The 57,671-nt window shown below is 64.6% G+C and carries 42 protein-coding genes (1 of these 42 running past the window's edge); 28 read left to right on the top strand and 14 right to left on the bottom strand.

The window, feature by feature from the left end; all coding sequences use genetic code 11:
* The 3 genes in view from recJ to C1878_RS09070 are tightly spaced (at most 15 nt apart) and all read left to right on the top strand, a layout consistent with a single transcriptional unit that may run on beyond the window.
* On the top strand, positions 1 to 421 hold the end of the coding sequence (gene recJ, locus C1878_RS09080) for a single-stranded-DNA-specific exonuclease RecJ (protein ID WP_114601309.1). Its footprint begins 2,948 nt before the window's first position; 421 of the gene's 3,369 nt are visible here — the last part of the coding sequence; the start codon falls outside the window, past its left edge; its stop codon occupies positions 419 to 421.
* Positions 402 to 2,813 carry a bifunctional (p)ppGpp synthetase/guanosine-3',5'-bis(diphosphate) 3'-pyrophosphohydrolase gene (locus C1878_RS09075; RefSeq protein WP_114601308.1) on the top strand — a complete coding sequence of 804 codons (2,412 nt, stop codon included), beginning with the start codon at positions 402 to 404 and terminating at the stop codon, positions 2,811 to 2,813. Before recJ ends, C1878_RS09075 begins: the two co-directional genes overlap by 20 nt.
* Positions 2,814 to 2,828: 15 nt before the next feature.
* On the top strand, positions 2,829 to 3,488 hold the full coding sequence (locus C1878_RS09070) for an MBL fold metallo-hydrolase (protein ID WP_114601307.1): 660 nt from the start codon (positions 2,829 to 2,831) through the stop codon (positions 3,486 to 3,488).
* A 59-nt stretch (positions 3,489 to 3,547) separates the two neighbouring features.
* Here the strand turns inward: C1878_RS09070 and C1878_RS09065 are convergent, their stop codons facing one another.
* Entirely contained in the window at positions 3,548 to 4,693 is a 1,146-nt protein-coding gene (locus C1878_RS09065) for an MFS transporter (RefSeq protein ID WP_114601306.1), read from the bottom strand.
* Between the two features lie 445 nt (positions 4,694 to 5,138).
* Here C1878_RS09065 and C1878_RS09060 point away from each other — a divergent pair, with 445 nt between their 5' ends.
* Entirely contained in the window at positions 5,139 to 6,191 is a 1,053-nt protein-coding gene (locus C1878_RS09060; RefSeq protein ID WP_114601305.1) for an inorganic phosphate transporter, read from the top strand.
* 12 nt (positions 6,192 to 6,203) lie between these two features.
* Entirely contained in the window at positions 6,204 to 6,833 is a 630-nt protein-coding gene (locus C1878_RS09055; RefSeq protein WP_114601304.1) for a DUF47 domain-containing protein, read from the top strand.
* A 40-nt stretch (positions 6,834 to 6,873) separates the two neighbouring features.
* Here the strand turns inward: C1878_RS09055 and C1878_RS09050 are convergent, their stop codons facing one another.
* Both C1878_RS09050 and C1878_RS09045 read right to left on the bottom strand, forming a co-directional pair.
* Positions 6,874 to 7,839, bottom strand: a complete 966-nt coding sequence (locus tag C1878_RS09050; protein ID WP_114601303.1) for a trimeric intracellular cation channel family protein — start codon at positions 7,837 to 7,839, stop codon at positions 6,874 to 6,876.
* A 6-nt stretch (positions 7,840 to 7,845) separates the two neighbouring features.
* The gene (locus tag C1878_RS09045; RefSeq protein ID WP_114601302.1) at positions 7,846 to 8,847 is read right to left on the bottom strand and encodes a zinc dependent phospholipase C family protein; all 1,002 of its coding nucleotides are present in this window, start codon (positions 8,845 to 8,847) and stop codon (positions 7,846 to 7,848) included.
* 168 nt (positions 8,848 to 9,015) lie between these two features.
* Between C1878_RS09045 and C1878_RS09040 the strand changes: the two genes are divergently transcribed.
* Together C1878_RS09040 and arcC are read left to right on the top strand one after the other, a co-directional pair.
* Complete coding sequence (locus C1878_RS09040) at positions 9,016 to 10,239, top strand: MFS transporter (protein WP_114601301.1); 1,224 nt, start codon at positions 9,016 to 9,018, stop codon at positions 10,237 to 10,239.
* A gap of 271 nt (positions 10,240 to 10,510) precedes the next feature.
* The gene (gene arcC, locus C1878_RS09035; protein WP_114601300.1) at positions 10,511 to 11,464 is read left to right on the top strand and encodes a carbamate kinase; all 954 of its coding nucleotides are present in this window, start codon (positions 10,511 to 10,513) and stop codon (positions 11,462 to 11,464) included.
* An 88-nt stretch (positions 11,465 to 11,552) separates the two neighbouring features.
* On the opposite strand, the gene C1878_RS09030 is transcribed toward arcC, so the two are convergent.
* Positions 11,553 to 12,518 (bottom strand): helix-turn-helix transcriptional regulator, encoded by a 966-nt coding sequence (locus C1878_RS09030; RefSeq protein ID WP_114601299.1) that lies wholly within the window; start codon positions 12,516 to 12,518, stop codon positions 11,553 to 11,555.
* 316 nt (positions 12,519 to 12,834) lie between these two features.
* Between C1878_RS09030 and ptcA the strand changes: the two genes are divergently transcribed.
* The 7 genes from ptcA to C1878_RS08995 all read left to right on the top strand — a co-directional run bounded on the left by ptcA (position 12,835) and on the right by C1878_RS08995 (position 23,552).
* The gene (gene ptcA / locus C1878_RS09025) at positions 12,835 to 13,875 is read left to right on the top strand and encodes a putrescine carbamoyltransferase (protein ID WP_114601298.1); all 1,041 of its coding nucleotides are present in this window, start codon (positions 12,835 to 12,837) and stop codon (positions 13,873 to 13,875) included.
* 110 nt (positions 13,876 to 13,985) lie between these two features.
* Positions 13,986 to 15,440 carry a Na+/H+ antiporter NhaC family protein gene (locus C1878_RS09020; protein WP_241963677.1) on the top strand — a complete coding sequence of 485 codons (1,455 nt, stop codon included), beginning with the start codon at positions 13,986 to 13,988 and terminating at the stop codon, positions 15,438 to 15,440.
* A 154-nt stretch (positions 15,441 to 15,594) separates the two neighbouring features.
* The gene (locus tag C1878_RS09015; RefSeq protein ID WP_114601296.1) at positions 15,595 to 16,896 is read left to right on the top strand and encodes an MFS transporter; all 1,302 of its coding nucleotides are present in this window, start codon (positions 15,595 to 15,597) and stop codon (positions 16,894 to 16,896) included.
* Between the two features lie 199 nt (positions 16,897 to 17,095).
* Positions 17,096 to 18,376: an aspartate kinase gene (locus C1878_RS09010; RefSeq protein ID WP_114601295.1), complete on the top strand. Its 1,281-nt coding sequence runs from the start codon at positions 17,096 to 17,098 to the stop codon at positions 18,374 to 18,376.
* Positions 18,377 to 18,560: 184 nt separating this feature from the next.
* Positions 18,561 to 19,610 carry an aspartate-semialdehyde dehydrogenase gene (locus tag C1878_RS09005; protein WP_114601294.1) on the top strand — a complete coding sequence of 350 codons (1,050 nt, stop codon included), beginning with the start codon at positions 18,561 to 18,563 and terminating at the stop codon, positions 19,608 to 19,610.
* A 304-nt stretch (positions 19,611 to 19,914) separates the two neighbouring features.
* Positions 19,915 to 21,303, top strand: coding sequence for an ABC transporter substrate-binding protein (locus C1878_RS09000; RefSeq protein ID WP_114601293.1), 1,389 nt, complete (start codon positions 19,915 to 19,917; stop codon positions 21,301 to 21,303).
* Positions 21,300 to 23,552: an EAL domain-containing protein gene (locus C1878_RS08995; RefSeq protein ID WP_114601292.1), complete on the top strand. Its 2,253-nt coding sequence runs from the start codon at positions 21,300 to 21,302 to the stop codon at positions 23,550 to 23,552. Before C1878_RS09000 ends, C1878_RS08995 begins: the two co-directional genes overlap by 4 nt.
* 65 nt (positions 23,553 to 23,617) lie before the next feature.
* Here the strand turns inward: C1878_RS08995 and C1878_RS08990 are convergent, their stop codons facing one another.
* Positions 23,618 to 24,334: a response regulator gene (locus C1878_RS08990; RefSeq protein ID WP_114601291.1), complete on the bottom strand. Its 717-nt coding sequence runs from the start codon at positions 24,332 to 24,334 to the stop codon at positions 23,618 to 23,620.
* Entirely contained in the window at positions 24,318 to 27,209 is a 2,892-nt protein-coding gene (locus C1878_RS08985) for a sensor histidine kinase KdpD (RefSeq protein WP_158539774.1), read from the bottom strand. Before C1878_RS08985 ends, C1878_RS08990 begins: the two co-directional genes overlap by 17 nt.
* Before the next feature lie 146 nt (positions 27,210 to 27,355).
* On the opposite strand from C1878_RS08985, the gene C1878_RS08980 reads away from it, so the two are divergent.
* The 4 genes from C1878_RS08980 (at position 27,356) to C1878_RS08965 (ending at position 29,454) form a co-directional block, all read left to right on the top strand.
* Positions 27,356 to 28,093, top strand: coding sequence for a TlyA family RNA methyltransferase (locus tag C1878_RS08980; RefSeq protein ID WP_114601289.1), 738 nt, complete (start codon positions 27,356 to 27,358; stop codon positions 28,091 to 28,093).
* A 104-nt stretch (positions 28,094 to 28,197) separates the two neighbouring features.
* Positions 28,198 to 28,563, top strand: a complete 366-nt coding sequence (locus tag C1878_RS08975) for a YccF domain-containing protein (protein ID WP_114601288.1) — start codon at positions 28,198 to 28,200, stop codon at positions 28,561 to 28,563.
* A gap of 118 nt (positions 28,564 to 28,681) precedes the next feature.
* Positions 28,682 to 28,999: a type II toxin-antitoxin system RelB/DinJ family antitoxin gene (locus C1878_RS08970; RefSeq protein WP_114601287.1), complete on the top strand. Its 318-nt coding sequence runs from the start codon at positions 28,682 to 28,684 to the stop codon at positions 28,997 to 28,999.
* Positions 28,999 to 29,454, top strand: a complete 456-nt coding sequence (locus C1878_RS08965) for a PIN domain-containing protein (protein WP_114601286.1) — start codon at positions 28,999 to 29,001, stop codon at positions 29,452 to 29,454. Before C1878_RS08970 ends, C1878_RS08965 begins: the two co-directional genes overlap by 1 nt.
* 49 nt (positions 29,455 to 29,503) lie before the next feature.
* Here C1878_RS08965 and C1878_RS08960 read toward each other — a convergent pair whose 3' ends face one another.
* On the bottom strand, positions 29,504 to 30,868 hold the full coding sequence (locus C1878_RS08960) for a PFL family protein (RefSeq protein WP_114601285.1): 1,365 nt from the start codon (positions 30,866 to 30,868) through the stop codon (positions 29,504 to 29,506).
* A gap of 192 nt (positions 30,869 to 31,060) precedes the next feature.
* On the opposite strand from C1878_RS08960, the gene C1878_RS08955 reads away from it, so the two are divergent.
* A complete protein-coding gene (locus C1878_RS08955; protein WP_114601284.1) occupies positions 31,061 to 32,305 on the top strand; it encodes an MFS transporter in 1,245 nt (414 codons plus the stop codon).
* A gap of 48 nt (positions 32,306 to 32,353) precedes the next feature.
* Here C1878_RS08955 and C1878_RS08950 read toward each other — a convergent pair whose 3' ends face one another.
* On the bottom strand, positions 32,354 to 33,325 hold the full coding sequence (locus C1878_RS08950) for a biotin--[acetyl-CoA-carboxylase] ligase (protein ID WP_114601283.1): 972 nt from the start codon (positions 33,323 to 33,325) through the stop codon (positions 32,354 to 32,356).
* A 1,055-nt stretch (positions 33,326 to 34,380) separates the two neighbouring features.
* On the opposite strand from C1878_RS08950, the gene C1878_RS08945 reads away from it, so the two are divergent.
* Together C1878_RS08945 and C1878_RS08940 are read left to right on the top strand one after the other, a co-directional pair.
* Positions 34,381 to 35,073, top strand: coding sequence for a TetR/AcrR family transcriptional regulator (locus C1878_RS08945; protein WP_241963676.1), 693 nt, complete (start codon positions 34,381 to 34,383; stop codon positions 35,071 to 35,073).
* A 57-nt stretch (positions 35,074 to 35,130) separates the two neighbouring features.
* Positions 35,131 to 40,026 (top strand): 2-hydroxyacyl-CoA dehydratase, encoded by a 4,896-nt coding sequence (locus C1878_RS08940; RefSeq protein WP_241963675.1) that lies wholly within the window; start codon positions 35,131 to 35,133, stop codon positions 40,024 to 40,026.
* Positions 40,027 to 40,079: 53 nt separating this feature from the next.
* Here C1878_RS08940 and C1878_RS08935 read toward each other — a convergent pair whose 3' ends face one another.
* Genes C1878_RS08935 through C1878_RS08920 form a run of 4 tightly spaced genes read right to left on the bottom strand, consistent with a single transcriptional unit; the run spans position 40,080 to position 45,068 of the window.
* Complete coding sequence (locus C1878_RS08935; RefSeq protein ID WP_158539773.1) at positions 40,080 to 42,440, bottom strand: ABC transporter permease; 2,361 nt, start codon at positions 42,438 to 42,440, stop codon at positions 40,080 to 40,082.
* The gene (locus C1878_RS08930; protein ID WP_114601281.1) at positions 42,434 to 43,216 is read right to left on the bottom strand and encodes an ABC transporter ATP-binding protein; all 783 of its coding nucleotides are present in this window, start codon (positions 43,214 to 43,216) and stop codon (positions 42,434 to 42,436) included. Before C1878_RS08930 ends, C1878_RS08935 begins: the two co-directional genes overlap by 7 nt.
* A gap of 47 nt (positions 43,217 to 43,263) precedes the next feature.
* Entirely contained in the window at positions 43,264 to 44,373 is a 1,110-nt protein-coding gene (locus tag C1878_RS08925) for a HAMP domain-containing sensor histidine kinase (protein WP_114601280.1), read from the bottom strand.
* Positions 44,370 to 45,068, bottom strand: a complete 699-nt coding sequence (locus C1878_RS08920; RefSeq protein WP_114601279.1) for a response regulator transcription factor — start codon at positions 45,066 to 45,068, stop codon at positions 44,370 to 44,372. The genes C1878_RS08925 and C1878_RS08920 overlap by 4 nt, the downstream gene beginning before the upstream one ends.
* Before the next feature lie 356 nt (positions 45,069 to 45,424).
* On the opposite strand from C1878_RS08920, the gene C1878_RS16460 reads away from it, so the two are divergent.
* Positions 45,425 to 49,804 carry a Spy0128 family protein gene (locus tag C1878_RS16460; RefSeq protein WP_147272926.1) on the top strand — a complete coding sequence of 1,460 codons (4,380 nt, stop codon included), beginning with the start codon at positions 45,425 to 45,427 and terminating at the stop codon, positions 49,802 to 49,804.
* A 94-nt stretch (positions 49,805 to 49,898) separates the two neighbouring features.
* Here C1878_RS16460 and C1878_RS08905 read toward each other — a convergent pair whose 3' ends face one another.
* On the bottom strand, positions 49,899 to 50,417 hold the full coding sequence (locus tag C1878_RS08905) for a TetR/AcrR family transcriptional regulator (RefSeq protein ID WP_114601276.1): 519 nt from the start codon (positions 50,415 to 50,417) through the stop codon (positions 49,899 to 49,901).
* A gap of 105 nt (positions 50,418 to 50,522) precedes the next feature.
* Between C1878_RS08905 and C1878_RS08900 the strand changes: the two genes are divergently transcribed.
* Positions 50,523 to 51,326 (top strand): EFR1 family ferrodoxin, encoded by an 804-nt coding sequence (locus C1878_RS08900; RefSeq protein ID WP_114601275.1) that lies wholly within the window; start codon positions 50,523 to 50,525, stop codon positions 51,324 to 51,326.
* A gap of 68 nt (positions 51,327 to 51,394) precedes the next feature.
* Entirely contained in the window at positions 51,395 to 52,171 is a 777-nt protein-coding gene (locus C1878_RS08895) for a nitroreductase family protein (protein ID WP_114601274.1), read from the top strand.
* Here C1878_RS08895 and C1878_RS08890 read toward each other — a convergent pair.
* Entirely contained in the window at positions 52,168 to 53,142 is a 975-nt protein-coding gene (locus C1878_RS08890; RefSeq protein ID WP_158539772.1) for a LysR family transcriptional regulator, read from the bottom strand. The two genes, C1878_RS08895 and C1878_RS08890, sit on opposite strands and share 4 nt — an antisense overlap.
* A gap of 125 nt (positions 53,143 to 53,267) precedes the next feature.
* On the opposite strand from C1878_RS08890, the gene C1878_RS08885 reads away from it, so the two are divergent.
* The 4 genes from C1878_RS08885 to C1878_RS08870 all read left to right on the top strand — a co-directional run bounded on the left by C1878_RS08885 (position 53,268) and on the right by C1878_RS08870 (position 57,106).
* Entirely contained in the window at positions 53,268 to 53,501 is a 234-nt protein-coding gene (locus C1878_RS08885) for a helix-turn-helix domain-containing protein (RefSeq protein ID WP_114601272.1), read from the top strand.
* A 358-nt stretch (positions 53,502 to 53,859) separates the two neighbouring features.
* A complete protein-coding gene (locus tag C1878_RS08880) occupies positions 53,860 to 55,644 on the top strand; it encodes an FAD-binding protein (protein ID WP_114601271.1) in 1,785 nt (594 codons plus the stop codon).
* A gap of 158 nt (positions 55,645 to 55,802) precedes the next feature.
* On the top strand, positions 55,803 to 56,408 hold the full coding sequence (locus C1878_RS08875; RefSeq protein ID WP_114601270.1) for a cytochrome c3 family protein: 606 nt from the start codon (positions 55,803 to 55,805) through the stop codon (positions 56,406 to 56,408).
* Positions 56,409 to 56,551: 143 nt separating this feature from the next.
* Positions 56,552 to 57,106, top strand: a complete 555-nt coding sequence (locus C1878_RS08870; RefSeq protein ID WP_114601269.1) for a glutathione peroxidase — start codon at positions 56,552 to 56,554, stop codon at positions 57,104 to 57,106.
* Positions 57,107 to 57,671 lie beyond the last annotated feature (565 nt).

The raw sequence follows: 57,671 nt of genomic DNA, 5'->3' as shown, positions 1-57,671 counted from the left end.
TTGCCTGGCGCAGGTGTACCGGCGGCTGCGCGCCATCCAGCGCGACCACGGCGACGGGTTCTTCACGTTGGGCAACGTGGACCTGGCGAAGCTCGCCAGCGAGGGCGGGCATGCGGTGAGCCCCGCTTCGGCGGCGTGCGGCGTGGCCGTGTTCCGCGAGCTCGGGCTCATCGAGACGCACACGGCGTACGCCTCGGGCGAGACCACGCGCTCCATCCGCGTGGTGGACACGAACAGCAAGGTGGAGCTCACCGACAGCGTGCGCTACCGCGAGGGCCTGGGCGAACGCGCGATATTCAGCGCGTTCCGCGACTGGGCGATGGGCGCCGACGTGGCCAGCCTGCGCGTGCGCGTGTCGCGCCCCATCTTGCCTGACGGCTCGACCAGGAAGGGGGACTCGTATGGGCAAGGCCGAGCATAAGCGCGAAGAGCTGCTGGGAGAGCCGCTCGAGCAGGCGTCGCACAGGCAGACGGTCGAAGACGACCTTCTGGGCAGGCCTCATGTGGCCGAGAAGGCGTTCGCCTCGGAGGGGCGCGCCGAGAACGGCGGGTCGCGCCGCACGGAGACGCCCGAAGAGCGCTTCGCCGAGCTGCAGCGGCTCACCTCCGCGTACTTGACCGAGCCCGACCAGGCGCTTCTGGCCAAGGCGTTCCAGTTCGCGAGCGAGGCGCACGAGGGCCAGTGCCGCAAGAGCGGCGAGCCCTTCGTGGCGCATCCCGTCGAGGTGGCGCTCATCCTGGCCGACCTGCGCATGGACGTGGAGACGCTCTGCGCGGCGCTGCTGCACGACACCGTGGAGGACACGTCCGTCACCGCCGACCAGGTGGCCGTTGAGTTCAACGACCAGGTGGCGCAGCTGGTGGAGGGCGTGACGAAGATCACGCGCATCGAGGTGGAGAGCCTTTCCGACGAGCAGGCCGCCACCATCCGCAAGATGTTCGTGGCCATGAGCAAGGACATCCGCGTCATCGTCATCAAGCTGGCCGACCGCCTGCACAACATGCGCACGCTGGGCGCCTTGCGCGAGGATCGCCGCATCTTCAAGGCGCGCGAGACGTTGGAGATCTACGCGCCCATCGCGCACCGACTGGGCATCAACAACATCAAGTGGGAGCTCGAGGACCTGTCGTTCTTCTACTTGGAGCCCAACAAGTACAAGCAGGTCAGCCGCATGGTAACGGAGAGCCGTGCCGAGCGCGAGGGCTACTTGGACCAGATCATCGGCATCCTGCACGACGAGATGGAGAAGGTGAGCATCCAAGCCCAGATCATGGGCCGTCCGAAGCACCTGTACTCCATCTACCAAAAGATGACGCAGAAGGGCAAGGGCTTCTCCGAGATCTACGACCTCATTGCGGTGCGTATCATCGTGAAGTCGGTGAAGGACTGCTACTCGGCCCTCGGCGCGGTGCACACGCTGTGGCATCCCATGCCCGGCCGCTTCAAAGACTACATCGCCATGCCGAAGTACAACATGTACCAGAGCTTGCACACCACCGTCATCGGCCCGGCGGGGCGGCCGCTGGAGGTGCAGATCCGCACGGAGGACATGCATCGCCAAAGCGAGTACGGCGTGGCCGCGCACTGGCGCTACAAGGAGAAGGGCGGCAAGAGCGGAGACGCCATCGACCAGCAGCTGGCGTGGCTGCGCCAGATGGTGGACTGGCAGGACGAGACGCAGGACTCGCGCGAGTTTTTGAAGGACCTCAAGGTCGACCTGGCGCCCACCGAGGTGTTCGTGTTCACGCCGAAGGGCGAGGCCATGAGCCTGCGCGCCGGGTCCACGCCCGTCGACTTCGCCTACGCCATCCACACGGAGGTGGGCAACCACTGCGTGGGCGCGAAGGTGAACGGCGCCATCGTGCCGCTCACCTACGAGCTGCAGCTGGGCGATCGCGTGGAGATACTCACGCAGAAGAGCGCGAGCCCCTCGCGCGACTGGCTGAACCTGGTGAAGACGCCCAGCGCGCGCAGCAAGATACGCTCGTACTTCAGTCGCGTGAGCCGCGGCGACGATCTGCAGTCCGGCCGCGACAAGCTCACGCGCGAGATGCGCAAGCACGGGCTGGGCATTTCCAGCGCGCAGTCCATGCGGGCCGTGAAGTCGGTGTCGGAGCATCTGGGTTACAACGATCCCGACGACATGCTCGTCAACATCGGCACGGGCAAGGAGAGCGCCCAGCACGTGGCGAACCGTCTGCTCAAGATACTGGTCGACAAGGGCAACGAAGAGGCCGAGACGCCCGGCTTCGGCATGGGCGATATGTCCACGGGCAAGCTCCCGCCCATGCTCACCAGCGTGAAGCGCCCGAAGAAGCACGAGGCGCACAGCTCGAACGGCGTGGTGGTGAAGGGCATCGACGACGTGCTTGTGCGCCTGTCCCGGTGCTGCAACCCCGTGCCGGGCGACGAGATACTCGGCTTCGTGACGCGCGGCCGCGGCGTGTCGGTGCACCGCGCCGACTGCCCGAACGCGCGGGACCTCATGACGGAGCCCGAGCGCATCATCGACGTGTCGTGGGAGAGTGCGCCGTCGAAGAGCACGTCGTACCAGATCGAAGTGCTCGTGGAGGCGCTCGACCGCATGAACCTGCTGCGCGACGTGGCCGTTACGCTCTCCGAGGTGGGGGCGAACGTGCTGTCGTCGTCCACGACGTCGCATCGCGACGGCATGGCGGAGATGCGCTTTCTGTTCCAAGTGTCGGACATCAAGCACATCGACATCATCCTCAACAAGCTGCACGGCATCGAGGGCGTGTTCGACGCCCGCCGCATGCTGCCCGGCGAAAGCGGCAAGAAGAAGCAGAAATAGGGAAGGAAACCTTTCATGACCAATAAAGCAAAGGGAACGTGCGTGTCCGTGGAGTACCTGGTGATGGGCATGCTGGAGAACAACGTGTACCTGATCTCGGACGGCGACGCCACCATGGTGGTGGATCCCACGTGCAAGGCCGACAAGATCGTCGAGGCGCTGGGCGGTCGCAAGCTGGACGCCATCGTGCTGACCCACCGCCATTCCGACCACGTGGGCGCCGCGAAGGACCTGCGCGCCCTGACGGGCGCCCCCGTGGTCGCGTCCGCCATCGACGCGCCCATGATATCCGGCGAGCAGAGCCTGCCGCGCGACGACACGCGCTTCGCGCCGTGCCCCGTCGACCGCACGGTGTCCGACGGCGAGACGCTCAAGATCGGCGGCATGCCGTGGAAGGTCATCGTCACGCCCGGCCACACGAAGGGCAGCATGTGCCTGTTCCTCGATCCGGAGCGCACCGCGAACCCGGTCGCCGCTCCCGTGCTCGTGTCGGGCGACACGCTGTTCTGCGGCTCCATCGGCCGCACCGACTTCGTCGGCGGCGACATGAACGACATGCGCCGCTCGCTCAAGCGCCTGGAGCAGCTGCCCGACGACACCGTCGTCCTCCCCGGCCACAACAGCCTCACCACCATCGGAGCCGAGCGCAAGCGCGTGTTCGCGTTCTACGCGTAGGAAGTTCCGCCGTTCTGCGAACTGCGGAACGACTCGACGCTGCGGCCGGCAGCCCGCCCCTACGTGGATTGCCGCCTCCGCGCCCAAACCGCCACGGCCAAGCACACGAGCGCCAGGGCACCGAAGGCGGCCAGGCCGGGGACGTTGGATCCGAAGGCGGACATGCTGGCCGAAAGCACGAGCGGCGGGAAAAAGCCGCCCAAGCCGCCCCACATGGACACGAGGCCGTTCACCGGGCCGGCCTGGCCCATGAAGTAGGCGGGCACGAGCTTGAACACCACGCCGTTGCCGATGCCGCACGCCACGCTGATCAGGTAGATGCCGGCCAGGTACACGGGCAGGTCGGGCGCCAGCGCCAGCACGGCCGCACCGGCAACGAGGGCGGCGAACACGCCCGCCAACAGGCCCAGGCAATCCCGGCGGTCGGCCAGCCAGCCGCCCAAGACGCGCACGGTGGCCGCCGCGACGATGAACGCGCTCGTGCACATGCCCGCCGTCACGCCGTCCAGCCCGTAGTGCGACGTGAGGAAGTTCGGCAAATACACGGTCAGCGCCACGAAGGCGCCGAACGTCACGAAGTAGAACAGCGACAGGAACCACAGGCGCCCGTCGCGCCACACGGCCTTGATCTGCGCCACGATGGGCGTTTTCACGCGCGGCTCGTCGCGGTCGCCCAGCACGAGGTTCACGATGATGGCGGCAACCAGCAGCACCAGGTACAGCTTGACGGCGATTCTCCAGTCCCATGCTGCGGCCGCGAGCGGGGCGAGCCAAGTGGTGAGCGCCGTGCCCATGTTGCCGAACCCGTACACGCCGTTCACGAAGCCGTGCCGTTCGCGCGGGTAGTACTTCGGCAGCGACGTGACGCCCACGGAGAAGACGGCCCCGCCTATCCCCAGGAACACCCCGCCTGCGATGAGCGCCTCGTAGGTGGCGGCCTCGCTGATGAACCACACGGGGAACAGCAGGCAGACGAAGCTGCCCAGGAACACGGTGCGCGCTCCCAGCAGGTTCGCCAGGTAGCCCAGCGGCACGCGCAGCACCGAACCCAGTATCACGGGCACGGCCGTGACGAACGCCAGCTGGTCGGGTGGTATGGAAATGTCCTGCTTGATGTAGGGCAGCAGCGACGACAGGATCACCCACACCATGAAGCCGACGATCAAGTCGCCCGTCTGCAGCGGCAACTGCGCCCTTTTGTTCATGCGATCGCTCCCCCTCGAGCATGGCCCCCCGTGTCGAAGGCGCCTTTTCGCAGCGCCTTCTTTAAATCATAGCAACACACTCGTAGTTTACCAGCCGACGTGGTCGCGATGCCGCCTTCAGCCCTCCCTCGAGGGTTTTCCCCTATGGCGCTCGGGCTGTGCCCGCTGTACGCGTTCCGAAGCTCGCTGCCGCGTCCATCGAACGGACGCGGGTCGGCCCCTGCGAGGCTTCCGCACCTGCGAAGCCCGGCGCTGTGGGCGAATGGGCGTCGCAGGTGCCGTCCGTCGCCCGACTTCGGCGCCTCGATTGTGTTCCTTTACGTGAATTTTACCAAACAGTGCGTCCGCCGACGTAAAAAGCGAGGACGCCGCCTAGCTGTTTGTCAGATTTACGTTAAACTGATGAACTGCTGAGCCTTTTTACTGTTTTGTTGAAAGGGAACCCGTGACCATAGAGTGGGCTACGTTTATCGCCGAGCTCGCCTCCAACCCCGTACTGGTGGCTGTGACCCTGCTCAACATCGGCGTTATCGTCGTCAACGGCGCCACCGACGCCCCGAACGCCATCGCCACGGTGGTGTCCACGCGGGCCATGAAGCCCAAATGGGCCATCTTGATGGCGGCCACCTGCAACTTCCTGGGCCTGTTGCTCGTGTCGCTGGTCACCTCGGCCGTGGCCCACACCATCTTCAACATGGTGGATTTCGGCGGCAACTCGCAGCAGGCGCTCATCGCGCTCACGGCGGCCATGATCGCCATCATCGTGTGGGGCGTGGCCGCATGGTACTTCGGCATTCCCACCAGCCAGTCGCATTCGCTCATCGCCGGCCTCACGGGCGCGGCCATCGCGCTGCAGGGCGGCTTCGGCGCCATCAACGGCGGCGAGTGGATGAAGGTGGTCTACGGCATCCTGCTCTCCACGCTGCTCGGGTTCTTCCTCGGATGGCTCAACTCCAAGTTTCTCGGCCGGGTGTGCCGCAACATGGACCGCCACCGCACCACGAAGGCGTTTCGCTGGGCGCAGGTGGTGTCCGGCGCGGGCGTGGCGTTCATGCACGGCGCTCAGGACGGTCAGAAGTTCATGAGCATCTTCGTGCTGGCCATCACGCTGGCCACGGGCGTGGGCCAGGCCGACCAGATGATCCTGCCCATTTGGCTCATGTTCTTCTGCGCGTTGAACATGGGCATCGGCACGGCGGTGGGGGGCGAGCGCATCATCAAGAGCGTCGGCCTCGACATGGTGAAGCTGGAGCCGTTCCAGGGCTTCGCCGCCAGCTGCGCCACGTTCTTCTGCCTCATGCTTTCCACGTTCGCCGGCCTGCCGGTTTCCACGACGCACACCAACACCACGGCCATCATGGGCGTGGGCGCCGCCAAGCGCAAGAGCGCCGTGAAATGGGGCATCGCTGTCGACATGGTGAAGACCTGGGTTCTCACGTTCCCCGGATGCGGCCTGCTCGGGTTCGCGTTCGCCCATCTGTTCCTGCTCTTCTCGTAAAAGGAGTGTTCAATGTCCAAGAAGCACAAGTTCGATTACTTCGACGCTTTTGAAAAGCAGTCCGAGCTGGCCGTGAAAGAGGCCGAACTGCTCATCGAGGCCATCGAGAACTTCACCGAGGCCGAGAACCTGCGCGACGTCATGGAACGTGCGCACGAGCTCGAGCACGAGGGCGACGAGTTCAACCACGCCATCTTCAAGACGGTGGCCACCGATTTCATCACGCCCATCGAGCGCGAGGACATCATCGAGCTGTCGCAGTACCTCGACAACATCATCGACTACATCGAAGACGTCATGCAGCGCTTCTACATGTACGACGTGCATTTCATGCACCATGACGCGCACGAGTTCGCCTGCCTCATCAAGAAGAGCTGCGAGGCGCTCGACCGAGCCATGGAGGACTTCCGCAACTTCAAGAAGTCGAAGACGTTCAAGCAGCTCATCATCGACGTGAACACCTACGAGGAAGAGGCCGACCGTCTGTTCCTGCAGGTTATCCGCAAGCTGCACACCGAGGACAACGACAACCCCATGCGCGTGCTGGTGTGGACGCAGATCTTCGACCGCATGGAGAAGTGCTGCGACGCCTGCGAGCACGTGGCCGACACCATGAACACCATCCTGCTGAAGAACGTGTAGGTTCCGGCGGCCTGCCGGTCGCCAAAACGATCCGACGTGGCTACGAGCGCGGCTCGAACGGGTCGCGGGGCTCTTCCTCCGTCGCGTCGCCGCCTATGATGCGGCGCAGCTCGTCGCGATCCACGTGGATGCGGTCGCTCGGATCGCTGGGGGCCGTCTCGGGCGCGGCTTCGCCGGGCCGTCCTGAATCCGCCGCGGCGCCGTCGGCGTTCTTCTCCACCGGCGGCAGGGGGGACGTGGCGCCGGGCGCGCGCCAGAACCGGCGGAGTCGCTCGTAAGCCGTGCGCCGCTCGCGCTCACGCTCCACCTTGCCCTTCGGGGGACGCACGCGGCGCGCCACGGATTTCACCGGTCGGGCCACGGCGCTCGTCACCACGTCCGTGTAGTCCTTGGGCGGCTTCGTCTTCCAGCCGAAGAACAGCGACGCGTAGCGCAGCGCCAGCACGATGGCCACGCAGGCGTAGGGCGCGTACTGGTCGAGCACGTGGTTCTGCGCCATGAGCGCGTACACCGTGGAGCCGATGAGCGCGGCCGAGCCGTACATCGCCCCGGCCTGGAACGACTCGGGCTCCCGGTTCATGAACACGTCGCGCAGTATGCCTCCGCCCACGGCGGTGACGGTGCCCAGGATGATGGAGGGCACGATGTCCAAGCCGGCCGAAAGCCCCTTGCCCACGCTGATCACGGCCCACAGCGCAACCGACAGGTTGTCGAGCAGCGCCACGACGGGGTCCAGGTAGGCGGCCAGCTTGCCGAAGTAGAACACGACGACGCCCGCGCCGGCGCAGGCCAGCAGCAGCTCGGGTTTCTGGAACGCGTAGATGCCGTAGTTCTGCATGAGCAAATCGCGCATGATGCCGCCGGCGAGGCCTGCCGTGAGCGCGATGCACACCACGCCGAAGATGTCGTAGCGCGCCCGTACGGCGCTCATGGCGCCCGACAGGCCGCCTGTCAGCGCGGCGGCCAGCTCCAGCCAGAACGGTATGGTGAGAACGACCTCGAGCATGCGGGGCTAGACGCCGGCAGGGGAGGGCTCGTCGGCACCCGCGCCGCCGCCGTCCTCCACCGATACGAGCGTGGCCACGACGGGCCGGCCCGAGAAGTCGAGCTCGCCCGTGAGCACCCGCGCGCCCTCCAAATCGAAGTCGTCGCGATCGAACGCCGCGATGTTCGCCAGAGCCTTCTCGAGCGCCTCGTCGAACAGGTCCCAGAACCCCACCGTGCTCGTCTCGCCCGTGTAAGGGTTCTCCCATGTCTCGTGGGCGCGGTTGTCGTAGGCGCTCTCGGTGAGCTCCAACGGCCGGTGGCTCATGGACTGGTAGAACGAGAACGGGCGCACCAGCTGCTCCACGCGCCCGATGGCGGCGCGCTTGGCGCCGGTCTTGGAGTAGAACAGCCGCTGCACCCGGCGGAAGCTGCGCACGGACTGCGCGAACATGCTGGGCGGAATGATGCGCCCGTACACCGTGAGTGCCACGTAGGAGTACATCTTCGAGATCACGCCGAGTGCGAAATCGCTGGCCTGCAGTATCTCGCGCCAAGGTTGGAACGTCGCCACGGTTTCGCCGCGCTTCTCGAACAGCACGAGCTCGTCCAGCTCGCTCTCTATAACAGCGTGCACCTCGTGGCCGTCGTCGCGCGAAAGGCCCGGCTCGCCGGCGTCGCACAGGCGGTACTCGTGGAAGAACACGAGCGGGTGCATGGTGGAGTCCAGCGTGTAATGGCACAGGAAGCCCAGCGCGTAGGCGCGGCCCACCGGCAGCTCGTCCTCGTCCAAGATGCCCAGGGAGTCCTTGAACGCCTTGATAAGCTCGCTCGGCTTCTCCGCATGCATGATGTTGCCCAAGCGGTTGTGCTCGCGCAGGCGCGGATCCGCCACCGCGTAGAACAGGGGATCGGGCCCCTGGTTGCCCAGCAGGAACGCCTCCGCCTCGTCGCGGGTGCCTCCTATGTTGCGGAAAAGACGGTCGTAGACGTCCTGTCCGAAGAAGTCGTGCGTGATGAGAGCCGGCATGGGGCGATGCTCCGTTCCTGACTTGAAATTTACCGGTGACGCTACCCGGTATCATATACAATGAGGCGGTGCTTGTTAACCGTCGGTTTCCCAGTTGTGAAGAACGTTTCAGGTTAAGCGGCGCGGCGTGGGGCGCGCGGGGGCGCGCGAGACGAGAGGAAGGCGCACATGGCGCGAGTCAAGATGACGAAGCAGGAGCGCAGCTGGGTTCTCTACGACGTGGGCAACTCGGCGTTCGTGCTGCTTGCGACCGCGCTCATTCCCGTCTACTTCGCCTCGCTGGCCGAGCCGGGCTCGTCGGTCGTGGTGGCGTGGGGCTACGCCGAGACGGTGGCCTCGCTCATTCTGGCGCTGCTCATGCCCATCCTGGGGAGCCTCGCCGATTTGAAGGGCAACAAGAAGAAGTTCTTCGTGGGCACCGTGGGCACGGGCGCCGTGGCGCTGGCCGCGCTCGGCATTCCCACGGCGGCGCTGGCGTTCCTCGTGCTGTACGTGGTCGCGTCCATCATGCTGAACGGCTCCATGGTGTTCTACGACGCGTTTCTGGTGGACGCGGCCACCGACGAGCGCTACGACGAGGTGTCGTCGCAGGGCTACGCGTGGGGCTACATCGGCTCGTGCGTGCCGTTCATCGCGTGCCTGGCCGTGGTGCTGGGCGGGCCGACCGTCGGCATTCCCATGGATGTTGGGATGAAGGTGGCGTTTCTCATCACGGCCGTGTGGTGGGTGGCGTTCAGCATCCCGCTCATTCGCGACGTGCACCAAACGCACTACAAGGAGCGCCCGGAGCGTCTGATCCGCGACACGTTCTCGGGGCTGTGGAACACGCTCAAGCGCATCTTCAAGGACCGCAAGCTGCGTTTGTTCATGCTGGCGTTCTTCTGCTACATCGACGGCGTGCACACCATCATCAAGATGTCCACGAGCTACGGCACCGACCTGGGGATCGACTCCACGCAGCTCGTGCTGGCGCTGCTGGTGACGCAGTTCGTGGCGTTCCCCTCGGCCATCGCCTACGGGCGCCTGTCCACGAAGTTCGGCACGAAGAAGATGCTCATGGTGGCCATCGGCGCGTACTTCTGCATCACGCTGTTCGCGGCGTTCTTCCTGCGCGAGGCTCTGGAGTTCTGGATCCTGGCCATCTGCGTGGGCCTGTTCCAAGGAGGCATCCAGGCGCTGTCGCGATCCGAGTTCGGCAAGCTCATACCCAAGGAGCACGCCAACGAGTACTACGGGTTCTTCGATATCTTCGGCAAGTACGCCGCCGTCATGGGCACCTTTCTGGTGAGCATCTTCACGCAGCTTACCGGCAACTCGTCCATGGGCGTGCTCTCGATATCCGTGCTGTTCGTCATCGGCTTCGTGCTGCTGTGGAGGATGCCGGAGAAGTGACCGCGGCGACTGCGTCCGCCGGTGGAACGCGATCGTTGTTCCGCTGTTCAGGGAGCGCCCTTGTAGGGCGGTGTTAGTTCGGTCGGCCGTGCGAGGGCCGACCGAGCGTCCTCGCCAAGAGGGTTCAAGTTGGTTCATGGCCCTTCCTTGCCCGTTCAAAGAAGGATCGTGGGCACATTGAACCCTTTTCTGCCTTCCCATCGCGCAGGCGGCTTTCTATGCTCTTTTCCGTTGGCATCCAGTTCCCACGGACAAAAAGAAGGAGAAAGCTATGCCTTACGCGAAAGGATCCGGCCCCTCGGTCGTCATCGCCCTGGGCGGCAACGCCCTGGGCGATGCGCCCCAAGAACAACTCGAATTGGTCAAGAACACCGCCAAGCACATCGTGGACATGGTAGGTGACGGCGTGAACGTGGTGGTCTCCCACGGCAACGGCCCGCAGGTGGGCATGATCAACAGCGCGTTCGCCTACGCGAGCGCCAACGACGGCAAGACGCCCGAGATGCCGTTCCCCGAGGCGGGCGCCATGTCGCAAGGCTACATAGGCTACCAGCTGTCCCAGGCCATCTTGAACGAGCTCAAGCGTCGCGGCATCATGCGCTCAACGGCCAACGTCATCACGCAGACCGTCGTCTATCCCGACGACCCGGCCTTCCAGAACCCGACGAAGCCCGTAGGCGCCTTCCTCACCGAGGAGGAGGCGCGCGCCAAGGAGGCCGAGACCGGCTGGACGTTCAAGGAGGACGCCGGCCGCGGGTGGCGGCAGGTGGTGGCCTCGCCGAAGCCGCAGCGCATCGTGGAGTTCGACGCCGTGAAGGACCTCATGGACTCCGGCTACATCGTGGTGTCCACCGGGGGCGGCGGCGTGCCCGTGTTCCAGCGCGACGACGGCTACGAGGGCGTTCCGGCCGTCATCGACAAGGACCGCTCCAGCGCCAAGCTGGCCGCCGACTTCAAGGCCGACATGCTGATCATCCTCACGGCGGTGGAGAAGGTGTGCATTAACTTCAACACTCCCGAGCAGCGGGAGCTGTCCACGATGACGGTGGCCGAGGCCCGCAAGTACATCGACGAGGGGCAGTTCGCCCCGGGCAGCATGCTGCCGAAGGTGGAGGCCTGCATCGAGTACGTGACCGCCTATCCCGAAGGCAAGGCGCTCATCACCAGTTTGGAATGCGCCGCCGCCGGCCTTGAGGGCAAAACCGGCACCGTGATAACGGCATAGGCCGGGAACTCTGACGAGCACGGCGATCTTCCGTAAGGGCGGCCTGCTGGCCGCCCTTACGGAAGATCGCCGTCTTGAGGCTCTCCGGTCAGTTCCTCCAAAAGTCCCGTTGCAGGTCCTGCCGCGTCTTCGCGCCCGTCTTCTGCAGGATGTTGTGCGTATGGGACTTTATCGTGCCCACCGCCAGGCACAGCTCGCTCGCCGTGTTCTGGTAGTCCTTCCCGGCCACGATGCAGCGCAGTATGTCGCGCTCCCGACGGGTGAGACCGTACTTCTCGCAGTACAGATCGATATTCGAATCGACGTAGCGGTTCTCCGCCGTGCTCTGGGGTTCGGGAGGCTCTTTGTACCGCAGCCTGAACACGCCCACGCTGTGGCGCAGCGCCAATATGGACAGGACGAGCGCAAGCAGGTTTTCGGAGATGTTCCGTTCCGAAATGAACAGGGGCGCCGCCGAGTTCATGAACTCCGTCGTGGGTTCCCAGATAAGGATCATGAAGCTGTTTTCGGCGATGATGCAGGCGCATAGAAGCGCGCCCGCGATCGCCGGGGCTTTGAGCTTGCGGATGCTGGCCTTGTACGGCACCGACGCCTTGCGATACTGGAATGCCAGGAACCCCAGGCACCAAATAATGAACGCCTCGCGGGTGCTGTAGAAGCACCACTGCTGCGCGGGGCCTTCCGGCATGAGATGGACGATAAGGACGTTGGCCGTCAAAAAGACGGCCGCCGGCGCGATGGCGAAGGCGATCTTGCGCTTGTCGAGGTACAGGCACAGGGCAACCCAGATGGATTCCAGAACCCCCATGGCCAGCACCGCCTTGGCGAAGGGCATATGTATGGCGTAGAACGCGCTCACGTCGGGAAAGGTGCCGTGTCCCAGGTACTCGTCCAAGAATATGAGCATGAGGTCGAGGAAGTAGAGGAAGAACCCGGCGGCCACGCACAGGTACAGGACGTTGCGCGTCACGGCGTACAGTGAGAGCGTGGAGGCGGCGGCCGCCACGCAGGCGGTCATGATGAGGATCGTGTACGCATAGAAAGCGATTTCCATGGGCCTGCGCTCCTTCCCCGACGCTCTCGTGCGTTTCGCCGCACATCATAGCATCCGCTTCTGTCGCAAGAGCGAACGGTAACCGTTTTCCGCCCGTTCATATTGGTTCAGTCGACGCATAGCGGCGATTTGCCGCCGTTCGCAACGCACCTGGCGGGCTTCGCGGATGCCGAGTTTGGAGAGGTTCAGTTCGCGAAGGCGCTGAAAATGAACCCGTTTGCAGCTTCTCAACGGTTTCGGTTCAAGGGCATGGTGGTCCTGCAAAACGGCCCTCAAGCGAGGAGCCGCATCAAAATCCCTTTGAAGGAGGAGCACCATGGCTGTGAAGGACTACATCGACACCAACGACTTCACGAAGGAAGAGCTGCTCGACATGATCGAGTTGGCGAAGTCCATGAAGGCTATGATCAAGGAGGGCGGGCGCTACCCGCTGATCTTGAAGAACCAGACGCTCGGCATGATCTTCCAGCAGGTGTCCACCCGCACGCGCATCTCCTTCGAGACGGCCATGACCGACCTGGGCGGCCACGCCCAGTTCTTCGGCCCGGGCACCATCCAGCTGGGCGGGCACGAGTCCATCGAAGACTCCGCCCGCGTCATGGGCTCGCTCGTGGACATCCTCATGGCCCGCGTCGACCGCCACAAGGACGTCGTGAACCTGGCGAAGTACTCCGCCGCCCCGGTCATCAACGGCATGTCCGAGTACAACCATCCCACCCAAGAGCTCGGCGACCTCCTCACCATGATGGAGAACCTGCCCGAGGGCAAGAGCATCGAGGACTGCAAGCTCGCCTTCATCGGCGACGCCACGCAGGTGGCCGTCTCGCTCATGTTCATCTGCTCCAAGATGGGGATGGATTTCGTGCAGTTCGGCCCCAAGGGCCACCAGATATCCGACGGCGGCCTGCAGGTCGAGAACGTCGTCGACCTTGTGGCCATCGCGCAGAAGAACTGCGAGGTGTCGGGCGGCACCGTGACCATCTCCGACGACATCGAGTCCATCAAGGGCGCCGACTTCGTCTACACCGACGTGTGGTACGGCCTGTACGACGAGGAGGAGTCCGGCGAGAGCTATATGGACGTGTTCTACCCCAAGTACCAGGTGACTCCCGAGATGATGGCCTTCGCCGGGCCGAACGCCAAGTTCATGCACTGCCTGCCGGCCACCCGCGGCGAGGAAGTGGTGGACGAGGTCATGGACGGCCCGGACAGCCTGTGCTGGGTGGAGGCCGAGAACCGCAAGCACTCCATCCGCGCGATCCTGGCCTACCTCTGTCCCAAGACCGTGGAGAACGCCGCCGCGGCCGACGCCGCCGAGGCCCGTATGAACGCGGTTTTGGAGAAGATCGGCAAGTAGAGGCGAAGCCGCGTCGACGCCGCAAAAGGGGCCGTTCCCTTTTGCGGCGTCCTTTCAGGATGCGCGTCTCGCGCGAACAGCTTGCCCGAACTACAGGAAGGAATCTCATCGTGAGCGCTCGGGAAAAGACAGAGAAAGAGGTGAAGTTCCGCCATGGCGTGCTCGCCCTCGGCGGTCTGGCGGTCGTCATGTTCGGCTGCGTGGTGGGTCTGGGCGCCGAACCGCAGATCCCGTTGGTCATAGGGTGCGCCATCGCCGGCGGCATCGCCCTGTACCTGGGTCGCACGTGGGAGGACGTGCTCGACGCCGTGCTCAAGGGCATCAACGACTCCATGGAGGCCGTGCTCATCCTCATGTGCATCGGCATGTTGGTGGGCGTGTGGATTCAGTCGGGCACCGTGCCCACCATGATCTATTACGGCCTTATGGTGGTGAGCCCCGAGCTGTTTTTGCCCATCGCCTTCTTGGTGACCACGGCCGTGGGCATCGTGCTGGGCTCATGGGGCGCGGCGGGCACCATCGGCATCGCCTTCTTGGGCATCGCCGCCGCGTTGAACATCCCGCTGGGCATGGCCGCGGGCGCCATCGTGGCCGGTGCGTACGTGAGCGAGATCATCTCGCCGCTGGTCGACGGCCCGAACCTGGCCGCCGCCATCGCCGACTGCGGCGTGTTCGCGTTGTGCAAGCGCTTCTTGGTGCCGTGCCTCGTCACGTGCGCGGGCTGCGTGGTCATCTACCTGGTCATCGGCATGAACCTGAGCGTGGGGGGCTCCGCCGACGTTTCGGCCCAGGTGTCCTCGCTGCTGACGGCGCTCGACGCCAACTACAACATAGGGCCCGTCACGCTCATTCCGCTCGCAGTGATGATCGTGTGCATCGCCTTGAAGGTGCCGGCCATCCCGTCGTTCCTCGCCGCCATCGCCGTCGGCATGATCGAGGCCTGCGTGCTGCAGGGCTCCGATTTGTCCGCCGTGGTGGAGGTGGCCAACCTGGGCGTGGTGAGCACCACCGGCTTCGCCGAGCTGGATGCGCTGCTGTCCAACGGCGGCATACAGGAAATGATGAGCACCATCTCCATCGTCATCCTGGTCATGGCCTTCGGCGGCATCATGCAGCACACGCACCTCATGGACGCGCTGGTCGATCCCATCGTCAGCAGGCTGCGCCGCTTCGGCCAGCTGGTCACGGCCACCGTGTTCTCGGGCGCGTTGTTCAACGTGCTGCTGCCCGACCAGTACCCGGCCATCACGCTGTCCACTCAGATGTACAGCAAGGAGTTCCGTCGTCGCGGCGTGAAGAACGACGTATGGGGCAACATCGTCAATTCGAGCGCCGGCATCACGTCCGTGCTCGTGCCGTGGAACACCTGTGCGGTGTACATGGTGACGGTGCTGGGCGTGGGGTGCCTCACCTACGCGCCGTACGCGTTCTTCTGCTACCTGTACCCGCTGTTCATCATCGTGTTGGGCGTGCTGTTCGGAAAGAAGCTGGGCTGGCTGCCCCGAACCGATGCCGTTGCGGTCGACGCCGCTGCGCAGGGCGAGACGGCCGTTCAGAACGCGTAGGGAACGCAGGGCCCGTGCGTCGCAGGAAGGCGCGCGGGCCCTGCTCGATCGAGCACTTCGCCCAGAGCGCATGGTTCGCGCGCCCCGTCCGAAGCGCCATGCTCGCGCGCAGCGCCTCGTTGCGCGGAGGGATTTTCGGAAGCGAGGGAAGTCAATGAAGGGAAACTTGAGGGAGGCCAAGGGCTACGCATGGCTCGTCGTGCTCGCCTGCGGCTTCATGATATCGGGATCGATCGGTTTTTTCACGGTGGTGGCGGGCAACTTCTACGTGCCCGTGAGCGACAGCTTGGGCGTGGGGGAGTCGTCGCTCACGTTCTACATGACCATCGTGTGCCTGGGCCAGGCGGTCAGCATGCCCATAGCCGGCCGGGTGGTTCCCAAGATGAACATCGCCGTGCATCTGACGTTGATCAACGCCGTGGAAGCGGCGGCGGTCGTGGTCATGTGCCTGTACAACGACGTGTTCATGTGGTACGTGTCGGGCGCGGTCATCGGATTCTGCATGGGCTTCAACACGTCGGTGGGCATCGCCATCATCTTGAACAACTGGTTCTACAAGCGCACCGGCCTGGCCATCGGTGTTGCCTGGGCGCTCTCGAGCCTCTGCAACGCCATCATGAGCCCCATCATCAACTCGGTCATCTCCACGGCAGGTTGGCGCGTGGGCTACGTGGTGCTGGGCCTGTCCGCCGCCGTGCTCATGTGCGGTTCCACCCTGTTCATCATCAGGCTGAAGCCGGAGATGAAGGGCCTTCTGCCCTACGGCTACACCGAGGTCGGGGCCGTGGCCGCCAAGGAGCCCACCGAAGGCGTGGCGTTCAGGGCGGCCGTGAAGTCGCCCGCGTTCATCGCGCTCATCGCCGCGATGTGCCTCATCGTCATGACCACGGTCACCAATCAGCTGTTCCCCATGTACGGGTCGTCGGTCGGCTTCGCGCCGCATGTGGGCAGCCTCATGGTGTCGGTGGCCATGTTGTGCGACATCGCGTGGAACCCGCTCATCGGCTGGACATGCGACAAGTTCGGCCCGGCTCGGGCCGTGGCCATGTGGGCGGCGGTGACGGTGCTGTCGTTCGTGTGCCTGCTGTTCAGCGCCGCGTCTCCGGTGCTCGCCTGCATCGGCGCCGGTCTGAACGACTCGATGTACGCCGTGTTCGGCACGGGCATCGCCACGCTGACCATGGCGATGTTCGGCCACAAGGACTACGGCAAGATATACTCGCTGGTCCCCGCCATCGGCTACGTGCTGGGGTCCATGGGGGCTCCGTTGCTCACGACCATCTACGAGACCACGGGCTCGTTCTCGTCGGTGTGGATCTTCTGCATCGTGTGCGACGTGGCCATCGCCGTGCTGGCCGTGGCGGCCATGAGGCTCAGCCGGAAGCTCAAGCGCACGGACGGGCCCTTGATCGAGGAGGCTTCGGGCGAGGAAACCCTGCCTTCTCCTGCCACGTAGCGCTGTTCAAGCCATACCCGTCGGGGCCGTGCGCACGGTTCCCGAATCCACGCACCGCCTCGTTCGGGCTCGCCGCCCGGGCGGGGCGGTTGCATTCGCTGTGAAAACGCCGCTGATGGCGGTCTTTCCGTGAGCGGGCGGCGGGGTTGTTTGATATAGTGGAGAACCGTTGGGGTTCACCACGATAAGAAAGACCACCATGTCGCTAATCGTATGCAAATTCGGAGGCACGTCCGTCGCCTCGCCCGAGCGCATCCAGATGGTAGCCAAGAAGCTCATCGCGAAGCGCCAGGCCGGCCACGACGTCGTGGCCGTCGTGTCCGCCATGGGCAAGACGACCGACGAGCTCGTGGGGCTTGCCCGCGCGCTCAACGACAACCCGCCCGCGCGCGAGATGGACCGGTTGCTGTCCACCGGCGAGCAGGTGTCCATGACGCTTCTGGCCATGGCCGTGGAGGCGCGCGGCTACAAGGCCATGAGCTTCACGGGCCGTCAGGCCGGCATCGAGACGGACGGCTCCCACGCGCAGGCGAAAATCGTGAAGGTGCACAACGAGCGCATCATGGAGGCCATCGCCGCCGGGGCCATCCCCGTGGTGGCGGGCTTCCAGGGCATCGACGCGAACGGAGACATCACCACGCTGGGACGCGGCGGCTCCGACACCACGGCCGTGGCCGTGGCCTGGGGCATCAATGCCGACGTGTGCGAGATATACTCCGACGTTGACGGCGTGTACACGGCCGATCCGCGCGTGTGCCCGCGCGCGAAGAAGCTCGACGAGATATCCTACGACGACATGTTGGAGCTTGCGGGCTCGGGCGCGGGCGTGCTGCAGATGCGCGCCGTGGAGTTCGCGCGCAAGTACGACGTGGTCATCCATTCCCGCTCGGCGTTCTCCGAGGCCGAGGGCACCTACATCAAGGAGGAAACCGACATGATGGAAGAAGCCGTCATCACCGGCATCGCGCACGACACGTCCGAGGTGAAGGTGACCATCCGCGGCGTGCCCGACATGACGGGCGTGGCGGCGAAGGTGTTCAGCGCGCTGGCGGGCAACAACGTGCGCGTGGACATGATCATCCAGAACATCTCCGAGGACGGCTTCACGGACATCAGCTTCACGTGCGCCGGCGCCGACCTGGCCCTCGCGCGCGAGACCATCGAGCGCATCCTGCCCGAGATCAGCGCGCGCGAGTTCGACGTGGATGCCGACATCGCCAAAGTGAGCCTGGTGGGCACCGGCATGAAGTCGTCGCCCGGCGTGGCCGCGCGCGCGTTCACCACGCTCGGGGAGAACCAGATCAACATCCTGGCCATCTCCACGTCGCCCATCCGCCTGTCCGTGGTGGTGGACGGCTCGCAGGCCGCCGAGGCCGTGCGCTGCCTGCACAGCGCCTTCGACTTGGATTCCGACAGCGTGTTCGAGGAGACCCAGTTGAGCGCGGAGGAGATTGCGGCGAAGATGAACAAAGGCCGATGAGGTTCCGCCGTTCTGCCGAACGGCGGAACGATTCGACGCTGCGAGGGGCCGGCGCACGTCGCCTTCGCGCGATCCCGGAGGCTCGCGTACCGAAGTACGCTTCGCCTCCGCGATCCCGCGAATCCGACGCACCCCGACCCCTCTCGCTGACTGACTACGCCAACCTGGAAGGGGAGAACTACCTATGACATGGACGAAGGAGATGCCGGCGAATCCGGTGGTGGCGATCGCGGGGGCGACCGGCGCGGTGGGCAGCGAGTTCCTGCAGGTGCTGCACGACCTCGATTTCCCGGCGAGCGAGGTGCGGGCGTTGGCGTCGGCGCGCTCGGCGGGCAAGAAGCTGCCGTTCGCGGGCTGCGGGCAGGTGCCGGCCGGCGAGCTGACGGTGCAGGAGATGACCCCGGAGTCGTTCGACGGCGTGGACATCGCGCTGTTCAGCTGCGGCGCCGGCGTGTCGAAGGAGCTGCGCGAGGCCGTCACGGCGGCCGGCGCGGTGATGATCGACAACTCGAGCGCCTTCCGCATGGACGAGGACGTGCCGCTCGTGGTGCCCGAGGTGAACCCGGGCGACGTGGCCTGGCACAACGGCGTGATCGCGAACCCCAACTGCTCCACCATCCAGATGGTGGTGGCGTGCAAGCCGCTCTACGACCTGTCGCCCATCACGCGCGTGGTGGTGTCCACCTACCAGGCTGCCAGCGGCGGCGGCGCTCCGGCCATGGCCGAGCTGTACGACCAGACGAAGGCGTTCCTCGACGGCACGCCCGAAGACGAGCTGGCCGTGGAGGTGTTCCAGCACCGCATCGCGTTCAACTGCATCCCGCACATCGACAAGTTCCTCGACGACGACTCCACGAAGGAAGAGTGGAAGATGGTCGTGGAGACGAAGAAGATCATGGGCGACCAGAACATCAAGGTGGCCGCCACCTGCGTGCGCGTGCCCGTGCTGCGCTGCCACGCGGAGTCGGTGAACGTGGAGTTCGCCGGCGACGTGAGCGTGGAGGCCGCGCGCGCCGCCTTCGAGGCCGCGCCGGGCATCACGGTCATGGACGACTGCGCGAACAACGAGTACCCCATGCCGGGCCTGCTGGCGGGCACGAACGACACCTACGTCGGCCGCCTGCGCAAGGACGACACGGTGGACCACGGCCTGGCCCTGTGGGTGGTGGCCGACCAGATCCGCAAAGGCGCCGCGCTCAACGCCGTGCAGATAGCCCAGCTGCTGTTGCCGTAGGCCCAAAGCCGGCCGTCCGGACGCTGGGATTCGGAGCGCGGCGGACGGCTTCTCATGTGCTCGTGGTTCGGAGACGAAGAGGCCGGCGGCGCGGCCTCTTTCTCGTTCGCCTTTGACCCGCATGGAGCTCGATGCGCGATTTGCGGCGCCTACGGTCATCGGCTTTCCTTCGGAGAGGGAATTGCCGTTCGGGCGAGCCGGTTTTTTAGGTGCGCGGCGGCCAAGGTTACGGTACCATTACATTTTGGATATTCCGCTTGATCAAGCTTTCAGAGCTATCCTGCGTAGAGTCGAGGACAAGGACATGCCAGATACACGGCGCACCGAAGAAGGGACTTTCGCTTCAAGCGAGGTTGCTTTCGACGTGGAAGCCGTGCCGGGGGCCGGCCGTCGCGCAGCCTCTCTCACGCGCCGCCGCTTCCTAGCTGTCTCGGCGTTCGGCTTGGCGGGCGTTTGCGCGTCCCTTGCTTTGCCCGGTTGCTCCACCAGCAAGAACATCGTGGTGGAAAAGGGCGAGGAAACGCCGGTCGACACGAAGCTGACGTTTTTCGGGTGCAAGTACGAGTCCATCAACGTCGCAGCCATCGAGGAAATCCTGCGCGAATACATGGACGGGCATCCGAACGTGTACGTTTCCTACGAGGGCATCAAAAGCCGGCCGTACTACGAAGCGCTCGAGAAGCGCCTGGCATCGGGAAACGGCGACGACGTGTTCATGGTCGACCATGACACGGAGCTGTTGTTCGAGGAACGGGGCTATCTGGCGGATTTGTCCGACTTGCGCACCGTCCCCACGTTCAGCGCGCTCGCCTTGGGCCAGATGAGAAGCGAATCGCGCATCCTCTACGTGCCCACGTCCATCTCGGCGTTCGGCCTGTACTGCAACACCGATCTGCTGGCGGCGCATGGCGTGGCGGCGCCGCGCACGATAGGCGAGTTCGAAAGCGCCTGCGAGACGTTCCTCTCCGCCGGTATCGTGCCGCTCGTCGCGAACAACGACATCTCGCTCAAGACGCTCGCCATCGCGCGCGGCATGGCCGAGGTCTATGCCGCCGACGATGCCAACAAACGTATCGAGGCGCTGAGCGACGATCCCGAGGCTTTGTCCGCGCAACTGCGCCCCGGCCTCGATCTGGTGGAGCGCTTCGTCAAGAAGGGGTACGTCGACGCCGCCTTAGCGCTGGAGACGGAGAAAACGGCGAACGATCTCGAGCAGTTCGCCACGGGGCAATACCCCTTCATGCTCACAGGCGCCTGGGCGTCGGTGCGCGTGCGCGACATGGCGCCGGACCTCGCTTACGAGGTGCATCCCTATCCGGTGCTCGACGGCGATCCCGTGCTCGTGGTGAACGTCGACACGCGGGTGAGCGTGAACGCGAACGGCGCCCATGTCGACGCGGCCAAGGATTTCGCGACTTTCTTCACCGAGCCTTCCGCCATCGCGCGCTTCGCGAACAGCCAGTGCTCGTTCAGCCCGCTCGAGGGCAACGCCGCTCCCGACGACGAGGCGCTCGGACCGTTGGCCGGGGCGTTCGCCTCCGGCGTGGTAATCGGGTCGGACGACAACATACATCTTCCGGTATGGGGCGCCGCCCGCAAGAGCGTCGTGTCCCTGCTCGAAGGCGCTTCGGCCGCCGACGCCCAAGACCTGATGCGCAGCCTGTTGGCGGAGGAGGCGGACGGCGACCGATGAAGACGAGAAAGGCCCTTATCTCACTTATCGTGGCGCTGGTGGCCGTGCTCGTCATCGTGGGAACCTTGTTGTTCACGCGCTTCGTGCAGGATTCCCTCTGGGACAAGTCCGTGACGGATGTTCTGGAAGTGACGGCTCAGGGTCAGCACGCGTTGGACACGTATTTCGAGAAGGACCTCGAGACGCTCGACCTGTTCGCGTCCGAGTTGTCTGCGCAAAGGCACGACGACGTTGCGCGTTTGGCCGAAAAGCTCGCCCTGTTCGGCGCGGGCGAAGACGGCACGGTGTACGTTTGCGTGGATTTGGGAACGGGCGCGGTGTATCGAACGGACAACAGCCAGGCGGCTCCGCTTACCGCCGCCCAGTTCGCCGCAGCCGAGGGGGCGGGCGATCGGGGCGTGCTGGAGCCGTTCCTGGACGAGCGCACCGGCGGCTCCGTGATCGGCGTCTACGCGCGGTTCTCTTTCGCCGACGGCACGCCGGGGCTCGTGCGCAAAGCGCGGCCTCTCAGCGAGGTGGAGGATCGGTTCTCGCTGTCGTTTTACAACGACAGCGGCTTCTCGTACGTGGTGAACGACGACGGGGACGTGATCGTGCGCTCGCAGCATCGCGACAGCAACCGCACGTTCTCGAGCATTTACGACATCGTGGGGTTCGAGGGCAACGACCAAGCGGCCGTCGAATCGTTCCGCAACGCGCTCGAGCGGAACGCGCGCGGCGTTGCCCTGTTCTCGTACCTAGGCGACGAGTACGTGTTCTGCTACACGCCGCTCGAGGGAACCGATGGCTGGGACGTGGTGTCCATCATCCCGAACGACGTGATCATGGAGCAGGCCGATGCCGTCATCAACGCCACGCTGCTGCTTTGCCTGGTGATCATTGCGGGGCTGACGGTCGTGCTGGTGGTGTATTGGCGCAGCAGCCGCGCGCATCGCGTGGAGATAGAGCGCATGGCCTACTACGACAGCTTGACCGGCCTGTACAGCTCCGACAAATTCACGCTCGAAGGCGATGCGCGCTTGCTGGAGCGCTCGAAGGGAGAGGCTCCCGGCGCGAAGGGCGGCGGCGTGGCGGTGGCTTTCATCGACATCGACAACTTCAAGCTCATCAACGACGTGGAAGGCTACGCGAAGGGCGACGAGGTTCTGCAGCAGCTCGCCGTGATCCTACGCTGCGCGGTGGGTGCGGACGGCTTTGCGGCGCGTCTCTCGGCCGACCATTTCATGCTGTTCTTCCCCTATGCCCGTCGCGAGGACGCGCTGCGCACGTGCGATGCCGTGGTGGAACGCGCGCGGGCCGTCATGGGCAACGGCAAGCCGCTCGCTCTGCACATCGGCCTGTGCTGCTCGGAGGACGCGCCCGAGGCGCGCGACGTCACCGAGCTTACCGACCGCGCGCGCATCGCCCAGCGGGAATCGCGCACGCGCGGGATCGCGCCATGCGCGTACAGCCAGCCCATGCGCGACGCGCTGCTGCGCCGCGCCGATTTGGAACGCACGATGGAGGCCGCGCTCGAACATGGCGAGTTCTTCTACCTCATCCAGCCGAAGTACGACGTGGCGGGCATGCGCGTTCTGGGCGGCGAGGCGCTCGTGCGCTGGAGGCGCCCCGGCGAGGGCGTCGTGGGCCCCGACGAGTTCATACCCCTGTTCGAACAGAACGGGTTCATCCTGCAGTTGGACGAATTCGTGTTGGAGAGCGCGTGCCGCGACGTGCGCGCGCGTTTGGACGCGGGCCTGCCCGTGGTGCCGCTGTCGGTGAACGTGTCGAGGCGCCACCTGCACCGCGACGACTTCCTTCCCTCGTACGTGAGCATCAAGGAGCGCTACGGCATTCCCGACGGGCTGTGCGAGCTGGAGCTGACCGAGAGCATCGTCATGGACGACCTGCACGGCACGTTCGAGATCATGGAGCAGATGCGCGCGGCCGGGTTCCGCTGCGCCATCGACGACTTCGGGGCGGGTTACTCGTCGCTCAACGTGCTGAAGAACCTGCCCGCCGACGTGTTGAAGCTCGACCGCGACTTCCTGCTGGAAGGCACGAGCCCCGGCACGGAGGAGACGGTGGTGCGCACCGTGATCACCATGGCGAAGGACTTGCGCATGGACACGGTCATGGAAGGCGTCGAGACGCCGAAGCAGCTGGCGTTCCTGCGCACGACGCCGTGCGACATGGTGCAGGGCTTCGTGTTCTCGCGCCCCGTGACCCCCGAGGAGTTCTACCGGCTGCTGGACACGAGCGCGCAGTAGCTCTGTCTCCCGGCGGAACTACTGCCCATGACGGTGCGGGCTTGCTCGCGACGAACGGGACCCCTCTACTTTCTCAGCATGCGGTAGCCTATGCCCACGTGGGTCTGGATGTAGGCGGGGTGGGCCGGGTCGGGCTCTATCTTCTTGCGCAGGGTTGCCATGAACACGCGCAGCGACGGCAGGTCGCTGGCCAGCGCGTTGCCCCACACTTCTTTCAGGATGGTGTTGTGCGTGAGCACCTTGCCCGTGTTGCGGGCCAGCAAAGCCAGCAGCTTGTACTCGATGGGGGTGAGGTGCACTTCCTCGCCGCCCAGCGTGACGGTGCGCGCGGCGTAGTCGATGCGCAAATCGCCGTTCTCGTAGACGGGCCCGTCCTCGTCGTTGCGCGCGTCGGCCGCCAGGCGTCGCGTGGCCACGCGCAGCCTCGCCAGCAGCTCCTCCACGGAGAACGGCTTGACGAGGTAGTCGTCGGCGCCGGCGTCGAGCGCGGCCACCTTGTCGGCGTCTTCGGTGCGGGCCGACACCACGATGATGGGCATGCGCGACCAGGTGCGCACCTGGCGGATGAGGTTCACGCCGTCGGCGTCGGGAAGCCCCAGGTCCAAGATGACGACGTCGGGGTTCTTCGTGGTGGCCTCCAAAAGCGCGCCGGTGCCCGTGCCCGCTTCGAGCAGATGGTACCCCTGCACTTTGAGCGCCGTCGCTATGAGGCTTTTGACGGCGTTGTCGTCTTCCACGATGAGCACGGTGTAGGCTGCGTTGCCCTCAGTCGCGTTCGCCACGCGGCCCTCCTTCGTCGTCGCCCGCCGTATCGGCGCCGTCGGCCCTGCCGTCTGCGCATCCGGACTCGGCCTTGTCGCCCTCCCCGACGCGCATCCTTTCGTCGACCGTGTATTCTACCGCAGGGAGCGTGAACGTGATCACGGTGCCGGGGCGGCCGGGGTCGGTGCGCTCGGCTTCGGGCAGGGCGTCCACGGCGATGGTCCCGCCATGCATCTCCACGATGGACTTGCACAGCGCCAAGCCCAGCCCCATGCCGCGCCGTGCGTCGCTGCCCACGTTCTTCCCTTGGTAGAACATCGTGAAGATCTCGGCCCGCTCGCCCGGTGCGATGCCGGGGCCGTCGTCGGCCACCGACACGGCCACGAACCCGGGAGCGCCCGGTCGCTTCCCGGACGGCTCGCGTCGGGCGCTCACGGTGATGCGCGACCCCTCGGGCGTGTACGTGACGGCGTTGTTCACCAGGTTTATGACGACCTGCATGATAAGGCGCCCGTCCATCTGGGCCATGACCAAGGGATCCTCCATCTGCACGCGCAGGTCGTGCAGGGCCGCTTTGCGGTTCAGGTGGTGCAGCGCCTCGCGGACGACGTCCTCCACCAGTTCGGGTTCGGTTTTGAGCGCTACGGTGCCGTTGTCCAGGCGGGTCACCACCAGCAGGTTCTCCACAAGGTTCACAAGCCACAGCGCGTCCTCGTAGATATCGGTGTAGATGGCCCGCTTCTTCTCGTCGGACAGCGCGTCGGCGCTTGACAGCAAGATAGACGCGTCGCCGGAGATGCTGGTGAGGGGCGTGCGCAGGTCGTGCGAGATGCTGCGCAGCAGGTTGGCGCGCAGGCTCTCCTGCTCGGCTTGCAGGCGGATGCGGTGCGCCTCCTCGGTCGAGCGCTCCCGTTCGACGGCCTGCCCGCATTCGTCCAGCATGACCAGCAGCAGGTTCTTCTCGAAAGCGTCCAGGTCCTCGTCGGCCACCACGATGCCGGCCACGCCTACGACGACGTTCTTGCCGCGAATGGGCAGGTAAAGGCAGCGCGCGTCCATGAGCGTGCTCGTCCCCGTGCCGGCTCGCTTGTTGTTGCCGGCCACCCAGGCGGCCACGGCGGTTTCGCTCTCGCTCACGAGGTCGGTCATGCTCACGTTCTCGTCGGGGTTGCCCGAAGAGAACAGGCTGGGGTCGAGCAGCTTTCCCCCCGGGGTTACCTGGTAGATCACCACGGTGGTGCGCAGCAGCTTGATGACCTGCTCGGCCGTGGTGGACAGGATGTTGTCCACGCCGTCGGCTTCCTGCAGCCGGTGCTCCGTTTCCAGCAGCACCTCGGTGCGGTAGGCTTTGCGGGCGCTCGCTTCGGCTTCGCGGCGCGTGCGGATGGTGAGCGACGACACCACGGCGGACGTGACGAACAGGAACGCGAACGTGAACGGATAGTTCAACCCGTAGGCCGTCAGGGTGAAGCGCGGCGTTTGAAAGAAGAAGTTGAACAGGATCACGGCAAGCGGGGAGGCGAGCACGCTGTAGAAGAAGCTGTCGGCTTTGAGCGAGCCGAGCAGGACGGCCACCAGGTAGACGGCGAGGATGGTGCTGCCGGCGAGCCCAGCCTCGTGGAAGACGAGCCCCAGCATCGTGGCGCCCGCCAGCGCGAGGAACGCGGCCGCCAAGTCGGTGCGCGTGGGCTTGAGGCGCGTAGCCAGGCGCGGGCCGGAGGTGGGTCGGGCCTCGTGACGATCGGCGATGACGACGACGTCTGCCGTGCAGGACAGGTGCGCCAGCCGGTCGGCTACGGTCTCGCGCGCGGGCAGAAAGGGGAAGGTGCGCTTGCGTCGGTTCTCGGACGAGCCGATGACGATTTTCGAGATGGTTCCCGAAAGCGCGTACTGGGCGATCTGAAGCGCCAGATCGTCTCCGTAGACGGTCACGACGTGCGCGCCCAGCTCCTCGGCGAGCTCCACGTTCGCATGCAGCGCGCGGGCGTCCTCCTCGGAGAGCTTGCTCTCGCCGGTGGGCTCGACGACGAGCGCCGTCAGCGTGCCGCGATAGGCCGCGGCCAGGCGCGCGGCCGCCCGCACGGTGGTGGCGTTGCCGGGGGAGGGGCTCACGTGCACGAGCACGTCGTCGCCGGCATCGCCCGCCGCTCGTCCCAGGCCGCGCTCGAGGTTGCGGTTCAGGCGGTCGGCCGTGCGACGCAGCGCCAGCTCGCGCAGGTAGGCCAGGTTCTTGGCGGAGAAGAAGTGGGAGAGCGCCGTCTCGGCGCGGTCGGGGCGGTATATCTTGCCGCTCTCGAGGCGTTCGATAAGGTCGTCGGGATCGAGGTCCACCAGCTCCACCGACGATGCGTAGTCGAAGATGCGGTCGGGGACGCGCTCCTGCACCACGACCTCGGTGGTGGCGGACACCTTGTCGTTCAGGCTTTCAAGGTGCTGCACGTTCACCGTGGTGTACACGTCGATGCCCGCGTAAAGCAGCTCCTCGACGTCGTGATAGCGCTTGGAGTGCCGGCTTCCATGGGCGTTCGTATGCGCCAGCTCGTCCACGAGGATGAGGTCGGGCTTGCGCGCGAGGGCCGCGTCCACGTCGAACTCGCGCAGCGTGATGCCCTTGTACGGGATCTCGCGCACGGGCAGCGTTTCCAGTCCCTTCACCAGCGCGAGCGTGTCGGGGCGCGTGTGGGGCTCGATGTAGCCCACCACCACGTCGCGCCCGTGCTCCCGTGCCGCATGGGCGGCTTCGAGCATGGCGTAGGTCTTGCCCACGCCCGCCGCATAGCCGAAGAATATCTTGAGCCGGCCCCGGTGGCCGCGGTCGGGCGTCTCCGCACCTGCGATGGCCTGCAGCAGGTCGTCGGGGTTCGGGCGGAGCGGTTCTGTCGGCGTGGTTTCCATGGCGCGAACATCATACGACAGACCTCGTGAACGCGGCATTAAGGCCGCAGGTCTGGCATTAAGAAAGCATGAAGACGCCCGTGGAGGGCTGCAGTGCCGGGTCGTGGCGGACGGGTCTTTTGCGGGCTTGCGCTATACTGGTTCCCATGAAGAAGAAGAGGCTCGATACGCTGCTCGTTGAGCAGGGCTACTTCCCCGATGCGGACGCGGCGCTGCGCGCGGTGCTCGCCCACGAGGTGAAGGTCGACGACGTGTACGCCGCAAGCGCCGCGTTGAAGGTCCCGCCCGATGCCGAGGTCGTGGTGCGCGGCCGTCGGCGGTTTGTGTCGCGCGGCGGCCACAAGCTGCAGGGCGCGCTCGACGCCTACCGGCAGGACGTGCGGGGTCTGCGCTGCATCGACATCGGCTCGTCCACGGGCGGTTTCACCGACTGCCTGCTGCAGGCGGGCGCTGCCAGCGTGGCGTGCGTCGACGTGAACTACGGGCAGTTGGCCTGGCGGCTGCGGCAAGACGCGCGCGTGGCCGTGTTCGAGCGCACGAACATCAAGCTGGCCGATCCCGAGGTACTCGGCGCGCCGTTCGACGTTCTGGTGGCCGATCTGAGCTTCATCGGCCTCGCGCAGCTCGCGCCCGTGTTCGCGCGGCTGTCTCGCGAGGGAAGCGTGTTCCTGGGATTGGTGAAGCCGCAGTTCGAGTCGCGCCCCGGCGAGACGGAGGGCGGCGTGGTGCGCGACGGGGCCGTGCGCGAGCGCGTGGTGGGCGAGGTGCGCGAAGCGCTCGAGGCCGCCGGCTTCCGCACGACCGGCGTGGTGGAGTCGCCCATCACCGGCCCCGAGGGCAACGTGGAGTACCTGGTGAGGGCGGTGTACGGCGAGGACATCTGATCCTGGCCTCCGCTCGGCGGCGGCTTGCTGAAGATGCGGCAACGATTCCCGTGCCGTGCGGGCCTATGTGCGATACTGCAACAACGACGAGGAAGGAGCAGCCCATGAGCGTGCTCGGCAACATACTGTGGTTCGTGTTCGCGGGACTCTGGCAGGGTGTGAGCTGGATCCTCGTCGGCGCGCTGTGGTGCGTCACCATCGTGGGCATACCCGTGGGCACGCAGTGCTTCAAGATGGCGGGCCTCGCGTTCTTCCCGTTCGGGAAGGAAGTGGAGTACGGCGGCGGGGCGGGGTCGGCCGTGCTCAACGTGCTCTGGTTCGTCTTCGGCGGCGTGTTCCTGGCGCTCGAGGCGCTGCTCAACGGCGTGGTGCTCTGCATCACCATCATTGGCATCCCCTTCGGCCTGCAGTGCTTCAAACAGGCGAAGCTGGCCCTGCTCCCCTTCGGCGCCGTGGTGCGGGGGAAGTAGCGGACGCCGCTTTCCCGTCGCTTTCGCTCCGGATCTTTTCTGTCTTTTATTGCACAGGGGCTTGCAGGCGCAGGCATATCTTACTATAATGTTGTACGTACAACAGAGGAGGTGCAACATGCCTGATGCAATGGTGACGGCGCGCATGTCGGCGGAGAAGAAAGAGGCGGGCAACCGCATGCTCGAGCAGCTGGGCACGAACGCCTCGCAGGCGGTGAACCGCCTGTACGATTACGTGCTGGAGAAGAAGGAGCTGCCGTTCCCGGAGCAGCAGGAGCGACGGAAATACACGCAGGAGGAGATCGCAGAGGCGATTGCCTGGGTGGATAGCATTCCGAAGATAAGGACATCAGGGCGTTTCTCCGATATGACCATCAAAGAAGCCAAACGTGATCGTCTGATTGCAAAGGGCCTCATGCAGCCAGGTGATTTCTGATGAGGTTTTTTGTCGATACGAACATCATCCTCGATTATCTTGATGAGCGTCCTGGTTTCGTCGATTCAGCGCGCAAGCTCATGATCTTGGGATTCTTGCAGGAATTCGAGTTGTTCATGAGTGCTTCGCAAGCCACGGATTTGTTTTACTTGCTGACAAACGGGGGGCGCGCTTCCGAGGCGGAAAGCGTGAAGAAAAGCATGCGGCACGCTCGACAATTCGTGCGCGTCTGCTCGTTGACCGAAGCCGATGTTGACGCTGCGCTCGATTCGACCTGGAACGACTTCGAGGACGCCTGCGTGTACCAATGCGCGCTCAAGCTGAAGGCCGACGCCATCATCACGCGCAACCAGAAGGACTTCGAGAGATCGTCCATCAAGGTGTTCGATTGCGACGAGCTGTTCGCCTACCTGGCCGAAGAAAAAGGCCTCACGTACGAGGAGATACCTTTTTAAAAGAAAGCGACCCCGCAGGGTCGCTTTCGAGAGGCGCTGTTGGCTCGCGTCAGTTCTTCAGCGAGTTGATGGGGGCGGGCATGCGGCCGCCGCGGTGGGCGAACACGGTGCCGGCATGGCCGTTCACGGGCATGACCGGCGCGTAGCCCAAGAGTCCGCCGAAATCCAACCGGTCGCCCACCTGCTTGCCAATGGCGGGGATGATGCGCACGGCGGTGGTCTTGTTGTTGATCATGCCGATGGCGCACTCGTCGGCGATGATGCCGAAGATGGTCTCCACGCTCGTGTCGCCGGGCACGGCTATCATGTCCAGGCCCACCGAGCACACGCAGGTCATGGCCTCCAACTTCTCCAAAGACAGCGCGCCGGACTCGGCCGCGCGAATCATGCCGGCGTCCTCCGACACGGGGATGAACGCGCCGGACAGGCCGCCCACGGACGACGAGGCCATGACGCCGCCCTTCTTCACGGCGTCGTTGAGCATGGCGAGCGCCGCCGTGGTGCCGGGGCCGCCGCATTGGCCCACGCCGATAGCCTCCAGGATCTCGGCCACCGAGTCGCCCTCGGCCGGCGTCGGCGCCAGCGAAAGGTCCAAGATGCCCTGCTGCACGCCCAGGCGCTGGGAGGCCTCGCGCGCCATGAGCTCGCCGGCGCGCGTGATCTTGAACGCCGTGGCCTTGATGGCCTCGGCCACCGACGTGATGTCGGCGTCTTTGGGCAGGTCGGCCAGCACGGCGCGCACTACGCCCGGGCCCGACACGCCCACGTTCACCACGGCGTCGGCCTCGCCCGATCCGTGGAACGCGCCGGCCATGAAGGGGTTGTCCTCCACGGCGTTGCAGAACACCACCAGCTTGCCGGCGCCGATGCACTGGCGGTCGGCCGTGGCCTCGGCCGTCTTCTTCACGATGCCGGCCATCTGGTAGGCGGCGTCCATGTTGATGCCGGCGCGCGTGGAGCCCACGTTCACCGACGAGCACACGTTGTCGGTGGCGGCCAGCGCGTGGGGGATGGAGTTCATCAGCTTGCAGTCGGCCTTCGAGGCGCCCTTGTGCACGAGCGCGGAGAAACCGCCCACGAAGTCGACGCCCACCTCCTTGCCGGCCTTGTCCATGGCCACGGCGATGGGCGTGAAGTCCTCCGCGTCGGTGGCGGCGCATATCTCGGCGATGGGCGTGACGGAGATGCGCTTGTTCACGATGGGGATGCCGAACTCGCGCTCCAGCTGCTCGGCCGTGGGCACGAGGCGCTCGGCGGCGGAGGTCATGCGGTCGTATACCTTGCGCGCCATGACGTCAATGTCGGCGTCCGTGCAACCTCGCAGGTTCAAGCCCAGCGTGATGGTGCGGATGTCGAGGTGCTGCTTGCTCACCATCGCAAGCGTTTCGGCGATTTCGGCCGGCGTGATCTGCATGACGTCCCGTCTTTCTCTCAGGTGGTGCGTGCGCGTATCGAACCAGCATAGCAAATAACCGTCCGGCCGATGAAGCGCCCGGCCCTTTTCCGGCGTTTCTTCTCATGTGGATTCGCGCCCCTTTGGGCGGTCGGCGTATAATGCTGCCGGCAAGAGCGACGGCGGAACGGCATTCTTAAGAGGTGGACGCGCATGTCCCGAAGCAAGGCGGCGCACTTCGTCGCGGTGGTGTGCCTGTGGTTTTCCCTGTACGTGTACGTGCCCTACCAGACGCCCTACTTGACGGGGATGGGCGTCGCGGCGGGGGTCGTCGGCGCGGTTATCGGCGCTTACGGAGCGATGCAGATCGTGCTCAGGATTCCGCTGGGCGTGATGGCCGACCGCCTGGGGCGCCACCGCGCCATCATCACCGCAGGCGTCGCGCTGGGCGGCGCGGCCTGCGTCGTCAGGGTCCTGGCTCCCGACGAGCAGGGGTACCTCGTAGCCAGCATCATATCGGGATGCGCCGCGTCCACCTGGATATCGTTCATGGTGCTGTACGGCCAATACTACCCACCGGGCAAGCAGCAGAAGGCGACGAGCATCATGGTCATGGCGTGCAACCTGGGCATGTGTCTGGCGTTCGTGTTCGGAACCGCCCTGTACGGGTTCGGCGGCATGCCGCTGCTCTGCACAGCGGGTGCGGTCGCCGGCTTCGCAGGGGTGGCGGCCAGCGCCTTTATCCGGCAGGACGAGGGCTTTTCTCGCGGCGACGCCCCGTCGGCCGCGGCGGTAGAGGCACCTGCGGCGGACGCGGCCTCCGCCGCCGCGCCGCCTGCGGCCCGGCCCGGCGGCTTCGCAGCCGTAAGGGATCTGCTGTCGGTGTGCGCGAACAGGCGGCTCGTGCTGTTCGCGGTGCTCGCGCTGGTGCAGCAGGGCGTCCAGATGTCCACGGCCATGTCGTTCACCACGCAGATCCTTCGGGACGAGGGCGCCTCCGCGGGGTTCGTCGGCGCCGCTTCGGTGTTCTACATGGTGGCCGCCGTAGCATCGGCGCAGTTCGCCTCCACGGAGCGCTGCGCCCGCCGGGGGCCGCGGTTCTACGTGCCGCTCGTGTTCGTCTTGATGGGCGTGTACTGCGTGCTGGTCCCCGCAGCGGGGAACATCTACGCGGTGTTCGTTTTGCAGGCGCTGCCCGGCATGTCGACGGGCATTCTTTTGTCGTACCTGACGTCGGAGTCGATGGTGGAGGTCCCTCCTGGGAAAAGCTCGACGGCCATGGGATTCTTCCAAGCAGTGTACGCGGTGGGCATGAGCCTGTTTCCGATGATCGTGGGGGCGTTGGCCGGCTGGTCGTCCCTCGGCGCGGGCTACGCGTTCCTGGCGGCGGTTTCGGTTGCGGGGGCGTTGGCGGCGGGGGCGCATTACGCCGCGGAGGCGCGTCGCACCGGGCGGTAGCCGCCAGGCTCCGACGTGCCGCGCCGTCGTTGCGGCGCCTCGCTTGCGTCAAGCGCTTGCCGTGCTCACTTCGCCGTAGGGCAGCTCCCAGCGCGTCTTGTCCGGCAGCTCCACCACCAGCTTGAAATCTGCGGTGAGGTCGATGGCGCGCACGCGCATACGCGTGCCGTTGCGCGTCATCACGATGGGCTGCCCCAGTAAAAAGCAGCGGTGCCGGTACTCCTCGCGGAACGCCAGATCGGGCAGGTTCTCGTAGATGCGCCAGAACCGTGCGAGCATCTCGGCGGCCAATCGACTGCGCAGCGCCCCCACGGCCTCGTCGCTCACGGCCCCCGCCACGTCGGCTATGTCGCTGGGGAAGCCGGCGGCGGGCCTCCTCACGTTCACGCCCATGCCCAGCACGGCGTGCTCGAAGCGCCCCGATTCCATGTCCACCACGCCCTCGGTGAGGATGCCCGCCACCTTGCGGCCGTCGCAGTAGATGTCGTTCACCCACTTGATAAGGGCTTCTTTGCCGGTGACGGCCTCGATGGCCTGCGCGCACGCCACGGCGGCGGCGCAGGTGAGGTACTGCGCGCGGTCGGCCTGCAAGCTCGGGCGCAGCACCATGCTCAGGTACACGCCCGATCCGGCGGGGGAGTAGAACGTCTTGCCCAAACGGCCGCGCCCGGCGGTCTGCTCCTCGGCCAGCACCACCGCGCCCTCGCGCGCGCCGCCGAGCGCGCGCCGCCGCGCTTCGGCGTTCGTGGAGTCCAAGCGCTTGCGCACCGCGATGTCGAACGGATGGTTCGCAGGCAGGAACCGCTCGATGCTGGCGGGCGACAGCAGGTCGTTCTCTTGCGCCAGGCGGTACCCCCGGTTCGTGGCCGCCTCTATGCGGTAGCCCTCCGCGCGCAGCGACTCCACGGCCTTCCACACGGCGTTGCGGCTCACGCCGATGGCCTCGGCCAGCCGCGCGCCCGACACGTGCCGGTCGCGGTTGTCCTCCAGCATCCGCAGCAGTTGTTCCTTGGTTCCCATCGAGCGCCTTCCCTTCGCGAACCCCCATGCTAGGAGAAGCGCGCCCCTCGTGTCAACGCTCGACGTACGACGGGGTGACAATGTTCCAAAAAGTGCCTGTACCTGTTTGGGACACCCGTTCCGGGCAGGGCGCTTCGATGCGTGGGTAGGTCTCATGCGCGAAACTCCGCCTTGAAAGCACGAAAATCACCGCTGTGAAGCGTTTTCGCGGCTCCGAAGGGCCTCCGGGCGCTCCTTGGGCGCACCCTCTTTTCGAGTTGTGTGCGTTTCCCCAGGTCTCGAGACGACGGCTTGCCTGACGTTTGCACAAGATGCTTCACAGCGGTGATTTTCGTGACTTCAGAGCTGCTTTTGCTGCAGGGTCGGCCACGACGTGTCCCTGTTCGGCCGCTCGACGGGGATCCGGCGTCGAGCTATACGGGCGGGTTCGCATCGACTCCGACTTAACGCTGGGGATCCTGCGAAACGGGGACGAAGGAACCCACTCGGTGCCAACTAAAAGCGCTTCGGCTGTCGCCGCGCGGGATCCTTCGCTCCGGTGGCTTGCGCCGCTCATCGCTTCGCGATGCCTCCCTGCGCTCGCTCCGCGTGCTCGGGAGTGCAACAGTCCACTGGACTGTTGCATGCTCAGGATGACAACCTGACCAGGTGCATGTCAATGCTGGTTTGGAGGCGGAAGACGCCTGAAACGCACAAAAAAGCGAGCAATGTTACGTCTCGGGGCGATGAAGGCGCTCCGCCTCGTTCGTCGCCCAACGCGCTAAGCCTCTGAACAGGCAATTCAAGAATTGCTTGAGAACGCGGCTGCGAATGCAGGTTTCGAAGCGCAACTCTGCTCGCATTTTCGTGCGTTTCGTCGGGTTCTCTCTGCCGAACCGCCGGGGTTTGTGGAGAGGCGTTGAAATCTCGGCGGCTTCCTCGTACAATAACCGCTATTGAACAAAGTGTTCATTATTGGTCGAAATGTTCAAAAGCGCCTAGTTCGTTCGGGCGGGTTGCTCTTGGCGGGCTGCTCCGGCGAGCCGTTCGAACGGGCTGTTATAGAAGGGACGCGCATGGCGATTGCCGTGGCAGAAAGCACGAACGCGAGGGCTGGGAAGGCCGCGCCGGTTGCAGCAGGGCCCGTCGCGGCGGGTCCCGCTTCGGCGTGCTGCGAGGACCGGCGCATCACCCGCTCGAAGCGGGCGCTGCGCGACGCGCTCATCGAGCTCATGGAGGAGCGCGGATTCGACGGGTTCACGGTGAACGACCTGTGCGAGCGCGCCGATTTGAACCGCGGCACGTTCTACAACCACTTTCACGACAAAGAGTCGCTGCTGGCGGCGCTGGAGGACGAGGTCATGGACGACCTCGAGCGATTCCAGGCGCAGATGCAGGACCTCACCGTGCGCAGCCTCATGACGTACCGTGCGCGCAAGAAGCCCCTGCCGTTTTTGGTGGAGCTGTTCGACTACCTGCGCGAGCAGGGCGACTTCCTGCACGCGGTGCTGGGGCCCGGCGGCGACGTGCGCTTCGGCCCGCGCCTGCGCGACTCCGTGTGCACGAACCTGGTCCAGTCCATCCTCCACGAACGCTACCGCAACGATCCCGCGCCGTTCGTGGGCTACTACGTGGCGTTCTTCGCGTCGGCCTACCTGGGCGTGATAGAGCGGTGGATAGAGACGGGCATGCGGGAAAGCTCGGAGGAGATGGCGCTCATAGCCATGCGCCTGTTCTTCATCAAGCCGGGCGAATCGATCAAACTGTAGCGTCTTCCGGCATCTGCCGAGAGGGCGAACGTGAGGGAACTTGCAAAGGAGAAGGCCATGGCGAACGAGCCCATGAGCACCAAGGAAAACCAAGCGGAGGACGCGGCGTCGATGCCGGAGGCTTCGGCGGCGAGCGCCCCAGCCTCAGACGGCGCGGCGACCTCCACTGCTGCGCAAACGACGCCCGACACCGCGCAGGCGGCTCCCGACGCGCCGGCGGAGGGCTCGCTGCACATCGGCATCGACGTGGGTTCCACCACGGTGAAGCTGGCCATCCTTGACGGGGAGAACGACGTGAAGTTCTCCGTGTACCGCCGCCACCACGCCGACGTGCGCGCCACCATCGTGGAGGTGCTGGAGGAGGCCGCGGCCGACTTCGGCGGCGAGGCCATGACCATCGCCATCACCGGCTCGGGCGGCCTGCTTCTGGCCCAATGGTTGGGCGTGGAGTTCGTGCAGGAGGTCATCGCGTCGAAGACGGCGGTGGAAACCTTCATCCCCGCCACCGACGTGGCCATCGAGCTGGGCGGCGAGGACGCGAAGATCATCTACTTCGACCAGGGCATCGAGCAGCGCATGAACGGCACGTGCGCCGGCGGCACGGGCGCCTTCATCGACCAGATGGCCACGTTGCTGAACACCGACGCGGGCGGCTTGAACGAGCTCGCGCGAAACGAGCAGACCATCTACCCCATTGCCAGCCGCTGCGGCGTGTTCGCCAAGACCGACGTGCAACCGCTGCTGAACGAGGGTGCGCGCAAGGAGGACATCGCCGCGTCCATCTTCCAGTCGGTGGTCACGCAGACCATCTCCGGCCTGGCATGCGGCCGGCCCATCCGCGGCCACGTGGCCTTCCTCGGCGGTCCGTTGCAGTACCTGCCCGAGCTGCGCAAACGCTTCTACGAGACGCTTCAGCTGGACGACGAGCACATCATCGTGCCCCCCAACGCCCACCTGTTCGTGGCCAACGGCTGCGCCATCGCCGGCGCGGCCAGCGAAACGGTGAAGGCCGAGCGCCTGTCCGACGTGCTCGACCGCCTGAAGAACCTGGGCGACATCCAGGGTTCCGAGGTCGTGCGCCTGGACCCCCTGTTCGCCACCCCCGACGACTACGCCGCGTTCAAGCGGCGCCATGCTTCCGAGACCGTGCGCCGCGGCGACCTCATGGGCTACGAGGGCACGGCGTACCTGGGCATCGACGCCGGCTCGACCACGTTCAAGGCCGCGCTCATCGGCGAGGACGGGGCGCTTCTGTGGTCGCACTACGCCAGCAACAAGGGCGACGTGCTGGGCTGCGCGAAGGCCGCCTTGGCGAACCTGTACAACGCCATGCCGGTGGACGAGGACACCGGCCGCCCGCTCGTGCGCATCGGCCACGCCACGGTCACGGGCTACGGCGAGCATTTGCTGCTCGAGGCGCTGCGCGTGGACTCCGGCGAGATCGAGACGGTGGCGCATCTGCGCGGCGCGCAGGAGATGCTGCCGGGCGTGGAGTTCATCTTGGACATCGGCGGCCAGGACATGAAGTGCCTGCGCGTGAAGGACGGCGTGATCGACCACATCATGCTGAACGAGGCGTGCTCGTCCGGCTGCGGCAGCTTCATCGAGAGCTTCGCCACGGGCCTGAACCTGGACGTGGCCGAGTTCGCGCAGACGGCCATCGAGGCCGAGCGCCCGGTCGACCTGGGCAGCCGCTGCACCGTGTTCATGAACTCCCGCGTGAAGCAGGCGCAGAAGGAAGGCGCCACCGTGGGCGACATCGCCGCGGGCCTGGCCATCTCCGTCATCAAGAACGCGCTGTTCAAGGTCATCAAGATCCGCGACCCGCACGACGTGGGCACGAAGGTCATCGTGCAGGGCGGCACGTTATTGAACGACGCCGTGCTGCGCGCGTTCGAGCAGCTGTCAGAGGTCGAGGCCGTGCGCCCCGACATCGCGGGCAACATGGGCGCGTTCGGCGCCGCCCTCTTGGCGCGCGACCGCTACCACGAGGCCGTCGCGCGCGAGGCGCGCAAGGCCGAGGCCGGCGCCGCATGGAGCACCGACGACGACAAGCCGGCCGCCCCGGCGGCCGTCGCCTCCACCCTGCTCACGCTCGAGCAGATCGAGGCCCTTTCCCCCACGCACAAGACCGTGCGCTGCAAGGGCTGCTCGAACAGCTGCCTGCTCACGGTGAACGACTTCGGCAAGGACGACATCACCGGCAAGCATCGCCGCTTCATCACGGGCAACCGCTGCGAGAAGGGCGCGGGCACGTTCGACGAGAACAAGAGCGTCGTGCCGAACCTGTTCGAGTACAAGTCGAGCCGCCTGTTCGACGTCTACGAACCGCTGGCTGCCGACGAGGCGCCGCGCGGCTCGGTGGGCATCCCGCGCGCGCTGAACCTGTACGAGAACTATCCGTTCTGGTTCACGTTCTTCACGAAGCTGGGCTTCCGCGTGGTGCTTTCCGACCCGTCCACGAAGAAGACCTACGAGGCCGGCATCGAGTCCATGCCGTCGGAGAGCGTGTGCTACCCGGCGAAGCTTTCCCACGGCCACATCATGAACCTGCTGGACAAGCACCCCGACTTCATCTGGTTCCCGTGCAGCAAGTGGGAGCGCCAGGAGGACGAGGGCGCGGGCAACCACTTCAACTGCCCCATCGTGGCCAGCTACCCCGAGGCGCTGCGCCTGAACATCGACGAGCTGCGCACGTCGGACGTGCCGTTCCTGAACCCGTGGCTGCCCTACGACCAGAAGGAGCACCTGAAGAAGCGCTTGTTCGTGGAGCTGGTCGAGGCGCACCCGGAGCTCATGGGCGCATCTGGCGCGCCGACGCAGGCCGAGGTGGACGCCGCCGTGGACGCCGCGTGGGGCGAGGACGAGGCGTTCAAGCGCGACATCCGCGCGAAGGGCGAGGAGACGCTGGCCTGGATGGAGGCCACGGGCACGCACGGCATCGTGCTGGCCGGCCGCCCCTACCACAACGACCCCGAGATCAACCACGCCATCCCTGAGCTGCTGACCAGCTTCGGGCTGGCCGTGCTCACCGAGGACTCCATCGCGCATCTAGGCATGCTGGAGCGCCCCATACGCCTGGTGGACCAGTGGATGTACCACACGCGCCTGTACGCGGCGGCGAAGGTGGCCACCGAGCGGCGCGACCTGGACCTCATCCAGCTCAACAGCTTCGGCTGCGGCCTGGACGCGCTCACCACCGACCAGGTGCAGGAGATCATCGAGCGCGCGGGCAAGGTGTACACCGTGCTGAAGATCGACGAGGTGTCGAACCTGGGCGCGGCGCGCATCCGCGTGCGCAGCCTGCTGGCGGCGCTGAAGGACCAAGCCGACGAGGCCGCCGAAGCCGAGCTCATGCCGCGCGGCTGCCCGGCCATGAGCTTCGACCCCGACAAGTTCATCTCCACGCCCGACGCGGCCGTGGCCGAGAAGACCGGCGCGACGGAGGCGGCCATCGCCGAGGAGTTGGCCGAGGAGAGCGAAGCCGCTCTCAAAGCAGCGGCGGCCGCGGCCGTGCCCGCGCCGCCCGAGACGTTCACCGAGAAAGCCGCCCCCGAGGTCATCGAGCGTTTCCGCCAACGCGAGGGCGCCTCGAGCGAGTTCCCGCGCGCCGTGTTCACGCAGCAGATGAAGGACGAGGGCTACACCATCCTCTGCCCGCAGATGGCGCCCATCCACTTCGACTTGCTCGTGGAGATATTCCGCAAGGAGGGCTATAACTTCGAGCTTCTGCCGTCGGTGGACCACGGCGCGGTGGACGCGGGCCTGAAGTACGTGAACAACGACATCTGCTACCCGTCCATCCTGGTCACCGGACAGATCATGGAGGCTGTGATGTCGGGGCGCTACGACACCGACAAGCTGGCCGTGATCATCACGCAGACGGGCGGCGGCTGCCGCGCCACCAACTACATCTCGCTCATCCGCAAGGCGCTGGCCGCCGTGGGGCTGCCGCACATCCCGGTTATCGCGCTTTCGTTCAAAGACCTGGGGGAGGACAACCCCGGTTTTAAGGTCACGCCCAAGATGCTGCTGCAGGCCGTGTACGCGCTGGGCTACGGCGACCTGCTCATGATGTGCCTGTACCGCACGCGCCCCTACGAGGTGGAGCCGGGCAGCGCGAACCGCCTGTTCGACCACTGGATGGCCACATGCAAGGGCCAGCTGTCGCAAGGGGTGAAGCGCGGCGTGTTCAAGGACACCGTGCGCCGCATCGTGGAGGATTTCGACACGCTGCCTTTGGAGGGCCTGGGCACGAAGCCGCGCGTGGGCGTGGTGGGCGAGATCCTGGTGAAGTTCCACCCCACGGCGAACAACCAGATCGTCGACGTCATCGAGCGCGAGGGCTGCGAGGCCGTGGTGCCGGGGCTCATTGAGTTCTTCCTGTTCGGCATCGCGGGCAGCATCTTCCAGAAAGACCCGCTGGGGCGTTCAGCCAAGGGCGCGTTCGGCAGCCGCATCGCGCTCAACGTCATCGCGCGGTTCCGCGCGCCGGTGACGAACGCGCTCAAGGCGTCGAGCCGCTTCCAGCCGCCGGCGGACATCTACGAGCTGGCCGAGTACGCGAGCGAGATCTTGAGCCTATGCAACTCGATGGGCGAGGGGTGGCTGCTCACGGCCGAGATGGTGGAGCTCATCAAGACGGGCGCGCCGAACGTGGTGTGCACGCAGCCGTTCGCCTGTCTGCCGAACCACGTGGTGGGCAAGGCCGTGATCAAGGAGCTGCGCCGCCGCTACCCCGACAGCAACATCGTGGCCGTGGACTACGATCCCGGCGCGTCCGAGGTGAACCAGCTCAACCGCATCAAGCTCATGATATCCGTGGCGAAGGCGAACCTGGCCGACAAGGAGGCCGAGGCGAAGGCGACGCGCGACAAGTTCGTGGACGCCGGTCGCCCGCACGCCGCTCAGGAAAAGATGGGCGAGCTGGAGATAGAGACCGAGAAGGCGTAGGACCGGGCCGGGATCGGGGCCGGCGCTGCGAGTAGCGGTGCCTTTCTGCACCGCTACTCGCTTATGAGCTCGTAGGGCGAGACCTTGCGGATGCGCAACGCGACGAAAAGCGACACAAGGTAGGACACGGCCACCAAAACGACGCACGTGACGGCCACCCATCCGTAGGGAACGGGAAGCGAGGTCTTCACGACTCCGAACGCGGCGGTGACGAGAACGAACAGCGGGTTGAAGCAGTAGTACCCCACCACGCCTCCCACCACCACGCCGACGAAGATGATGGGCACGTAGTTGAACGCGATTTGGTTCATGAACTGGGCCGTGGTGAACCCGAGGGCCTTCTGGACGCCCATATCCCTTCTGCAGCGCATCATCGTGGTCTTCATGCCGGTGTAGAACACCAAGATGATGACGACGAGCGTGATGCAGAGGACCAGGGCGGCTATGAGCGCCGCTATGTCCGCGTAGTTGCCGTATTTCGCGTCGAGCATCGCGTTCGTGTCGACCGCGGCGGAAAGGGCCTCGCGGTACTCGCCTGCCGTCGAGTCCAAGAAGGCGTCGACGTCCACCCCTTCGTTGAGGGAAACGTACACCTGGGTAAACTGGTAGTCGCTTTGCAGGGAGCGGAGGCTGTCGAGGGGCAAGGCGGCGATAAGGCCGCTGTGGTTGAGCATCTGCAGGATGCCCGTGATGTAGCATTCCTCGGCATGCCCGTTCTTGGCCACCGTCAGGGTGTCTCCGACGCCCTTGCCCGCCATGCCCGCAGCGTTGCCCCCGATGGCGATCTCGTTTCGGTGCTTGGGGTACCGTCCGTATACGAGCATGTCCCCTTCCAGGCAGCCGAAATCCTCCACGATGTAGCCGACGGTGTTTATCCCGTCGACGGCGAGCGTCGTGCTTTGGAATCCGAAGGCCTTGCGCACGTCGGGGTCCCCGTTGAGCCGATCCAGCAGCTCCTCGGTATCGCCCTCGTCGCTCACCACCAGGGTCGCATCCGCCGTCTCGCCCGTGATGACCTTGATGAACCCGCTGGAATCCACCCCCACGTTGTAGTAGATAGAGATGCCGCAAACCGCGGCGAAGGTCACTGCTGCCATGATGAAGGAAAGCATGGCCCCCTGCCGCGCGTTGCCGACGATCTGCTTGGCGCCGATGATCAGCGAAAGCGGCCCGCGCGTCGTCTCCAAGGGGAACCTGTTGCGTTTGAAGTTGTGCGCCTCGATACCGCGGCGCAGCGCGGTCAGGGGGCGGAGCTTCCTGAACCGCAGGGACGCCAGAACGGTTGCCAAGGCAATGATCAGGCAGATGGCGAAAAGGGTTGCCGCTATGAGCGCGCCGTCGGGCAAGGGCTCCCACCGCAGGGCCGATTGGCTTTCCAGCACCAGCGCGATGCCCGGAAGGACGACCAACGCCAGCAGTATGCCCGCGATGCTTCCCACGAGCGCTATCAGCAGGAACTGCAGGACCAAAGACGAGCTGATCTGGCGGCTCGTGTATCCCATGGCCTGCAACGCCCCGATGTCCTGCACGTTCTGCTCGATGCTCTCGCTGATGCGGAAATGTATCGTGAGAAGGCATATGACAAGCAGGATCAGCGCGAAGGCGATCAGCAGCACGGCGAGGACCCAGGGGATGGAGGTGTGGTCTTCCCTCACAAGCTGCAAGGGCAGGGCCTCGATGTTGAAAGACGAGGCGTTTTCCAACTCATGGGAAAAGAAGAACTCCCGGTAATAATCGTCGAGCAGGGAGAGGCTTTCGCCGGCGTCCTCGAATTGGGCGGTGAGCAAAACGCTGTTCGTCAGGGGGAGGTCTTCGGACAGTTCCGCGTACGCGGCCGGCGTGCAATAGAATCGGTAGTTCGTCCTCATGAGCGAGCCGAAGGTTATCTCCTCGGTGAAGCCGGCGATCGTGAAGGTTTTTTGCCGACCCCCGATCGCGAAGGTGAAGTTGTCGCCGAGCTTGTACTTCCCCGCGGTTTTCATGATGTAGGGCGCGTACACGGATTCGTCGTCGAGGGGCCGGCCTTCTTCGAGAAGCGTCGGCGGGCTCATGTTCTGGTCTGCGTCGATGCGGTCGAATATGAAAACAGCCGTCGTCTTCGAGCCCTTCGCGTAGAACTCGCCCTGCGCGGAGAGCACGGGAACCGTTTCCAAGTCCTTAAGCCCCGGATAGTGCGCGAGATAGTCGTTTTGCTCGGGTGTCGTGGCGGCTTCCGGTTGGAGGAGGGCGAGGTGGGGGACGTTCAGCTCGTCGGCGCGCTCATCGAAGAACTGGCCGTACTGGAACAGGAAGGTGAGTCCGATGTTCAGGAGAAAGGCCGAAATCATGACCAGAACCGCCATGCCGGCCGTCTGGCTTCTGCTCTTCCTGATATAGGCGATGGCGAGGGGGACGAGGTTTCTCACGCTCACCATCCCAGATGCTCTAAGAAGCCGTGAAGCGATGCACGCCTTTCCTTGTCCGCGCCTTCGTACGGTGCGAGGTCCAGCTCTCCGCATATGCGCCCGTCCATCAGATACAAGACCCGGTTGCCCCTGAGGGCGCAGTTGAGGTCGTGCGTCACCATGACCACGCTTTGCCCGCTGCGGTTCACCGCCGTCATCACGTCGAGCACCGATTCTCCCGCAGACGAGTTGAGGGCTCCGGTCGGCTCGTCGGCGAACACGATGTCCGGATGGTTGATCAAGGCGCGCACGATGCCCACGCGCTGCGCTTCGCCTCCCGAAACCTGGCTCGGGAACCTCGACCACGAATCCTCGTCGATGCCGACCTGCTCGAACAATCCCTTCGCCTCGACGACGAGCTTTCTCGTGCTGCGCTCCAGCAGCCGACCGCTCGCCAGGACGTTGTCCATCAGGCTCATGCTGCCTATCAGGTATATCTGCTGGAACACGAACCCGCAATGCTTTCGCCTGAACACGGCGAGCTTGTCGTCCGAAAGCGAGGAGATGTCGTGGCCGTCGAAGAAGATCTTCCCCAAGGTGGGCCGGTCCATGCCGGAAAGGGCGTAGAGCAAGGTGGATTTACCCGCGCCCGACGGGCCCATGATGATCGTGAAGTCGCCCCGGTTGATCTGGAGGTCGAGGTTCTTCAGGGCGTGGTGTTGGATGCCGCCGTCGGAGAACGACCTGCTGAGTTTGACCGTCGACAGGATGGGGGGTTGGTTTTCGCGCGCTGCGTCCGTTGCCATGGTCTCCTTGCAGGGGCTCGGCAGCCCCGAGGTCGTGGTGAGCATGCTTAAACGAGGGTGAACATGAGGCGAACGGTGAACCCGTCAGGTTTGTTGAAGCATTCGAGGCCGCCTTCCATGCCTTCCATAAAAGAGGCCGCGTTGTATAGCCCGAGACCGAAGCCCTTTTTCTCCTTGGCGTTCTTCCCGCGGTAGAACTTGTTGGTCAAAAGCGGCAGCTCGTTTGCTTCAACCCCGGCTCCGTGGTCGTTGATATCGACGACCAGCATGTCGTCTTCGAGCGATGCGCTTACCGCGATGTCGGTTTCCGCATACTTGTAGGAGTTTGCCAAGATGTTGTCGAAGACCTGCTGCAACCGGTTCGGGTCGGCGTAGATGAGGCAGTCGGGAACGTCTCCGAAAACCACGGCTTTCTCGTAGTCGGCCTTGGAGAGCATGGCGACGATGTCGCGGCTGGACAGCTCTTGGGGATGCACCGCCAGCTCCTGCAGCTCGCGCATGGTGGAGTCGAAAAGGTTGTCGACCAGGCAAATCACCTGATCCGCCTTGGCAACGATGGTTTCGGCTTGGCTTCTTTGCTTGTCGCTTCGAGCTGTTGCCGCCATGAGCTCCGAGGTCGCTCTGATGGACGCCATGGGCGTTTTGATGTCATGGCTCAAGGAGGCTATGAGCTCCTTCTTGCTCGCATTGGCGCGCTGCTCGGCCTCGCGCGCCCGCGCCAGCTCCGTGCGCATGAGGTCGAAGCTTTCGGTGAAGGCGCCGAAGCTGTTCGCTTTGTCGATGGCCAGCGGAACGTCCAAGTTGCCCGAAGCCACCTGCTGGGCGAAGCTCTCCATCTGCCTAAAGGGGCGGATCATCCTTCGCTCTATTCTTACCAGGGCCGCGGCGAGCGCTCCGCAAAAAACGGTGAGAAGGGCGATCAGCCCGGTTTCCAGCTCCATGTTGCGTGACTGCTTTTGAGCCGCCATCCGCTCGTAGGCGTGGTCGAGCTCTGCGGCGAGGCGCTTCGCGTCCCAGTTCTCGTCCTTGGCGGTCATGGCCGCATCGTTGAGGGAGGCCAAATCGACGGCCGTATGGGCGGGGGCGTGGAAAAGGGCGAGGACGCACGCGAGGCAAACGAGGTAGACGGCAACCAGTATCGAAAGCCGTCTTTTCATGCGTCGGGCGCCTCCAGGCGATACCCGACTCCCCACATCGTTTTGATGTAGCGGGGGTTGTTGGGATCGTCTTCGATCTTCTCGCGCAGCCGGTGTATGTGCACGTTCAGCGTGGCGTCGCTGGTGACCGATGCGCCCCATACGCGTCGGAAAAGCTCGTTTTTGGGGACGGTGCGGTTTTTGTTCTGCACGAGGTAGGTCAAGAGCTTGTACTCCATGGACTTGAGCTCTATCTCCTTGTCGCCTTCCTCGAGGCACATGCGGGCCTGGTTGAGCGTGTAGCGGCCGAAAGAGCAAGTTTCCGAATCCGGCGCGTTGTCCACGCCGTCTCTGCGGTAGCGCCTGAGAAGCGCCTGCGTCTTCGCAAGGAGCACGTTGAGCGAGAAGGGCTTGGCGATGTAGTCGTCTCCTCCCAGCCCCAACCCGAGCAAGACGTCGTCGTCGCTCGAGCGCGCGCTGATGAACAGGATGGGCAGGTCCGACTTCTCGCGCAGCTCTTTGCAGAGGTTGAAGCCCGACTCGCCGTCCAGGTTCACATCGAGCAGTATGAGGTCGGTCGTGTTCCCCTTGAGAAAAGCGGTGCACTCCTTGCTTCCCGGAACCCATTCGGTCTTCACTTCGAAAAGGTTGAAGTACTCGCACACGCTTCTGCCAAGGGCTTCCTCGTCATCGACAACAAGGCAATCAAAATGCATCGTCCACCCCTTCGCCCCCGCGTAAGCCCTTTATCCACAGTGTAGGTTATTGCCGTTCGGCGAAAAGTTACTGTTGGGTATCAATTTGAGGGAGACGACGTTTGCCCGCGAGGCGGGGCGCAGGACCCAAGGAGGCTTTCTGCAGTGTTCCCCTACGCTCGGACAGGGTTCCCGAACCCCATGTTTGAACAGGTGAAATTCAATTCCTCCGTCGTCTGCCTCGAAGATTTAAGAATCATTTTAGATTTGGGAAAAGACCTGTTTAGAACCTACATGCTAGCATCGCCGCATGTCCATGTCTTTAGAAACGAGCATGTGAAAGTTGCATAGGGGCGGGAGTAAGAAGAATGAAACCAATGAGAAAACTACCAAGGGTCGCTTTGGCTTTTGCCTTGGCCTTAACGCTATTTCCGGGGAACACGCTGACCGCTTTCGCGGCCGACCCCGAAGACATCGGCGCGAGCGCATTGCCGCTCGCGAACGAAGAGACCTCCGCCGTCGGTGAGGACGGAGGTGGCGAAGCCTACCTTGAAGAGGGCGAGAGCCCCGGAACAGAAGAAAACGGCCTTGAAGAAACCGCTCCCAAGCAAGACGAGCCCGACGGGGCTCTCGTCGTGCCCCTGGCCGGATCGGGGATCGTTCCCTTCGCCGATTCCACAGTGACCACTTTTGCGGCCTTGCAGAACGCCATAACCGGCGCCGGCAGCTCGCCGACCACCATCACCATCCAAGGCGATATATCGGTCACCAGCCCCATCAGCATCCCTGCGGGCAGCGACATAACCTTGATCTCCCATTCCTCCGGCGGCAGCCTTACGAGAAACACTGCGAACAGCTCGCCTTTGATCACGGTAGAAACCGATGGTCGACTCGTTATCGGAGGCGGCCTCGTGGTAAGCGGAGACGCGAAAAACGGCACCCTGGTGTTGACGAAAGGCGAATTCGTTCTCGCGGATAGTGCAAAGCTGACTGGAAGCACCAAGGCGGTCGATGTGGGGTTTAACGGCTACAACACCACCACGAATCCCGATATCCCCGGTACCTTCATCATGAATGGGGGAGAGATATCGGGAAACAGCATGGCGGAAGACAATAGGCAAGGTGCCGGTGTTACCGTAAACAAAGCCGGCACCTTCATCATGAACGGTGGGAAAATATCGAACAACTCCCTGACAGGGAGCACCTCGCATGGTGCGGGAATATACACTTGCGGTGACACTCATTTAAACGCAGGAGAGATATCGAACAACTACAACGCAAAAAGCTATGGCGGCGGAATGTATGTCGAAGTGAATTCAACCGCCCGCATTGCGAATCTTCTCGTATACGACAATTCCGCTCAGAGGGGTGGAGGCGTTTGGACGTGCAACACCGGTTCCGCTTGGCTTGGATCCGGTATTGCGTCCAGTACGGCGGTTTTTGATAATGTCGCTTCCGACAGCCAGGGTGGAAACGATGTTTATTTGAACACCAATGTTAACAACTATCCGTTTTACGCTTCAGATGAGTGTCTGGGCGGCGGAAAAGTAACATGGATCAATGAGCGTACGGGAGAGGAACTCAATCCCGAAGACTACAAATTCGCCCTCGTTACCTTAAATCTAACCGCTCAGATTTCTGATTCGGATAAAGCAAACGCACAAGCGAAAAGTGCCGAATCAGTGGTGTTTTTCGAAAACGAATCGGGAAGTTCAGGAGGCGGGATTGCCTCGAACGGCGTTTTGATTTCCGGCGATCTCGAGAAGACCCTTTCGGTCAGGAAAGTCTTCCCCGACTCGCCCTCTGTGCCGGTCACCGTTCATTTGTACAAAGGTGACACGTTCGTTGAAACCGCCGTCCTCGATTCAAGCAATAGTTGGTTCCATAGTTTCCTCGGGCTTGATGCCGACGGATACGACCAATACAAAGTAGTGGAAGAGCCCATTTCGGGAATGGAAGCCGACTATGAGTGGGTTTTCAACGATGGCGAGTACCGGTACGTTACCATCACGAACAAAAAGGATGCCGGCTCGTACGGCAGCCTTCAAATAAAGAAAACGGTTACTGGCATTTCCGATAGTTCTCTTTCCTTCGAATTCGATATCGAGTTGGGAATCGAAACCGCAAGCTATCCTTATGTCTCGAGCACTGCGCCATGGAGGCAGGAGACGCTTCGCGTTGTCGATGGAAAGGCCAAGCTCACCCTCAAGCCAAATGAAACGATAACGATCAAAAACATACCGGTGGGAATGAAATATAAAGTCACCGAGCCCTCCGATCCTCGATTCCAGGCAACCCTTGAAGGAGCAGGGGGCAGTCAGGAGCCGGGTACGCTTTCGTGGTCCGGCACGATAGTCGAAGACACCACGCCGATCGGCAACTGGGTGACGTTCACCAATGCGAAATCCATCTGCAATTTCAGCGCTTATAAGACGGTAACCGGCACGGCCGACTTCGAATCTTCGACTTTCGAGTTCGAGATCCGCGACGATTCCGATGCCGTGGTCGCCTATGGAACGGTTACCCCCACGGATGCTAATTCCTCGACGCCCATCAAGTTCTACAAAGAGAGTTCGCGCACGACCGAGATCACCGACTGGACGCTTGTTTTCACGAGCGGGAAAACCTACAAACTCGTTGAGACGAGCAGCGGATCCGGCTTCAATGTGACTTACTCGGGCGGTCAGGGAAGCGACCATAACGAGTTCACTCCCATTTTTTCCGATAGCAGCCAAGTTATCGAGGTGACCGCCCTCAACACCAAGAACGCCGGCTTCGACTTCAAGGCCTACAAGACCGTCACCGGCACCGCCGACTTCGAGCCCGGCTCCTTCGAGTTCGAGGTGCGCGGCGCCTCCGGCGCCGTGGCCTGGGGCCGCGCCGACGTGGCCTCCGCCGACGCCCCGACGCCCATCGACTTCTTCAAGGACGCGCAGCGCACCGAGCCGGTGACCGACTGGACCGAGGTGCTCGCGGGCGGCCAGGCCTACGAGCTGGTCGAGACCGGCGGCGGCTCCGGCTTCGCCGTCACCTACTCGGGCGGCGACGGCGCGCTGTCCAACGGGTTCACCCCCGACTTCTCCGGCGCCTCCCAGTCCATAGCCGTGACCGCCCTCAACACCAAGAACGCCGGCTTCGACTTCAAGGCCTACAAGACCGTCACCGGCACCGCCGACTTCGAGCCCGGCTCCTTCGAGTTCGAGGTGCGCGGCGCCTCCGGCGCCGTGGCCTGGGGCCGCGCCGACGTGGCCTCCGCCGACGCCCCGACGCCCATCGACTTCTTCAAGGACGCGCAGCGCACCGAGCCGGTGACCGACTGGACCGAGGTGCTCGCGGGCGGCCAGGCCTACGAGCTGGTCGAGACCGGCGGCGGCTCCGGCTTCGCCGTCACCTACTCGGGCGGCGACGGCGCGCTGTCCAACGGGTTCACCCCCGACTTCTCCGGCGCCTCCCAGTCCATAGCCGTGACCGCCCTCAACACCCGCAACACCACATTCAATCTTTCCGCAACCAAGACGGTCGAGGGCTCGGCGAGCTTCGTCGCACGGGACTTTGAGTTCCAGGTAAGGGATGCCGCAGGCGATCCGGTGGCCTACGGCAAGGCGAGCGTCAGCGCCAAGGGCATGGCGACCGACGTGGAGTTCTACGAAGAGCCCTCTTGCCTGACCAAGATCGACGATTGGACCCAAATCCTCGTCAGCGGTGAGACGTACGCTCTCGTTGAAACGAACGCGGGGGCCTACGCTGTAACCTACTCCGGCGGCACCGGCGCGCTCGGAAACGAGTTCGTAGCGGACTTCGGCCACGACGCCGTAGCCATCGAGTTCAGCATCACCAACATCCTCGATACCGGTTTCGGCTTCGCCGGATCGAAGACTGTGTCGGGCGGGGCGAACTTTACGGCTCGCGACTTCGCGTTCGAGCTCCGCGACGCCCAGGGCGATCCCGTGGCGTACGGAAAGTCCAGTGTGAACGTCAAGGGCCAGGCAACCGACATCGACTTCTTCTTGGACGACGCTTCCGTCACCGAGGTCGTCGATTGGGCGGACGTGCTCGTCGACGGGGAAACGTACACGCTCGTCGAAACCAATCAGGGCGCCTATACCGTCACCTACATGGGCGGCGACGGCCCCGACCACAACCAGTTCACTGCGGATTTCGCCCATGACGCCACGGCTATCGAGTTCAGCGTGGACAACTGCTTGAACTACAAGGGCATCGACCCCACCCTCACCGGCTTCAAAGTGCTCGAGGGCCGCGACCTTCGCGACGGCGAGTTCACGTTCACCGCCGAGGTCGTGAAGGGCGATCCCAACGAGATAGTCGGCAACGGTTACGCGAACGGGAGGGTATCCACCACTAACAAAGCCGACGGCACCATCACCTTCCCGTCCCTCTACATAGAGCACGCCGGCACCTACGTCCTCAAGATCTACGAGGAGAAGGGGTCCGCCTCCGGAGTGTTCTACACGGACGCGGTGTTCTACGCGTCGGTTACCGCCCACGACGTCGGCGGGGGCATCCTGAACGAGGAGCTCACCTACTGGCGCAACTACGATCCGCGTACCGGCACGGTTTCCGACCAAGTGAACCCCAAGGACGTCAAGTTCGTGAACAAGTACGGCACGAGGATCGTCAAGACCGGCGACGGCGTCGGCGGCGCGGCCGCGACCCTCTTGATGGTCGCTGCGGGCTCGGGGGTCGTGCTGGCCGCCTCGAAGCTGCGCAAGGAAAGGAAGGCAAACCGCCAAGCTTAAACGGCAAGCTTGAAATATCAGGCTGAGAGACGCCCGCGCAGGCAGCAACCAAGCCTACGCGGGCGTTTACTCGCCCAGGGCCTCCAAAAAGCTTTTACGGTCCGCCCATCATGCGCGCGAACTCGGCGGCCATCGTTTCCGGAGGCTCCTTCATGCCGCTTTCCAGCCAGCAGAGCAGCACGTTGTAGAACGCGCCCGCGTAGAAGTACAGCTCGTAGCGCGCGAGCGAGCTCATGGGCATGTCGCCCCAGGCATCGATTTCGCAGTCGGTGATGAGGTCGAGCAGCGACGTGGACGCCTTGGCGCGGTGGAAGGCCAGCACAAGGTCGGCGTGCTCTTGGTAGAAGCGGAACTTGAACTCAAGGCGCTCGCGGCTGTTGACGTCCCCGTCCGGCATGCCCTCGTGATAGCGCTGGGTGACTTGCCGGATGCCGTAATCGACAAGCTCCTCCACGGAGGCGAAGTTGCGGTAGAACGACGCGCGGGCGACGCCGGCCTGCTCTACCAGCTCCGTGACGGTCACTTTCGACCAGTCTTTCCGGCCGGCATATTCGATGAGCGCACCCAGCAGCTGGTCCTTCACGCGCTGGTTCGCTTGCTTTCTTTTGTCCATGAGACAGATCACCCCGTTTTGTCTCTGGTGGCGGATTGACGGCGAAGCACAACCTGATACAAAATGTATCACATCGAATCTTACCACCGAACCGGGAGACGCACCATGATTTTGTATTTCAGCGGCACGGGCAACAGCCGGTGGGCGGCGCGGCGGCTTGCGGAAAAGCTCGACGACGAGCTGGTTTCCATCAACGCCGCCTTGAAGGGAGGTGCTTCTGATGGAGGCACCTTGGACGGAGGCGCCTCGAGGGAGGGCGCCGCGCCCGCGGTCTCGTCGCACCGGCCGCTGGTGTTCGTGACGCCGACGTACGCGTGGCGCATGCCCCGCGTGGTGGCCCGTTGGATCGACGCGACGCGTTTCGAGGGAAACCGCGACGCGTATTTCGTGCTGACCTGCGGCGGCAGCGTCGGCAACGCGGCGGCCTACGCGAAGCGCCTCTGCGTGAAGAGGGGCTTGCGATTCCGGGGGTTGGCTCCGGTGATCATGCCCGACAACTACGTCGCCCTGTACGAAACGCCCGACGCGGCGACGTGCGAAGCCCTCATGGCAGGCGCCGGCCCGCAGATTGAAAAGGCGGCCGCCCTCATCGCCGACGACGCCCCGCTTCCCGAACCGCCGGTCGATTTCAAGGCCAGGCTGCGCAGCGGCCCGGTCAACGCGCTGTTCTACCCCGCGCTCGTGCATGACAAGGCGTTCGCGGCGACGGACGCGTGCACGTCCTGCGGCGCATGCGCGCGGCGCTGTCCCTTGGGCAACATCGCGCTTGTGGGCGGTCACCCGGTTTGGCAGGGCGCTTGCACGCATTGCATGGCCTGCATCGGCGGCTGCCCGACGCGGGCCATCGAGTACGGCGAGAAGACGAAGGCGCGCCGCCGTTACTGCCTCGAGGACGTGACCGGCGCCTGACCGCCCCTGACCGCCGAGGAGTCGCCCGCTCGGCGCTTCCGTTACCTGGACCCGCGAAGGAGCCTCCCATGCTGCACCACCACGAGATCGCGATAGACGCCGCACGTTGCATCGGTTGCGGCCTGTGCCGGGACGACTGCCCCGCCGGCAACATCGTCCTGAACGGCAAGACGGCGGCCGTGCTCGCGCAGGACTGCATCATGTGCGCGCATTGCGTGGCGATATGCCCGCAGGCCGCCGTTTCCATCAGCGGCTTCGACGAGGAACCGCGCCCCGTCGGCCAGCCGGCGACGCTCGACCCCGACCGCTTGCTCGCGGCCATCGGCGAGCGGCGCAGCGTGCGGCGCTTCGCCGATCGTCCCGTTTCGGAGAAGGCGGTTGCCCGCGTCATCGAGGCCGGGCGCCTCACGCCCACCGGGAAGAACGCGCAGGACGTATCTTACGTGGTGGTGCGCGAGCGTTTGGAGCGGTGCGAGGCTTTGGCGGTGCGCCTGTTCCGCCGCCTCATGCCTTTCGTGCGCCTCGTGGACGAGACGGCGCGGCGCACGGAGATCGACGAGCATTTCTTCTTCAAGAAGGCTCCGGTTGCGATCGTGGTCGTGTCGAAAGACAAGGTGAACGCCGCTCTCGCCGCATCCAACATGGAGCTCATGGCGCAGGCGCACGGGCTGGGCGTGCTCTACAGCGGGTTCTTCGCCATGGCGGTCAACCATTCTAGGGCGCTGCGCCGGGAACTGGGGCTCTCACGGGGGCAGAAGGCGGTTGCGACGCTGGTGCTGGGCCATCCCGCGGTGCGTTACCGGCGCACCGCGCCGAAGGAGCCGGCGGTCGTCGCTCTACGTTAGGGGAGGCTTGGTTCGGCCAGCAGCTTGAGGAAGCAGGCGAAGGCGCCGTCGACGGCCGGCTCGAAGTCGCGGTGCAGCGCGTGCCAGCGCAGCCGTAGCCCGTCGGAGGCCGCCAAGGGAACGAGGGCCATGCGCTCTTCCAGTCGGCGCGCGAGGGAGGCGTCGGCCGAGAGGTCGTCTTCGGACAGCACATGGACGCCGTCGCCGTGGTCCATCAGGTAGAGCTCCTCGTAGCGGGCGCAAGGGAACATCTTGACGATGGGCCGGAAGCCGCGGTTCCGGCAGGCTGCGGCGAACGTTTCCTTGAGAGGCTCGCACGACTTGTGCGCGAGCAAGAAGAACGTCTCGTGCCTGAGCGAGGCCAGGTTCGCCTCCGCGGCGTTGGCGGCCCCGAACGGCATGCCGAATACCAGCCGGTTCTCCGAGCGGGACAACGCCGTCGCGAGCACGCCCTCGGGCGGTTGGAAGGTCGGGCCGCCGCCCTGCCCGCCGCCTTGTCCTTCGCTTGAAACTTCCTCCACCAACTGCACGAACGACAGGTCGCAGAGCCCCTCCGCCACCGCCTCTCCCGGCGTTTTCCCCGATCGAGGCGCCACGTACTCCACGACGGTGCGCGGATGGGCGCGCACCGTCCCGTTCGCCGCGGCGACGAGGCGAACGAGCAGCGGCCCGAGCGCGGGCGTGTCGTGCAAGCGGATGCGCTCGGGCGACGCCCGGCGCAGCTCGGCCAGGTCGTCCTGCATGCCGGTGTAGAGGTCGCCCATGCTCAGGGCCGCCTGGAACACCGCGTCGCCGGCCGGCGTGAGCCTCACGGGCAGGACGTCGGCCACCAGCTTGGCGTTCAGCTCCTTTTCCAAGGCGGCGATGTGGCGGCTCAGCGTGGGCTGCGAAAGGTTGAGCGCTTTCGCAGCGGCCGAGTAGCTGCCCTGCATCACGATCTCGGCGAACTCGCGGAAAACGCCGATGTCCATAACCCCTCCTGTAACGCTTAGGTTACACGAACTCCTCGGAAACATCCTATCACCAATTGCCGCTTATACCGGGTCAACTTATAGCGGGGCATGGTGAATTATGGAGGGAAACGGGAGGGGACCGTATGGGCAACTACGATATTCGAAGCAAGATCGGCCTGCGCATCAAGGAGCTGCGGGCGGAACGCGATGTCAGCCAAGAGGACTTCGCCAACTTCATCGGCATGTCGCGCTCGTATTTCGGGGAGATCGAAACCGGCAAACGCAACGTGGCGGTGATCAACCTCGAGAAGATCGTGAAGGGCCTCGGCGTGACGTTCGAGGAGTTCTTCGACTCCGACCTGTTCTTCGGCGAGTAGCCGCGCTTTCTGCACCGGAAGCCCGTTTCCCGATCCGGCTTCGGGTGCGAGCTTCGGCGTTTCTCTGTCGTGCGCGGCACTTCCCCGCATGCGCGCCCGCGCCGCCTTGCGCCGCCGGGCTTTCGCGTCCTCTTTTCAAATCGCGGCTTGCGAACGGCGCATATGCGCAACCTGCATGAAGCCTTGCGCATCAACGCTGGCATCGGCTCTTCTCCGTATAGCCCCATCTGATACTTGCATTTCATCTATGCAGGTCAGCCCTCGTATACTGCGTTTCGCAGACTCCTTTTGCGGAGCACGCGATACGTTTCAAGGGGAGTCGCTTGTTCGAAGGGCAAAACGGAGGAAGGGGAGCAATATGACGCAGGAAAAGGGAGTTTCACGCCGCGATTTCTTCAAGGGGGCCGGCGTTGCCGCGGCGGGCGCGGCCATGGCCACGGCGGGTCTGGGCCTTGCCGGGTGCAGCGGCGGTTCGGGGGCCGCGGCGTCGTCCGGCGAGACGTGGGACAAAGAGGCCGAGGTGGTCGTCGTCGGCTTCGGCGGCGCGGGCGCGTGCGCGGCCATCGCTGCGGCCGACGCGGGGGCGAAGGTGCTCGTGCTGGAGAAGAACGCCGAGGACAGCCACCTGTCCAACACGGTCATGTCGGGCGGCATCTTCCACTCGCCGGACCCGAACGGCGACAAAGAGGCGCTCAAGGAGTACCTGCTGGCCATGTTCAGCGGCGACGATCTTCCCACGAAGGCCGAGGGCGAGCAGTCGCCCCTGTTCGTGGACGACATCGTGGAGAAGTTCGCGGAATACGAGCCGAAGAACGTCGAGTTCATGCAGAGCCTCGACCCCGACTTCAAGGTCATCGAGCGCGGCGGCGCGGCGTTCCCCTCGTTCCCGGGCGCCAAGGAGAGCGGCTACATGAGCTACAACTCCACGTACATGAAATCGGCCACCGGCCCCGACTATCCCACGCTCGACCTGCCCAAGGAGGACACGGCCGCCGGCCTCGCGTTCTTCAACTGCCTGAAGACGGGCATCGCCGATCGCGCCGACAAGATCGAGATCGCCTACGAGACGCCGGGCAAGAGCCTGATCGTGGACGACGAGGGCGCCGTCATCGGCGTCGTGGCCACGGAGGGCGACAAGGACGTCCGCGTCAAGGCCAGCAAGGCCGTCATCCTCACCACCGGCGGCTACGAGTACAACGAGGAGATGCGCCGCGCGTTCTTGGAAGGGCAGGGCATCACGGGCTGGGCGTTCTACGGCACGCTGTCCAACGAGGGCGACGGCATCCGCATGGGCTGCGAGGTGGGCGCCCAGCTGGCGAAGGTGGGCAAGGCCGCGTCGCGCCTCATCTGGTCGTGCCCGGACGTGAAGGTGGGCCCCATGAACGTGGGCTCCATCACCGACTCCGTGGGCGGCGCCGGCACCGTGGTGGTGAACTCCGAGGGCAAGCGCTTCATGGACGAGACGCTCATCACGAAGGATCCGAGCCGCTACTTCTCGTACAAGAACGCCGTGCACATGGACATCATCGACCTGGAGTACCCGAACGACCCCGCCTACATGATCATCGACGAAACGAAGCGCAAGCAGGGCCCGCTGGTGAACACCACGCTTTCCACCTGCGGCTTCGGTATCATCGACTGGGACAAGGACAACCAGAACGCCATCGACAACGGCTGGCTCATCAAGGCCGACACCATCGAGGAGCTGGCGCAGAAGATCCGCGACACGCACGATCTGAACAAGGGCCGCATGGATCCGGCCGTGCTTGCCGCCTCCATGGAGCAGTACCAGAAGATGGTGGACACCGGCGTGGACGAGGAGTTCGGCCGCGTGAGCGCCACCAAGAACTCGCTCACGGGCGAAGTGACCGACCCCGGCTTCCAGGCCATCAACACGCCTCCGTTCTACGCCATGCCGCTCGTGGCGGGCGGCCCGAACACGAAGGGCGGCTTGCAGGCCGACGGCGAGCGCCACGTCATCGACTGGAACAACGAGCCCATCCCGCGCCTGTACACGGCCGGCGAGATATCCTCGTGCTTCAAGTTCGTGTACCAGGGCGGCGGCAACGTGACCGAGTGCATCGTGTGCGGCCGCATCGCCGGCGAGAACGCGGCGGCCGAAACGGCGTGGGACGCCAAGTAACCTGAGCACCGGCGGCGCAGCCTCTCTAGGTGCTCGCGCCGCCGCTCGCCCGGCACCCGCGCGGTGCCGGGCATCGAAATCGGATCCATGCCACCGGCGGGGATACCCTCCCTCCCCATTCCCCGCCGTGTGGCTGGCTCATCAAGGGAGATACGACCATGAGAAACGCGAAGGCCGGCATCGCGTCGGCCGTGTGCGCCGTCTGCCTGCTCGCCGCCGTGGCGGCCGGGGCGGGCTGCGCTCCGAAAACGCTCGAGGGCCCGCTGGCGAAAGACACCTCCATCACCGTCGACTTCGCCTGGACGGCCGACGCCGACTGCGCGACCTGCCATGCCGCGGAAGACGAATCGCTCGAAGGCATTCCCTGCTACGGGGCGCTGTCCGCCAAGGGAGGGAACGCGTGCGCGACGTGCCATACCGACGAGGCCGGCTTGAAGAAGGCCCACGAGGGGGCGACGCCCGATCTGGCGAAGGAGCGCGCCACGAGGCTGCGCGACACCACCATCGACGAACAGGCTTGCTTCGCCTGCCACGGCAGCTACGAGGAGCTGGCCGCGAAAACCGCGGACGTCACCGTGCTGACCGACGCGCAGGGCACCGTCGTCAACCCTCATGCCCGTTCGGCGGGCGAGGGGCATGCCGAGCAGACGTGCGCCGACTGCCATGCGCTGCACTCCGGCGAGCCCGTTCAGGAAACGGCGCCCGAGTTCTGCATCACGTGTCACCACACCAACGACTACCAGTGCCACACGTGCCATCAGTGACGCGCGGACCTTTGCGTAACGAATTCATGACCGTTTCGTAAAATGTTAGTAAAGAAATAACATTTAAAGGTATCATGGGAAGCAAGAACTTGCCGGCTGCGGGAGGATCCCGCAGCCGGCCCCTCTGTCGAAAGAAGGGTCCCATGGCCACGAGCATCTACGATTTCACCGTCAAAGACCAGCAGGGCAACGACGTTTCGCTCGCCGACTACCGCGGGCGCGTGCTGCTCGTGGTGAACACGGCCACCGAGTGCGGCTTCACGCCCACGTACGCCCAGCTCGAGGAGCTGTACCGCAACCTGCACGACCGCGGCTTCGACATCCTCGACTTTCCGTGCGACCAATTCGGCCACGAGGCGCCGGGCACCGACGAGGAGATCGCCGCGTTCTGCACCTCTCGGTTCGGCGTGACGTTCCCTCAGTTCGCGAAGATCGAAGTGAGCGGCGAGAACGCCGAGCCGCTGTTCTCCTACCTCGAGCAGCAGCAGGGCTTCAAGGGCTTCGACGAAGGTCACGAGCTCGCCTCCCTGCTCGAGGGCATGCTGGCGAAGAACGATCCCGACTTCGCCTCCAGCCCGTCCGTCAAATGGAACTTCACGAAGTTCCTCGTCGATCGCGACGGCAACGTCGTCCGCCGCTTCGAGCCCACCGCGTCCGTGCCCGACGTCGTCGCTCCCGCCGTGGAGGAGCTGCTATAGCGAGACGCCGCAAGCCGGTTGACGAGCACGTAGAAAGGGGCGCCGCCGCATTCGCTTTTCGACGCGGCGGCGTCCCCTGTTTTCCACAACCGATTTTTCATCTGCCGACTCCGTTTCCATTCGTTCGTATTTTCTCCCGAAAGTTCCATTAACGAGCTTGCCGAAACCTTGCTTGAAGCTTGCACGGGTCTTGCCGAAACCATGCAAAAAGCTTGCGGGAATCCAACCGAAATAGGCATTTGATCTGGGAAAATAGTTTACTTGCGCGTCGGTTTGGCGCGTATAATGGCAGATGTGGTGCTTCGCTTGCCGGGTGGCATCCCCGAGAGGGGGTGATCGCGATGGATGTACAAACGGTTATCGCCTTGTGCGCTTTGATGTCAGTTGTCATCGGAATCGTCGGATTGACCGACCGGAGAAAGTGAACGGTGTTGTGAAAAGACGATATGAGTAGAACATTGTGAGCCCCTACTTCATATCGTCTTCTCATTTGACCGTGGATCTTTGGGCTGATAATGGTCGCGTCCATACAACCGGCAATTCTTCCCAGGTTGCCACATATACG

This window comes from Gordonibacter sp. 28C, from assembly GCF_003339845.1.
In the GTDB taxonomy this organism is placed as follows: domain Bacteria; phylum Actinomycetota; class Coriobacteriia; order Coriobacteriales; family Eggerthellaceae; genus Gordonibacter.
Note: the sequence above shows the minus strand (reverse complement) of the source record. Positions and strands in the feature narration are given on the sequence as shown.

Coding starts and splice junctions, on each gene's coding strand:
- C1878_RS09040 (WP_114601301.1), top strand. CDS start 9,016: ATGGCGCGAGTCAAGATGACGAAGCAGGAGCGCAGCTGGGTTCTCTAC.
- C1878_RS08930 (WP_114601281.1), bottom strand. CDS start 43,216: ATGGCAACGGACGCAGCGCGCGAAAACCAACCCCCCATCCTGTCGACG.
- C1878_RS09045 (WP_114601302.1), bottom strand. CDS start 8,847: ATGCCGGCTCTCATCACGCACGACTTCTTCGGACAGGACGTCTACGAC.
- ptcA (WP_114601298.1), top strand. CDS start 12,835: ATGGCTGTGAAGGACTACATCGACACCAACGACTTCACGAAGGAAGAG.
- C1878_RS09015 (WP_114601296.1), top strand. CDS start 15,595: ATGAAGGGAAACTTGAGGGAGGCCAAGGGCTACGCATGGCTCGTCGTG.
- C1878_RS08935 (WP_158539773.1), bottom strand. CDS start 42,440: ATGGTGAGCGTGAGAAACCTCGTCCCCCTCGCCATCGCCTATATCAGG.
- C1878_RS09075 (WP_114601308.1), top strand. CDS start 402: ATGGGCAAGGCCGAGCATAAGCGCGAAGAGCTGCTGGGAGAGCCGCTC.
- C1878_RS08920 (WP_114601279.1), bottom strand. CDS start 45,068: ATGCATTTTGATTGCCTTGTTGTCGATGACGAGGAAGCCCTTGGCAGA.
- C1878_RS09010 (WP_114601295.1), top strand. CDS start 17,096: ATGTCGCTAATCGTATGCAAATTCGGAGGCACGTCCGTCGCCTCGCCC.
- arcC (WP_114601300.1), top strand. CDS start 10,511: ATGCCTTACGCGAAAGGATCCGGCCCCTCGGTCGTCATCGCCCTGGGC.
- C1878_RS09065 (WP_114601306.1), bottom strand. CDS start 4,693: ATGAACAAAAGGGCGCAGTTGCCGCTGCAGACGGGCGACTTGATCGTC.
- C1878_RS08905 (WP_114601276.1), bottom strand. CDS start 50,417: ATGGACAAAAGAAAGCAAGCGAACCAGCGCGTGAAGGACCAGCTGCTG.
- C1878_RS09055 (WP_114601304.1), top strand. CDS start 6,204: ATGTCCAAGAAGCACAAGTTCGATTACTTCGACGCTTTTGAAAAGCAG.
- C1878_RS08890 (WP_158539772.1), bottom strand. CDS start 53,142: ATGGACATCGGCGTTTTCCGCGAGTTCGCCGAGATCGTGATGCAGGGC.
- C1878_RS08900 (WP_114601275.1), top strand. CDS start 50,523: ATGATTTTGTATTTCAGCGGCACGGGCAACAGCCGGTGGGCGGCGCGG.
- C1878_RS08875 (WP_114601270.1), top strand. CDS start 55,803: ATGAGAAACGCGAAGGCCGGCATCGCGTCGGCCGTGTGCGCCGTCTGC.
- C1878_RS08985 (WP_158539774.1), bottom strand. CDS start 27,209: ATGGAAACCACGCCGACAGAACCGCTCCGCCCGAACCCCGACGACCTG.
- C1878_RS08925 (WP_114601280.1), bottom strand. CDS start 44,373: ATGAAAAGACGGCTTTCGATACTGGTTGCCGTCTACCTCGTTTGCCTC.
- C1878_RS08965 (WP_114601286.1), top strand. CDS start 28,999: ATGAGGTTTTTTGTCGATACGAACATCATCCTCGATTATCTTGATGAG.
- C1878_RS08880 (WP_114601271.1), top strand. CDS start 53,860: ATGACGCAGGAAAAGGGAGTTTCACGCCGCGATTTCTTCAAGGGGGCC.
- C1878_RS09000 (WP_114601293.1), top strand. CDS start 19,915: ATGCCAGATACACGGCGCACCGAAGAAGGGACTTTCGCTTCAAGCGAG.
- C1878_RS08980 (WP_114601289.1), top strand. CDS start 27,356: ATGAAGAAGAAGAGGCTCGATACGCTGCTCGTTGAGCAGGGCTACTTC.
- C1878_RS09050 (WP_114601303.1), bottom strand. CDS start 7,839: ATGCTCGAGGTCGTTCTCACCATACCGTTCTGGCTGGAGCTGGCCGCC.
- C1878_RS08955 (WP_114601284.1), top strand. CDS start 31,061: ATGTCCCGAAGCAAGGCGGCGCACTTCGTCGCGGTGGTGTGCCTGTGG.
- C1878_RS08960 (WP_114601285.1), bottom strand. CDS start 30,868: ATGCAGATCACGCCGGCCGAAATCGCCGAAACGCTTGCGATGGTGAGC.
- C1878_RS08950 (WP_114601283.1), bottom strand. CDS start 33,325: ATGGGAACCAAGGAACAACTGCTGCGGATGCTGGAGGACAACCGCGAC.
- C1878_RS08895 (WP_114601274.1), top strand. CDS start 51,395: ATGCTGCACCACCACGAGATCGCGATAGACGCCGCACGTTGCATCGGT.
- C1878_RS08885 (WP_114601272.1), top strand. CDS start 53,268: ATGGGCAACTACGATATTCGAAGCAAGATCGGCCTGCGCATCAAGGAG.
- C1878_RS08995 (WP_114601292.1), top strand. CDS start 21,300: ATGAAGACGAGAAAGGCCCTTATCTCACTTATCGTGGCGCTGGTGGCC.
- C1878_RS09005 (WP_114601294.1), top strand. CDS start 18,561: ATGACATGGACGAAGGAGATGCCGGCGAATCCGGTGGTGGCGATCGCG.
- C1878_RS08870 (WP_114601269.1), top strand. CDS start 56,552: ATGGCCACGAGCATCTACGATTTCACCGTCAAAGACCAGCAGGGCAAC.
- C1878_RS16460 (WP_147272926.1), top strand. CDS start 45,425: ATGAGAAAACTACCAAGGGTCGCTTTGGCTTTTGCCTTGGCCTTAACG.
- C1878_RS08940 (WP_241963675.1), top strand. CDS start 35,131: ATGGCGAACGAGCCCATGAGCACCAAGGAAAACCAAGCGGAGGACGCG.
- C1878_RS09070 (WP_114601307.1), top strand. CDS start 2,829: ATGACCAATAAAGCAAAGGGAACGTGCGTGTCCGTGGAGTACCTGGTG.
- C1878_RS08975 (WP_114601288.1), top strand. CDS start 28,198: ATGAGCGTGCTCGGCAACATACTGTGGTTCGTGTTCGCGGGACTCTGG.
- C1878_RS08970 (WP_114601287.1), top strand. CDS start 28,682: ATGCCTGATGCAATGGTGACGGCGCGCATGTCGGCGGAGAAGAAAGAG.
- C1878_RS09030 (WP_114601299.1), bottom strand. CDS start 12,518: ATGGAAATCGCTTTCTATGCGTACACGATCCTCATCATGACCGCCTGC.
- C1878_RS08945 (WP_241963676.1), top strand. CDS start 34,381: ATGGCGATTGCCGTGGCAGAAAGCACGAACGCGAGGGCTGGGAAGGCC.